General features: G+C 72.6%; 43 protein-coding genes, 2 rRNA genes and 1 pseudogene (1 of these 46 running past the window's edge). 35 read left to right on the top strand and 11 right to left on the bottom strand.

The window, feature by feature from the left end:
* Positions 1-210: 210 nt before the first annotated feature.
* Positions 211-3319: ribosomal RNA gene (locus tag ACQP26_RS23850) — 23S ribosomal RNA — on the top strand.
* A 75-nt stretch (positions 3320-3394) separates the two neighbouring features.
* A 5S ribosomal RNA gene (rrf, locus tag ACQP26_RS23845) occupies positions 3395-3511 on the top strand.
* Between the two features lie 84 nt (positions 3512-3595).
* Here rrf and ACQP26_RS23840 read toward each other — a convergent pair.
* Positions 3596-4273: a hypothetical protein gene (locus ACQP26_RS23840; RefSeq protein ID WP_269704547.1), complete on the bottom strand. Its 678-nt coding sequence runs from the start codon at positions 4271-4273 to the stop codon at positions 3596-3598.
* A 69-nt stretch (positions 4274-4342) separates the two neighbouring features.
* Here ACQP26_RS23840 and ACQP26_RS23835 point away from each other — a divergent pair, with 69 nt between their 5' ends.
* Genes ACQP26_RS23835 through ACQP26_RS23825 form a run of 3 tightly spaced genes read left to right on the top strand, consistent with a single transcriptional unit; the run spans position 4343 to position 8696 of the window.
* The gene (locus tag ACQP26_RS23835) at positions 4343-6961 is read left to right on the top strand and encodes a valine--tRNA ligase (RefSeq protein WP_433494050.1); all 2619 of its coding nucleotides are present in this window, start codon (positions 4343-4345) and stop codon (positions 6959-6961) included.
* The gene (locus ACQP26_RS23830; RefSeq protein WP_433494049.1) at positions 6958-8292 is read left to right on the top strand and encodes a bifunctional folylpolyglutamate synthase/dihydrofolate synthase; all 1335 of its coding nucleotides are present in this window, start codon (positions 6958-6960) and stop codon (positions 8290-8292) included. Before ACQP26_RS23835 ends, ACQP26_RS23830 begins: the two co-directional genes overlap by 4 nt.
* Positions 8289-8696, top strand: coding sequence for a DUF4233 domain-containing protein (locus ACQP26_RS23825; protein WP_433494048.1), 408 nt, complete (start codon positions 8289-8291; stop codon positions 8694-8696). The genes ACQP26_RS23830 and ACQP26_RS23825 overlap by 4 nt, the downstream gene beginning before the upstream one ends.
* Positions 8697-8770: 74 nt before the next feature.
* Here ACQP26_RS23825 and ACQP26_RS23820 read toward each other — a convergent pair whose 3' ends face one another.
* Complete coding sequence (locus ACQP26_RS23820; RefSeq protein ID WP_433494047.1) at positions 8771-10135, bottom strand: VOC family protein; 1365 nt, start codon at positions 10133-10135, stop codon at positions 8771-8773.
* Between the two features lie 145 nt (positions 10136-10280).
* Here ACQP26_RS23820 and ndk point away from each other — a divergent pair, with 145 nt between their 5' ends.
* Complete coding sequence (gene ndk / locus ACQP26_RS23815; protein ID WP_269704551.1) at positions 10281-10706, top strand: nucleoside-diphosphate kinase; 426 nt, start codon at positions 10281-10283, stop codon at positions 10704-10706.
* A gap of 61 nt (positions 10707-10767) precedes the next feature.
* Here ndk and ACQP26_RS23810 read toward each other — a convergent pair whose 3' ends face one another.
* Complete coding sequence (locus tag ACQP26_RS23810) at positions 10768-11208, bottom strand: carboxymuconolactone decarboxylase family protein (RefSeq protein ID WP_269704552.1); 441 nt, start codon at positions 11206-11208, stop codon at positions 10768-10770.
* A 192-nt stretch (positions 11209-11400) separates the two neighbouring features.
* On the opposite strand from ACQP26_RS23810, the gene ACQP26_RS23805 reads away from it, so the two are divergent.
* From ACQP26_RS23805 to ACQP26_RS23795, 3 genes are all read left to right on the top strand, one after another.
* Entirely contained in the window at positions 11401-12960 is a 1560-nt protein-coding gene (locus tag ACQP26_RS23805) for an alkaline phosphatase D family protein (protein ID WP_433494046.1), read from the top strand.
* A 386-nt stretch (positions 12961-13346) separates the two neighbouring features.
* Positions 13347-16493 carry an isoleucine--tRNA ligase gene (gene ileS, locus ACQP26_RS23800; protein ID WP_433494045.1) on the top strand — a complete coding sequence of 1049 codons (3147 nt, stop codon included), beginning with the start codon at positions 13347-13349 and terminating at the stop codon, positions 16491-16493.
* A 141-nt stretch (positions 16494-16634) separates the two neighbouring features.
* Positions 16635-17342 carry a lysophospholipid acyltransferase family protein gene (locus tag ACQP26_RS23795; protein WP_281576983.1) on the top strand — a complete coding sequence of 236 codons (708 nt, stop codon included), beginning with the start codon at positions 16635-16637 and terminating at the stop codon, positions 17340-17342.
* Between the two features lie 4 nt (positions 17343-17346).
* On the opposite strand, the gene ACQP26_RS23790 is transcribed toward ACQP26_RS23795, so the two are convergent.
* The gene (locus ACQP26_RS23790; RefSeq protein WP_433494044.1) at positions 17347-19311 is read right to left on the bottom strand and encodes a hypothetical protein; all 1965 of its coding nucleotides are present in this window, start codon (positions 19309-19311) and stop codon (positions 17347-17349) included.
* A 205-nt stretch (positions 19312-19516) separates the two neighbouring features.
* Between ACQP26_RS23790 and ACQP26_RS23785 the strand changes: the two genes are divergently transcribed.
* The 10 genes from ACQP26_RS23785 (at position 19517) to ACQP26_RS23740 (ending at position 32763) form a co-directional block, all read left to right on the top strand.
* Positions 19517-21502 carry a TIGR03960 family B12-binding radical SAM protein gene (locus tag ACQP26_RS23785; RefSeq protein WP_269704556.1) on the top strand — a complete coding sequence of 662 codons (1986 nt, stop codon included), beginning with the start codon at positions 19517-19519 and terminating at the stop codon, positions 21500-21502.
* A 171-nt stretch (positions 21503-21673) separates the two neighbouring features.
* Positions 21674-22111 (top strand): hypothetical protein, encoded by a 438-nt coding sequence (locus tag ACQP26_RS23780; protein ID WP_269704557.1) that lies wholly within the window; start codon positions 21674-21676, stop codon positions 22109-22111.
* A gap of 14 nt (positions 22112-22125) precedes the next feature.
* The gene (locus ACQP26_RS23775) at positions 22126-23616 is read left to right on the top strand and encodes a hypothetical protein (RefSeq protein ID WP_269704558.1); all 1491 of its coding nucleotides are present in this window, start codon (positions 22126-22128) and stop codon (positions 23614-23616) included.
* Positions 23617-23626: 10 nt separating this feature from the next.
* A complete protein-coding gene (gene mycP / locus ACQP26_RS23770; protein ID WP_433494043.1) occupies positions 23627-25105 on the top strand; it encodes a type VII secretion-associated serine protease mycosin in 1479 nt (492 codons plus the stop codon).
* 513 nt (positions 25106-25618) lie between these two features.
* Positions 25619-26314, top strand: a complete 696-nt coding sequence (locus ACQP26_RS23765; RefSeq protein WP_433496190.1) for a TIGR03936 family radical SAM-associated protein — start codon at positions 25619-25621, stop codon at positions 26312-26314.
* Between the two features lie 130 nt (positions 26315-26444).
* A complete protein-coding gene (locus ACQP26_RS23760; protein ID WP_433494042.1) occupies positions 26445-29837 on the top strand; it encodes an Rne/Rng family ribonuclease in 3393 nt (1130 codons plus the stop codon).
* Positions 29838-30132: 295 nt separating this feature from the next.
* Complete coding sequence (rplU, locus tag ACQP26_RS23755; RefSeq protein WP_018787289.1) at positions 30133-30447, top strand: 50S ribosomal protein L21; 315 nt, start codon at positions 30133-30135, stop codon at positions 30445-30447.
* A gap of 11 nt (positions 30448-30458) precedes the next feature.
* Positions 30459-30713 carry a 50S ribosomal protein L27 gene (rpmA, locus tag ACQP26_RS23750; protein WP_013288010.1) on the top strand — a complete coding sequence of 85 codons (255 nt, stop codon included), beginning with the start codon at positions 30459-30461 and terminating at the stop codon, positions 30711-30713.
* An 89-nt stretch (positions 30714-30802) separates the two neighbouring features.
* Complete coding sequence (obgE, locus tag ACQP26_RS23745; RefSeq protein WP_281576988.1) at positions 30803-32254, top strand: GTPase ObgE; 1452 nt, start codon at positions 30803-30805, stop codon at positions 32252-32254.
* A 59-nt stretch (positions 32255-32313) separates the two neighbouring features.
* Positions 32314-32763: a GNAT family N-acetyltransferase gene (locus ACQP26_RS23740; RefSeq protein ID WP_281576989.1), complete on the top strand. Its 450-nt coding sequence runs from the start codon at positions 32314-32316 to the stop codon at positions 32761-32763.
* A gap of 15 nt (positions 32764-32778) precedes the next feature.
* On the opposite strand, the gene ACQP26_RS23735 is transcribed toward ACQP26_RS23740, so the two are convergent.
* Positions 32779-33438 carry a DUF6766 family protein gene (locus ACQP26_RS23735; RefSeq protein WP_433494041.1) on the bottom strand — a complete coding sequence of 220 codons (660 nt, stop codon included), beginning with the start codon at positions 33436-33438 and terminating at the stop codon, positions 32779-32781.
* A gap of 85 nt (positions 33439-33523) precedes the next feature.
* Positions 33524-33994 carry a DUF4383 domain-containing protein gene (locus ACQP26_RS23730; protein ID WP_433494040.1) on the bottom strand — a complete coding sequence of 157 codons (471 nt, stop codon included), beginning with the start codon at positions 33992-33994 and terminating at the stop codon, positions 33524-33526.
* A 197-nt stretch (positions 33995-34191) separates the two neighbouring features.
* On the opposite strand from ACQP26_RS23730, the gene ACQP26_RS23725 reads away from it, so the two are divergent.
* The 3 genes from ACQP26_RS23725 to ACQP26_RS23715 are packed head-to-tail and all read left to right on the top strand — an operon-like array spanning position 34192 to position 36096.
* Positions 34192-34977, top strand: coding sequence for a hypothetical protein (locus ACQP26_RS23725; protein WP_433494039.1), 786 nt, complete (start codon positions 34192-34194; stop codon positions 34975-34977).
* A gap of 31 nt (positions 34978-35008) precedes the next feature.
* On the top strand, positions 35009-35461 hold the full coding sequence (locus tag ACQP26_RS23720; protein WP_120573620.1) for a phage holin family protein: 453 nt from the start codon (positions 35009-35011) through the stop codon (positions 35459-35461).
* A complete protein-coding gene (locus tag ACQP26_RS23715; protein ID WP_433494038.1) occupies positions 35458-36096 on the top strand; it encodes a DUF3618 domain-containing protein in 639 nt (212 codons plus the stop codon). Before ACQP26_RS23720 ends, ACQP26_RS23715 begins: the two co-directional genes overlap by 4 nt.
* A gap of 65 nt (positions 36097-36161) precedes the next feature.
* Here ACQP26_RS23715 and ACQP26_RS23710 read toward each other — a convergent pair whose 3' ends face one another.
* Entirely contained in the window at positions 36162-37250 is a 1089-nt protein-coding gene (locus ACQP26_RS23710; protein ID WP_433494037.1) for a glycosyltransferase, read from the bottom strand.
* A 122-nt stretch (positions 37251-37372) separates the two neighbouring features.
* Between ACQP26_RS23710 and ACQP26_RS23705 the strand changes: the two genes are divergently transcribed.
* Positions 37373-38011, top strand: coding sequence for an SRPBCC family protein (locus ACQP26_RS23705; RefSeq protein ID WP_433494036.1), 639 nt, complete (start codon positions 37373-37375; stop codon positions 38009-38011).
* The gene (locus ACQP26_RS23700) at positions 38008-39186 is read left to right on the top strand and encodes a zinc-dependent alcohol dehydrogenase (RefSeq protein ID WP_433494035.1); all 1179 of its coding nucleotides are present in this window, start codon (positions 38008-38010) and stop codon (positions 39184-39186) included. The genes ACQP26_RS23705 and ACQP26_RS23700 overlap by 4 nt, the downstream gene beginning before the upstream one ends.
* A 21-nt stretch (positions 39187-39207) precedes the next feature.
* Here the strand turns inward: ACQP26_RS23700 and ACQP26_RS23695 are convergent, their stop codons facing one another.
* Complete coding sequence (locus tag ACQP26_RS23695) at positions 39208-40488, bottom strand: cytochrome P450 (RefSeq protein WP_433494034.1); 1281 nt, start codon at positions 40486-40488, stop codon at positions 39208-39210.
* A 238-nt stretch (positions 40489-40726) separates the two neighbouring features.
* Between ACQP26_RS23695 and ACQP26_RS23690 the strand changes: the two genes are divergently transcribed.
* Positions 40727-41113 (top strand): hypothetical protein, encoded by a 387-nt coding sequence (locus ACQP26_RS23690; protein ID WP_433494033.1) that lies wholly within the window; start codon positions 40727-40729, stop codon positions 41111-41113.
* Positions 41114-41120: 7 nt separating this feature from the next.
* Here the strand turns inward: ACQP26_RS23690 and ACQP26_RS23685 are convergent, their stop codons facing one another.
* Positions 41121-41339, bottom strand: a complete 219-nt coding sequence (locus ACQP26_RS23685) for a DUF397 domain-containing protein (protein WP_013287999.1) — start codon at positions 41337-41339, stop codon at positions 41121-41123.
* Between the two features lie 66 nt (positions 41340-41405).
* Between ACQP26_RS23685 and pepN the strand changes: the two genes are divergently transcribed.
* From pepN to ACQP26_RS23635, 10 genes are all read left to right on the top strand, one after another.
* The gene (gene pepN / locus ACQP26_RS23680) at positions 41406-43922 is read left to right on the top strand and encodes an aminopeptidase N (RefSeq protein WP_433494032.1); all 2517 of its coding nucleotides are present in this window, start codon (positions 41406-41408) and stop codon (positions 43920-43922) included.
* A gap of 82 nt (positions 43923-44004) precedes the next feature.
* Entirely contained in the window at positions 44005-44601 is a 597-nt protein-coding gene (nadD, locus tag ACQP26_RS23675) for a nicotinate-nucleotide adenylyltransferase (RefSeq protein WP_013475510.1), read from the top strand.
* Between the two features lie 110 nt (positions 44602-44711).
* Positions 44712-45116, top strand: a complete 405-nt coding sequence (rsfS, locus tag ACQP26_RS23670) for a ribosome silencing factor (RefSeq protein WP_013287996.1) — start codon at positions 44712-44714, stop codon at positions 45114-45116.
* Positions 45113-45742 carry a histidine phosphatase family protein gene (locus tag ACQP26_RS23665; protein WP_281576998.1) on the top strand — a complete coding sequence of 210 codons (630 nt, stop codon included), beginning with the start codon at positions 45113-45115 and terminating at the stop codon, positions 45740-45742. The genes rsfS and ACQP26_RS23665 overlap by 4 nt, the downstream gene beginning before the upstream one ends.
* Positions 45743-45790: 48 nt before the next feature.
* Complete coding sequence (locus ACQP26_RS23660; protein WP_269704573.1) at positions 45791-46645, top strand: DegV family protein; 855 nt, start codon at positions 45791-45793, stop codon at positions 46643-46645.
* Between the two features lie 9 nt (positions 46646-46654).
* Positions 46655-47431: an SDR family NAD(P)-dependent oxidoreductase gene (locus ACQP26_RS23655; RefSeq protein ID WP_433494031.1), complete on the top strand. Its 777-nt coding sequence runs from the start codon at positions 46655-46657 to the stop codon at positions 47429-47431.
* Positions 47432-47880: 449 nt separating this feature from the next.
* Complete coding sequence (locus ACQP26_RS23650) at positions 47881-48702, top strand: helix-hairpin-helix domain-containing protein (protein WP_433496189.1); 822 nt, start codon at positions 47881-47883, stop codon at positions 48700-48702.
* Between the two features lie 68 nt (positions 48703-48770).
* Positions 48771-51122, top strand: coding sequence for a ComEC/Rec2 family competence protein (locus ACQP26_RS23645; RefSeq protein ID WP_433496188.1), 2352 nt, complete (start codon positions 48771-48773; stop codon positions 51120-51122).
* A gap of 117 nt (positions 51123-51239) precedes the next feature.
* Positions 51240-52220: a DNA polymerase III subunit delta gene (gene holA / locus ACQP26_RS23640; RefSeq protein ID WP_269704575.1), complete on the top strand. Its 981-nt coding sequence runs from the start codon at positions 51240-51242 to the stop codon at positions 52218-52220.
* The gene (locus ACQP26_RS23635) at positions 52217-52714 is read left to right on the top strand and encodes a hypothetical protein (protein WP_433494030.1); all 498 of its coding nucleotides are present in this window, start codon (positions 52217-52219) and stop codon (positions 52712-52714) included. Before holA ends, ACQP26_RS23635 begins: the two co-directional genes overlap by 4 nt.
* A 389-nt stretch (positions 52715-53103) precedes the next feature.
* On the opposite strand, the gene rpsT is transcribed toward ACQP26_RS23635, so the two are convergent.
* A complete protein-coding gene (gene rpsT, locus ACQP26_RS23630) occupies positions 53104-53370 on the bottom strand; it encodes a 30S ribosomal protein S20 (protein WP_013287988.1) in 267 nt (88 codons plus the stop codon).
* 289 nt (positions 53371-53659) lie between these two features.
* Positions 53660-54515: pseudogene (locus tag ACQP26_RS23625) on the bottom strand (phosphotransferase family protein) (it continues 220 nt past the right edge of the window).

Genomic DNA, 54515 nt, shown 5'->3' with positions numbered 1-54515 from the left:
GGTGGCGGATGTAAGCACCCTGTTGGGTCCTGAAAGAACAACCCGAGCGGTTGTCTTTCAGAGCCGGAGTCCGAGGTGATGCCTCGGGATGGCGCCAGGCATGGCCTGGTCTCGCATACCGCCGGCGGTGCAGCTGGGTTTGGTGTGGGGCTTGTGGGTTGTGGGTTGGTTGTTTGTTGAGAATTGCACAGTGGACGCGAGCATCTTTGTGGTCAAGTTGTCCAGGGCGAACGGTGGATGCCTTGGCACCAGGAGCCGATGAAGGACGTGGGAGGCCGCGATAGGCCTGGGGGAGCTGTCAACCAAGCTGTGATCCCAGGGTGTCCGAATGGGGAAACCCGGCATCAGTCATGTGATGTCACCCGCACCTGAACACATAGGGTGTGTGGGGGGAACGCGGGGAAGTGAAACATCTCAGTACCCGTAGGAAGAGAAAACAAATTAGTGATTCCGTGAGTAGTGGCGAGCGAAAGCGGATTGAGGCTAAACCGGCGGCGTGTGATACCTGTCAGGGGTTGCGTGGTCGGGGTTGTGGGACCCTGCTGAACAAGCTGACACTTGTTCGAGAAGTTACAAAGTCAGTGGCTAGTCGAACAGTCTGGAATGGCTGACCGTAGACGGTGATAGTCCGGTAGGTGAAAGTTGCTGGTCTTCTGTGGGTGTTCCCGAGTAGCGGCGGACTCCTGAAATCTGCCGTGAATCTGCCAGGACCACCTGGTAAGCCTAAATACTTCCTGGTGACCGATAGCGGACGAGTACCGTGAGGGAATGGTGAAAAGTACCCCGGGAGGGGAGTGAAATAGTACCTGAAACCGTTCGCCTACAATCCGTCGGAGCCTTGCGGGGTGACGGCGTGCCTTTTGAAGAATGAGCCTGCGAGTTAGTGGCATGTGGCGAGGTTAACCCGTGTGGGGGAGCCGTAGCGAAAGCGAGTCTGAATAGGGCGTTTTTAGTCGCATGCTCTAGACCCGAAGCGGAGTGATCTAGCCATGGGCAGGCTGAAGCGCGGGTAAGACCGCGTGGAGGGCCGAACCCACCAACGTTGAAAAGTTGGGGGATGACCTGTGGTTAGGGGTGAAAGGCCAATCAAACTCCGTGATAGCTGGTTCTCCCCGAAATGCATTTAGGTGCAGCGTCGCGTGTTTCTTGCCGGAGGTAGAGCACTGGATGGTCTAGGGGGCCCACAAGCTTACCGAAATCAGCCAAACTCCGAATGCCGGTAAGTGAGAGCGCGGCAGTGAGACTGCGGGGGATAAGCTTCGTAGTCGAGAGGGAAACAGCCCAGATCACCAGCTAAGGCCCCTAAGCGTGTGCTAAGTGGAAAAGGATGTGGGGTCGCATAGACAACCAGGAGGTTGGCTTAGAAGCAGCCACCCTTTAAAGAGTGCGTAATAGCTCACTGGTCAAGTGGTTCCGCGCCGACAATGTAGCGGGGCTCAAGCACACCGCCGAAGCTGTGGCATTCACATTTCAACTTCGTGCCTCCTTGATGGGGTATGCAGGTGTGTGGATGGGTAGGGGAGCGTCGTGCCGGGGGTGAAGCAGCGGGGTGACCCAGTTGTGGACGCGGCACGAGTGAGAATGCAGGCATGAGTAGCGAAAGAAGGGTGAGAAACCCTTCCGCCGGATGACCAAGGGTTCCAGGGCCAGGCTAATCCGCCCTGGGTGAGTCGGGACCTAAGGCGAGGCCGAGAGGCGTAGTCGATGGACAACGGGTTGATATTCCCGTACCCGCGAAAGAGCGACCCTGACGAACCTCGTTGTGCTAACCACCCGAACTGCCGGCGGTCTTCGGACCTATGGTGGGGAGCGTGGGAACCTGGCGGGTAGTAGTCAAGCGATGGGGTGACGCAGGAAGGTAGCTGAGCCCGGCCGGTGGTTGTGCCGGGGTAAGCGTGTAGGCCGGTGTGTAGGCAAATCCGCACACCATGGGGCTGAGACGTGATGCCGAGCCGATTCAGGTGAAGTCAGTGATCCTATGCTGCCGAGAAAAGCCTCTAGCGAGTTCTTAGCGGCCCGTACCCCAAACCGACACAGGTGGTCAGGTAGAGAATACCGAGGCGATCGGGCGAACTGTGGTTAAGGAACTCGGCAAATTGCCCCCGTAACTTAGGGAGAAGGGGGGCCGGAGACGTGAAGCCCCGCGCGGGTGGAGCGTTGTATGGCCGCAGAGAGCAGGGGGAAGCGACTGTTTACTAAAAACACAGGTCCATGCGAAGAAGTAATTCGATGTATATGGACTGACGCCTGCCCGGTGCTGGAACGTTAAGGGGACCTGTTAGCTCTTCGGGGCGAAGCGGAGAACTTAAGCGCCAGTAAACGGCGGTGGTAACTATAACCATCCTAAGGTAGCGAAATTCCTTGTCGGGTAAGTTCCGACCTGCACGAATGGCGTAACGACTTCCCCACTGTCTCAACCACAGGCCCGGCGAAATTGCATTACGAGTAAAGATGCTCGTTACGCGCGGCAGGACGGAAAGACCCCGGGACCTTTACTATAGCTTGACATTGGTATCTGAATTAGCTTGTGTAGGATAGGTGGGAGCCGGTGAAGTCCATACGCCAGTATGGGTGGAGGCAATCTTGAAATACCACTCTGGTTGATTTGGGTATCTAACTTCGGACCGTTATCCGGTTCAGGGACAGTGTCTGGTGGGTAGTTTAACTGGGGCGGTTGCCTCCTAAAGGGTAACGGAGGCGCCCAAAGGTTCCCTCAGCCTGGTTGGCAATCAGGTGTTGAGTGCAAGTGCACAAGGGAGCTTGACTGTGAGACTGACAGGTCGAGCAGGGACGAAAGTCGGGACTAGTGATCCGGCACTGGCATGTGGAAGCGGTGTCGCTCAACGGATAAAAGGTACCCCGGGGATAACAGGCTGATCTTCCCCAAGAGTCCATATCGACGGGATGGTTTGGCACCTCGATGTCGGCTCGTCGCATCCTGGGGCTGTAGCAGGTCCCAAGGGTTGGGCTGTTCGCCCATTAAAGCGGTACGCGAGCTGGGTTTAGAACGTCGTGAGACAGTTCGGTCCCTATCCGCCGTGCGCGTAGGATACTTGAGAAGGGCTGTCCCTAGTACGAGAGGACCGGGACGGACGAACCTCTGGTGTGCCAGTTGTCCCGCCAGGGGCACGGCTGGTTAGCTACGTTCGGAAGGGATAACCGCTGAAAGCATCTAAGCGGGAAGCTCGCTTCAAGATGAGGTATCCCACCCACATTGTGGGGTAAGGCCCCCAGCTAGACGACTGGGTTGATAGGCCGGAAATGTAAGCCCGGTAACGGGTTCAGTTGACCGGTACTAATAGGCCGAGGACTTGACTACCAAGCTGCTACGCGTCCACTGTGCAACTCTGAACAAACCACCACCCACCAGGGTTGGTTGACATGTTCATAGAGTTACGGCGGTCATGGCGGAGGGGAAACGCCCGGTAACATTCCGAACCCGGAAGCTAAGCCCTCCAGCGCCGATGGTACTGCACTCGGGAGGGTGTGGGAGAGTAGGACACCGCCGGACAACCTTTCAAATTCAGGGCCACCCCCAAACGGGGGTGGCCCTGAATTGCGTTTACGGGAAGCCGGCCCGAAGGCCGGCCCTCAATCAGCGGCTCTGAACCGACTCGCGGATCTCGCGGAACAGCGCCGCGGCGTTGTCGACCCGGCGGCCCGGGAACATGCCCATCACCACGCTGCCGTGGTCGGCCCACCCGCAGACCGCGAAGTCGCCGCCGTCGCCGCTTGTCGTACCGCACTTCATGACGCCGCCCAGGCGGCCCGCGTCCACCTCGCGCAGCCCCGCCACCCGGCCGGTCTCGTCGGCCATCAGCCCGAACAGGGTGTCCAGGTCGCGTTCGGGCTGCCAGAGCAGCGTGGTGCCGCCGAACAGCAGCACCGAGCGCTTGGCGTCCCCGCGGTCGGAGTAGACCGCGCCGTAGCCGCGGTCCAGCTCGATGTCGGCGGCCAGCCCGTCGCGCAGGTAGTCGGCGGTGCTGCGGGCCCGCTCACTGTCGTCCCGGACCAGCCCGGCCACCTCGGCCGGCTGGCCGAGCGTGGTGTCCTTCTGCTGGATCACCCGCCAGCCGCTCAGCCCGAGCGCACCGGCCCCGGCCAGGCCGACCGCCAGCAGGGCGGACAGAATGATCTTTCGGCGCCGGGAGACGGGACGGCGTTCGGGCTCCTGCGCGGGATCGCGGCGGCTCAGCTCGATCGGCTCATCGGTCAGCTCGACCGGATCGGAACCCCCGTCGACCGGGCGCTCGGTGAGGTGCGCGTCGGACATGACCGCCACCGTACGCGAATCACAGGTGGTGCACGTCGGGTCCCCGAAAGCGCTCCGTAGACTTTCAGGGTGACCGAGAGACTGGATGCCCGACGCCCCGACGCCCCGACCCTCGCCGGCCAGTACCAGCCCGGCGAGGTAGAGCAGCGACGGTACGAGCAGTGGGTAGCCGGCGGGCACTTCCGGGCGTCGGCAGACAGCGAGAAGCCGCCGTTCACCATCGTCATCCCGCCGCCGAACGTCACCGGCTCGCTGCACATGGGCCACGCGTTCGAGCACACGCTCATGGACGCGCTCACCCGGCGCAAGAAGATGCAGGGGTACGAGGCGCTCTGGCTGCCGGGCATGGACCACGCCGGTATCGCCACCCAGAACCTGGTCGAGCGGCAGCTCGCCGGTGAGGGGCTGTCCCGCCACGACCTCGGACGGGAGAAGTTCGTCGAGCGGGTCTGGCAGTGGAAGGCCGAGTCCGGCGGCGCGATCCTCGGCCAGATGCGCCGGCTCGGCGACGCCGTCGACTGGGACCGAGAGCGGTTCACCATGGACGAGGGCCTGTCCCGGGCCGTGCAGACCATGTTCAAGAAGCTCTTCGACGACGGGCTCATCTACCGGGCCAACCGGATCATCAACTGGTGCCCGCGCTGCCTCACCGCGCTGTCCGACATCGAGGTGGAGCACACCGACGACGAGGGCGAGCTCGTCTCGATCCGCTACGGCGACGAGGTCGTGGTGGCGACCACCCGGGCGGAGACCATGCTCGGTGACACCGCGGTGGCGGTGCACCCGGACGACGAGCGCTACCGGCACCTGATCGGCACCGAGGTGGAGCTGCCGCTCACCGACCGGCGGATCCCGATCGTCGCCGACGAGCACGTCGACCCGAGCTTCGGCACCGGCATGGTCAAGGTGACCCCGGCGCACGACCCGAACGACTTCGAGATCGGCCAGCGGCACGACCTGCCCTCGCTGACGATCATGGACGAGCGCGGCGTCATCACCGCGCCCGGCCCGTTCGAGGGCCTGGACCGGTACGAGGCCCGCCCGGCCATCGTCGCGGCGCTGCGCGAGCAGGGCCGGATCGTCGCCGAGAAGCGGCCGTACCTGCACGCCGTGGGGCACTGCTCGCGGTGCAAGACGACCGTCGAGCCGCGGCTGTCGCTGCAGTGGTTCGTCAACACCGCCCCGCTCGCGAAGGCCGCCGGTGACGCGGTGCGCGACGGCCGGGTGAAGATCGAGCCGGCCGAGCTGGCCAAGCGCTACTTCGCCTGGGTCGACAACATGCACGACTGGTGCATCTCCCGCCAGCTGTGGTGGGGGCACCGCATCCCCGTCTGGTACGGCCCGGACGGCGAGATCGTCTGCGTCGGCCCGGACGAGGAACCGCCGTCCGGCGAGGGCTGGCGGCAGGACGAGGACGTCCTGGACACCTGGTTCTCCAGCGGGCTGTGGCCGTTCTCCACGCTCGGCTGGCCCGAGCGCACCCCCGACCTGGCGAAGTTCTACCCGACCAGCGTGCTGGTCACCGGCTACGACATCCTGTTCTTCTGGGTCGCCCGGATGATGATGTTCGGCCTGTACGCGATGGACGGCGTGCAGCCGTTCGACGTGGTGGCGCTGCACGGCATGGTCCGCGACGAGCACGGCAAGAAGATGTCGAAGTCGTTCGGCAACGTGGTCGACCCGCTGGACTGGATCGACCGGTTCGGCGCCGACGCCACCCGGTTCACGCTGGCCCGGGGCGCCAACCCCGGGCAGGACGTGCCGGTCAGCGAGGAGTGGTGCCAGGGCTCCCGCAACTTCTGCAACAAGCTCTGGAACGCCACCCGGTTCGCGCTGCTCAACGGCGCGCACACCGACGGCCCGCTGCCGGACGCCGGCGACCTCTCCACCGTCGACAGGTGGATCCTGTCCCGGCTGGCGCACGTCACCGCCGAGGTCGACGAGCAGTTCGAGGCGTACGAGTTCGCGAAGGTCTGCGACCTGCTCTACCACTTCGCGTGGGACGACGTCTGCGACTGGTACGTGGAGCTGAGCAAGCCGGTGCTGGCCGAGGGCGGCCCCGCCGCCGACGCCACCCGCCGGGTGCTGGGCCACGTGCTGGACCAGCTCCTGCGGCTGCTGCACCCGGTCATCCCGTTCGTCACCGACGAGCTGTGGTCCGCGCTCAGCGGCGGCGAGACCGTACTGACGGCGTCCTGGCCGGTCGCCGACCGTACCCTGATCGACGACGCCGCGGAGGGTGAGGTCGGCACCCTGCAGCGGGTGGTGACCGAGGTCCGGCGGTTCCGGTCGGACCAGGGGCTGCGGCCCACCCAGCGGGTCGCCGCGCGCCTCGACGGCCTGGCCGGCGCGGGCATCGCGGCGCACGAGCCGCTGGTGCGCTCGCTGGCCCGGCTCGACGCACCCGGTGACGACTTCCAGGCCAGCGCCACGCTGGCCATGCCCGGTGAGGTGAGCGTCGCGCTCGACACCCGCGGCTCGATCGACGTGGCCGCCGAGCGGGCCCGGCTCACCAAGGACCGGGCGGCAGCCGAGAAGGAGGCCACCCAGGCGCGGGCGAAGCTGGACAACCCGGCGTTCGTCGGCAAGGCGCCCGAGCCGGTGGTGGCGAAGATCCGCGAACGGCTGGCGGTGGCCGAGGCGGACCTGGTCCGGATCGACGCCGCCCTGGAGGCGCTTTCCTCGTGAGTGACCGCACCGCGTTCGCCGAGGTGGAGGCCGCGCTCAACGCGCGCGGCTTCACCCGGATGCACTTCGAGCTGGAGAAGATCGAAACCCTGCTCGACCTGCTGGGCAGCCCGCAGCGGGCGTACCCGTCGATCCACCTGACCGGCACCAACGGCAAGACCTCGACGGCCCGGATGATCGACTCGCTGCTGCGGGCGTTCGGGCTGCACACCGGCCGCTACACCAGCCCGCACCTGGAGACCGTCCGGGAGCGGATCAGCCTGGACGGCGAGCCGGTGGGCGAGGAGCGGTTCGTGTCCACGTACCGTGAGATCGCGCCGCTGGCCGAGCTGGTCGACCAGCGGTTCGCCGAGCCGCTGACGTACTTCGACATGACCACGGCGCTGGCGTTCGCCACGTTCGCCGACGCCCCCGTCGATGTGGCGGTGGTGGAGGTCGGGCTCGGCGGCGCGGAGGACGCGACGAACGTCATCCAGGCCGGCGTCGCCGTGATCACCCCGATCGGCCTGGACCACACCGAGTGGCTCGGCGACACGATCGAGGACATCGCGCTGCACAAGGCGGGCATCATCCACCCCGGCGCCACCGTCATCGCGGCGGCGCAGGAGGAGGAGGCGGCCCGTCCGATCCTGGAACGCTGCGCCGAGGTCAACGCCACTGTCGCGCGCGAGGGCGCCGAGTTCGGCGTGCTGCGCCGGGCGGTCGCGGTCGGCGGCCAGGTGCTGACCATCCAGGGCCTGGGCGGAGTGTACGAGGAGATCTTCATCCCGCTGCACGGCGCGCACCAGGCGCAGAACGCGGCGGTGGCGCTGGCCGCCGTGGAGGCGTTCCTCGGCGCCGGCGCCCGGCGGCAGCTCGACATCGAGGCGGTCCGCGAGGGCTTCGCCGCGACCAGTTCGCCGGGCCGGCTGGAGCGGGTGCGTAGCGCGCCGACAGTGCTGCTCGACGGCGCGCACAACCCGCACGGGATGGCCGCCACCGTCGCCGCGGTGCAGGAGGAGTTCGCGTTCAGCAAGCTCGTCGGCGTGCTGGCGGTGCTCGGCGACAAGGACGCGGCGAGCCTGCTCGAACTGCTCGAACCGGTGCTCGACTCGATCGTGGTCGCGGAGAACAGCTCGGCCCGGGCGATGCCCGTGGACGAGCTGGCCGAGCTGGCGCGGGAGATCTTCGGGCCGGAGCGGGTGCAGGTGGCCCGGGAGATGCCCGACGCCATCGAGGCGGCGGTGGCGGAGGCCGAGTCGGACGTACCGGGTGAGCTGTCCGGGGTGGGCGTGCTGGTCACCGGATCGGTGGTGACAGTGGCCGACGCCCGCCGGCTGCTCAAGCGATGACCGGCCCGCAGCCCCGCCCGACCGGCCCGGAGCCGGCGGGCGGTTCGGAGCCGGCGGGCGGTGAGCGCCGGTCCGGGCTGCGGAACCCGGACAAGGCGGTACGCGGACTCGGCGCCGGCACGATGGCGCTGGAGGCACTGGTGCTGCTGCTGGCGATCCAGCCGATCCGGGTGGTCGGCGGTGACCTGAGCGGCGCGGCGATCGGCGCGATCGTCGCGCTGGCGGTCGCCTGTGTGGTGCTCGCCGGCATGATGCGCCGCCCGTGGGCGTGGCACGCCGGCACCGCGATCCAGGGACTGCTCCTGCTCTCCGGGCTGCTGCACTGGTCGCTGTTCGCGCTCGGGGTGATGTTCGCGCTGGTGTGGGCGTACGCGCTGCACGTGCGGCGGGTCATCCTCGGCTGAGCGTCGTCGCTGCGGGCTGCGCGTGTTAAGAAGGGCCCCTTCCTCTACCTGAGGCGTTAAGAAGGGGCCCTTCCTTACACCTGGGCGAGGGTGCGCCACTGCGTCAGCGCGACGCCGTGGCCGTCGGGGTCGCGGAAAGCAGCCGCCCACACCTCCAGCTTGGTGCCCCGGTTGACCACGCGCGGGGCGTACGTGAACCGGACGCCGGAGTCGCGCAGCCGCTCGTACGCGCCCTGGATGTCGTCGACCTCCAGGTTGACGTGCACCAGCCGGCGGCTGATCGGGGCGGCACCGGTCACCCGGCGCAGCACGAGCCGGGTCGGGCCGGAGGAGAGCACGGCGTTGCCCTCGCCCCGGTCCAGCTCGTCGAAGCCGAGTTCCCGGTAGAAGTCGAGGGACCGGTCCAGGTCGGTGACGAGCAGCGTGATGCCGACGCCGCTGATCGGGCTGGCCAGCTCGTCCGGTTCGGCCGCGCCGGACGGGCCGAAGATCGCCTCGTCCAGCTCCTCGGCCGTCGGCGGTACGTCGGAGCGCCGAGGCGCGTCCGACGGGTCGTCCAGCGCCAGGTCGATCGGGTCGGTCCCGGTGTCGGCCAGCCCCGATCCGGCCCGTGCGGTGTCGGCCGGCCCGGTGTCCGCCGGCCCGGGGTCGACGAGCACGGTCTGGACCGGCACCGTGTCCACCGGCTCCTCGGCCGGCGAGCGGGGCGCCGGGGCACGGCGGGGGAGCGGGCCGGGGCCGGCCGCCCGGTCGGTCCGTTCGACGAGCTGTCCCTCGAGCACCACCGGGCCGCCGGGGCTCTGGTGCAGCACCACCGGCTCGCGTTCCTCGGCGCGGGGCGGCACGTCGTCCAGGTACGGGTCCGGCGCGGGCGGGTAGTCGTCGCGGAAGTCGTCCTCCGGCGCGCGCCCGGCCCACGGCGGCGCCTCCTGCGCGATCAGCGGCTCGTCCAGCGGGTCCGGCTCGGCGGCGTACTCGGGCGGCAGGTCGGCGACCGCAGCGGCGCTCTCGGCGTGCGTGGGCACCTCGTCCCAGAGCACGCGTACGTGCCGCTGGTCGTCCAGCGCCACCCGGACCGGCAGCGCCTGGCCCAGCGAGGGCCACTTGGCGACCGGCACCCGAGGCTCGATGATCTTCTTGGAGCGGGGCGGCAGCCCCGGCGCGTCGATGACCAGTTGCAGCTCGCACCGGCCGAACGCGTACTGGGTGGGTGGTTCGGAGGCGCTGTGCACGTGCCCCAGGCCGATCACCCAGGTGCGGCCGCCGCCGCGTACCGTGGCCAGGGCGATCGCCAGCACCAGCAGCGCCACGCCGAGGGCGACGATGGCCCAGCTGGTCATACCGAGCCCGAACACGGTCACGAAGGTGGCGACGGTGCCGAGCACCGCCCCGATCAGTTTGCGTACCGGCGCGATCGTGCGGTTCCCGCCATTCGCCACAGTGGACCTCCCAGGGGTTCCAGGGCCAGGCTAGGCCGCCGCGGCGGGCCAGGGAAGACGCAGCTGCCGCACCGGCGCCGGGACCGGGTCGCTACGCTGACCGTACCCAGCTGAACCCCGTTTGAGTGCGCAGGAGGAACCCAGCGTGTCCAGCAGCAGCCCGGACGAGCGGACGCTCGTACTGATCAAGCCCGACGCGGTGCGCCGCGGTCTGGTGGGCGAGATCCTGTCCCGTTTCGAGCGCAAGGGCCTGCGGATCGACGCGATGGTGAGCCGGACCATGGACGGCGACTTCGCCGACCAGCACTACGCCGAGCACGTCGAGAAGCCGTTCTACCCGCCGCTGAAGACGTTCATGACCAGTGGCCCGCTGGTGGCGCTGGTGCTCTCCGGCGACCAGGTGATCGAGGTGGTGCGCGCGATGATCGGCAGCACCGACGGCCGCAAGGCCGCCGCCGGCACCATCCGCGGTGACCTGTCGCTGTCGAACCGGGAGAACCTGGTGCACGCCTCCGACTCGGCGGACAGCGCCAAGCGCGAGATCGCGCTCTGGTTCCCCGAGCTGGCCTGACCGATACGCCGACGGCCCCGGCCCGCGCCTTCGCGGGACCGGGGCCGTCGTGTGTCGGCTGTCAGACCGACGCCGGCGGCTGCGTCTGAGAGGTCACCGCGACCCGGTTCCACACGTTGATGGTGGCGATCGCCACCACCAGGTCGGCCAGTTCCTTCTCCGACCACACCTTCGCCGCGGCGTCCCAGACGTCGTCCGGCACGCCGTGCTCGCCGAGCCGGGTCACCGCGTCGGTGAGGGCCAGCGCGGCCCGCTCCCGCTCGTCGAAGAACGGCGCCTCCCGCCACGCCGCGACCGCGAACAGCCGGCGGCTGTCCTCCCCGGCCCCCAGCGCCTCCCGGCTGTGCATGTCCACGCAGAACGCGCAGCCGTTGAGCATCGACGCCCGCAGCTTCACCAGCTCCAGCACGGTGTGGTCCACGTTCGTCCGGACGTACTTCTCCAGGCCCAGCACGGCCTGGTACGCCTCGGGTGCCACCGCTGCCATGTCCATCCGGCTCATCGCCGCCTCCTTGAGGTTCGGGTACGCGGACAGGACGGGACACGGCGGGTGCGGTGTGACGGCACGGCGGTGTGACGGTGGTCATGACCGGGCCGACAGCAGTCGTTGACGTTCCGGTCACCTCGACCGGAGTGCCCGGCCATCTGCGGCCGGTAGACCGGGCTGGCGACACTGCCGAGACCGGGAGAACCCATGACGCACATCGATCGACGTACCCTGCTCCGCGCCGGCCTGGTCGCCGGTGCCGGAGTCGCCGGCGGCGCGCTGCTCGGCGCGCCCGGCGCGCCCGCCGCACCCGGCCTGCGGCGGAGCGGCCGGCCGCTGCTCACCCACGGCGTGCAGAGCGGCGACGTGACCGCCGACTCGGCGCTGGTCTGGACCCGCGCGGACCGGCCCGGCCGGATGCTCGTCGAGGTGAGCCGCCGGCCGGACCTGCGCGGCGCCCGCCTGGTGCGCGGCCCGGTGGTCGACCCCACCGGCGACCTCACCGGCAAGGTCCGTCTGGGCGGCCTGCCCGCGGGGGAGCGGCTGCACTACCGGGTACGGGTGGAGAGCCTGGACCGGCACGGCCTGTGCAGCGAGCCGCTGACCGGTTCGTTCGCCACCGCCCCCGGGCGGCACCAGCGGCGTGACGTGCGGTTCGTGTGGACCGGCGACATCGTCGGGCAGGGCTGGGGGATCAGCACCGACTTCGACGGCCTGGCGATCTTCCGGGCCATGCGGGAGCGCCGTCCGGACTTCTTCCTGTGCAGCGGCGACACCGTGTACGCCGACGGCCCGCTGGCCGAGAGCGTGGTGCTGCCGGACGGCCGCACCTGGCGCAACCTGGTGACGCCGGAGAAGAGCAAGGTGGCCGAGACGCTCGCCGAGTACCGGGGGCAGTTCGCGTACAACCTGCTCGACGAGCACCTGCGGGCGTTCGCCGCCGAGGTGCCGCAGATCAACCAGTGGGACGACCACGAGGTGGTGAACAACTGGTACCCGGGGGAGATCCTGACCGACGACAGGTACGGCGAGAAGCGCGTGGACGTGCTCGCCGCCCGGGCCCGGCAGGCGTTCCACGAGTGGCTGCCGGTGCCGTCGGGCGGGCCGATGTACCGCAAGTTGTCGTACGGGCCGCTGCTGGACGTGTTCGTGCTGGACATGCGCACCTACAAGGACCCGAACGACGGCAACACGTACGCCGACCGCAGTCGCGGCCTGCTCGGCACGGCGCAGCGGGAGTGGCTGATCCGGGAGCTGCGCGCGTCCCGCGCCACCTGGAAGGTGATCGCCAACGACCTGCCGATCGGCGTGGTGGTGCCGGACGGGGCAGGCGCGCAGGAGGGCGTCGCGCAGGGCGACCACGGCGCGGCGGCCGGCCGGGAACTGGAGTTCGCCGAGGTGCTGCGCGCCTCGTACCGGGCCGGGGTGACCGGGCTGGTGTTCCTCGCCGCCGACGTGCACTACACCGCCGCCCACCACTACGACCCGGCGCGCGCCGCGGTGCGCGACTTCAGCCCGTTCTGGGAGTTCGTCTCCGGCCCGGCGCACGCCGGTGCGTTCGGCCCGAACGCGCTGGACGGTACGTTCGGCCCGAAGGCGGTCTTCGTGCACGCACCGCCGCGCGCCAACACCTCACCGGCCGAGGGCTTCCAGCACTTCGGCGAGGTGACCATCGACGGCCCGTCGGCGGCGCTGACGGTCCACCTGCGCGATCGCGTCGGCGCCTCCCTCTGGACCACCACCCTTCCGGCCCCGACGCGCCGCTGACCCCCGGCCGACCTCGTCGATCATGAGGTTGGCGGCGATGTGGATCTCCGATTTGGCCGTCAACCTCATGATCGACGGGGCAGAGGCGGGGCGGGGCGGGGCGGGCGATACTCGGCGGCGCGGCGGGCGGGGGGTCGAGTACGCTTGAACGCACAGGCGACGACCCGGCCATCACCGGTGAGCCTCCGGAAGAACGGCCGGGTCACCGGCTCAGTAGAACCGGACGGGACGGCCCGTCACAGCCGGCCAACGAGCGGGCGGTCGCACCTCGACCGCCAAGCGGGGTGGTACCGCGGGCCACGCCCGGGCGCCGGTCACGGCGTACCGGATTCGGCTCGTCCTCGCAGACCACAGACGAGTGAGCTGCTGAGGGAGAGCGACAGGCGATGGCCTATCCGTTGCACGACCCGACCGGCGCCGGTGTCCCGGCGAGCCCGGACCTGCCCGCGGTCGAGCGCCGGGTGCTGGAGCACTGGACGGCCGACAAGACCTTCGAGGCGTCGGTCGAGGCCCGCGACGCGGGCCGGAACGGCGAGAACGAGTACGTCTTCTACGACGGCCCGCCGTTCGCCAACGGCCTGCCGCACTACGGCCACCTGTTCACCGGCTACGTCAAGGACGTGGTGCCGCGCTACCAGACCATGCGCGGCAAGCACGTCGAGCGCCGGTTCGGCTGGGACTGCCACGGCCTGCCCGCCGAGGTGGTGGCCGAGAAGCAGCTCGGCATCACCACGAAGGCGGAGATCCTCGACCTCGGCGTGGCCCGGTTCAACGACGCCTGCCGCGCGTCGGTGCTGGAGTTCACCCACGACTGGGAGCGGTACGTCACCCGCCAGGCCCGCTGGGTCGACTTCGCCAACGACTACAAGACGCTCGACCTGGACTACATGGAAAGCGTCATGTGGGCCTTCAAGACCCTGCACGACAAGGGCCTGGTCTACGAGGGCTTCCGGGTGCTCGCGTACTGCTGGCGGTGCGAGACGCCGCTGTCGAACACCGAGACCCGGATGGACGACGTCTACCGGGACCGGCACGACCCGACGCTCACCGTCTGGTTCGAGCTGACCGCCGACGAGAACGCGCCGGAGCCGCTGCGCGGGCCGGTCAAGCTCGGCGTCTGGACGACCACGCCGTGGACGCTGCCGTCGAACCTGGCGCTCGCCGTCGGTCCCGACATCGAGTACGCCGTGCTGGAGCGCGAGAGTGAGCGCTACGTCGTCGGCGCCGCGCGCCTCGGCGCGTACGCCAAGGAGCTGGAGGGGTACGAGCAGGTCGGCACCGTGTACGGCCGCGACCTGGTCGGACGCCGCTACACGCCGCTCTACGACTTCCTGGTCGAGCCGGCCGGCCCGAACGCCTACCAGGTGCTCGGCGCGGACTTCGTCACCACCGAGGACGGCACCGGGATCGTCCACCTGGCGCCCGCCTTCGGTGAGGACGACCAGAACACCTGCAACGCGGCCGGCATCCCCACCGTCGTGACCGTGGACGACCACACCCGGTTCACCGCGCTGGTGCCGCCGTACCAGGGCGAGCAGGTCTTCGACGTGAACAAGCCGGTGATCCGGGAGCTGAAGGAGCGGGGGGTGGTGCTGCGCCAGGACACCTACACCCACTCCTACCCGCACTGCTGGCGCTGCGACACCCCGCTGGTCTACAAGGCGGTGTCGTCGTGGTTCGTGGCGGTGACCAAGTTCAAGGACCGGATGGTCGAGCTGAACCAGCAGATCAACTGGACGCCCGGCCACATCAAGGACGGCTCGTTCGGTAAGTGGCTGGCGAACGCCCGGGACTGGTCGATCAGCCGCAACCGGTTCTGGGGCTCGCCGATCCCGGTGTGGAAGTCCGACGACCCGAACTACCCGCGCGTGGACGTCTACGGTTCGCTGGAGCAGATCGAGCGGGACTTCGGCGTACGCCTGACCGACCTGCACCGGCCGGCGGTGGACGACCTGGTCCGCCCCAACCCGGACGACCCGACGGGCAAGTCGATGATGCGCCGGGTGCCGGAGGTGCTGGACTGCTGGTTCGAGTCCGGCTCGATGCCGTTCGCCCAGGTGCACTACCCGTTCTCCAACCGGGAGTGGTTCGAGCACCACTACCCGGGTGACTTCATCGTCGAGTACATCGGGCAGACCCGCGGCTGGTTCTACACCATGCACGTGCTGGCCACGGCGCTGTTCGACAGGCCGGCGTTCCGCAACTGCCTGAGCCACGGCATCCTGCTCGGCTCGGACGGACGCAAGATGTCCAAGAGCCTGCGCAACTACCCGGACGTCTACCACGTGTTCGACTCCTACGGGTCGGACGCGATGCGGTGGATGCTGATGTCCTCGCCGGTGCTGCGCGGCGGCGACATGGCGGTCACCGAGTCGGGCATCCGGGACGCGGTGCGCCAGGTGCTGCTGCCGCTGTGGAACGTCTGGTACTTCTTCTCGCTGTACGCCAACGCCGACGGCTACACCGCGCGTCGGCGTACCGACTCGGCGAACGTGCTCGACCGGTACGTGCTGGCGAAGACCAACGAGCTGGTGGCGACCGTCGGCGCGCAGATGGACGCGTACGACATCTCCGGTGCGTGCGCCACCGTGCGGTCCTACCTGGACGCGCTGACCAACTGGTACGTGCGCCGGTCCCGGGACCGGTTCTGGGCCGGGGACGCGGACGCGTTCGACACGCTCTCGACGGTTCTGGAGACGCTGTGCCGGGTGGTGGCGCCGCTGGCGCCGCTGACCGCGGAGGAGATCTGGCGCGGGCTGACCGGCGAGCGGTCGGTGCACCTGACCGACTGGCCGGACGCGGCCGAGTTCCCGGCCGACCACGAGCTGGTCTCCGCGATGGACAATGTGCGGGCGGTCGCCTCGGCGGCGCTGTCGCTGCGCAAGGCCAAGGGTCTGCGGGTGCGACTGCCGCTGGCGAAGCTGACCGTGGCGTCGCCCGTCGCGGACCAGCTGCGGCCCTTCGCCGACCTGGTCGCCGACGAGGTGAACGTCAAGGAGGTCGTACTCACCGACGAGGTGTCCGCGTACTGCCAGCAGGTGCTCACCGTGGTGCCGCGGGCGCTCGGCCCGCGCGTCGGCAAGGCCGTCCAGCAGGTGATCAAGGCGGTCAAGGCGGGGGAGTGGGAGCTGCGCGACGGCGCCCCGGTCGCCGCCGGGGTCACGCTGGCCGAGGGCGAGTACGAGCTGCGCCTGGTCGCCGCCGACGCCGAGCACTCCGCGCCGCTGCCCGGCGGTGAGGGCGTGGTCGTGCTGGACACCGAGGTCACGCCGGAACTGGCGGCCGAAGGGCTGGCCCGGGACGTGGTCCGGGTCGTGCAGCAGGCCCGCCGGGACGCCGACCTGGACGTCTCCGACCGGATCACGGTGGCCGTCTCCGCGTCCGAGGAGGTACGCGCGGCGGTCGCCGCGTACACCGGGTTCGTGGCCCGGGAGGTGCTCGCCGACAGCATCGACTTCGCCGAGGGCCTCGACGGCTTCGCCGGCGAGGCCGGCGAGGGCGAGCGCGTGACGGTGACGGTCCGCAAGGTGTGAGCGGACCGGGCCCTCCTGCACCCCCTCGGGTGGAGGAGGGCCCGGCCCCAGCGAGTGGACTGCGGGCCACCCGCTCGGTGGCGGACGGCCGCGTCCGCTACCGTGACAGCGCCTGTTTCACGTACGACCGCCGGAGGACCCGTGCCCCTGCTCTACACCATCGGCAAGCTCACCGTGGCGCCCGCGCTCCGGTTGGCCTTCCGTCCGCACGTGGAGGGTTTGGAGCACATCCCGGCGACCGGTGGCGCGATCTTCGCCAGCAACCATCTCTCCGTCGCCGACGAGCTGCTCCTCGGCACCGTGGTGCCCCGTCACCTGGCGTTCTGGGCCAAGTCGGAGTACTTCAAGGGCACCGGGGTCAAGGGCGGCTTCTCCAAGTTCGTGCTCACCGGGCTGGGCGCCATCCCGGTCGAGCGGGCCGGCGGCCGGGCGGCGCTGACCGCGTTCGACGCGGCGATCCCGGTGCTCAAGGCCGGTGACCTGGTAGCCGTCTACCCGGAGGGCACCCGCTCCCCGGACGGGCGGCTCTACCGCGGGCGTACCGGCACCGTCCGGCTGGCGATCGCCGCGGGTGTGCCGATCATCCCGGTCGGCGTGACCGGCACCGACAAGGCCCAGCCGATCGGCACGCGGATCCCGCGACCGGGCCGCGCCAAGATCACCATAAAGTTCGGCAAGCCGCTGGACTTCACCGGCCGTCCCGACGACCGCACGTCGCTGCGCGCGATGACCGACGAGATGATGGCCGAGATCCAGAAGCTCAGCGGCCAGGAGTACGTCCCGCGCTACGCCCCGAAGCGCGCCGACCAGGCCACCGGCGACCAGGCCGGCGGCGAGCAGACCGCCTGAGCGGTCACGACTTCGGCACCACCACGCGCTTGCGCAGGTCGTTCAGCAGCCGCCCGCTGTCGTCCACCGACAGCCGGGTGAACACGCCCGTGGTGAGGCTGCCGTGGTCGGCCGATACGCAGACCACCACCGAGTCACCGTCCGCCCGGCCGACCGCGCAGCGTTCGTGGCGTCCCCGTACGCCGGTGTCCACCACCACCGACTCCTGCAGGGCGTAGTCCCCGGCGAGGCGCTCGAGTTCCGACTTGGCGTCCGACTCCGGGTTGAACCGCAGCCCGGTGCTGCCGAACAACGTCACCCGCTTGCCGTCGCTCGTGCTGTAGATGCCGGCGAACGTGTCCTCGGCCAGCAGGTTCGACTCGCGTACCCGGGACTTCAGCTCCTCGGCGGCGGCCCGGCTGGTGTCGTCCTGGCGCAGCCGCATCGAGTCGATCTGGTCCGGGAGGGTGGCGCTGGCCGGGTACTGGCTGGAGATCGGCTGGAACCACCAGAGCGGGAGACCGCAGCAGCAGGCGACGGAGAGCAGCAGCACCCAGGGCCAGCGACGCCGGCGGCGGGTCCGCTTGGGCGGCTGCTGCCAGCCCGGCGGCGGCGCGACCGGCGGCCCGGCCTTGCCCCGGCGCTGCTTCGGCGGCCGTCCGGGCTTCGCCGGCGGCGCGACGAGCGCCGCCGGTGGCAGGGGACGCGCGGCCGATGGGCCGGGATGGTGCGGCGGCGAGACCGGCCGGGCCGGTCCGGGGTACGGCGGACTGTGCGGCGGCGGTGAGACCGGCCGGGCGGGTCCGGGGTACGGCGGACTGGGCGGCGGTGAGACCGGGCGGGCGGCGGGCGGCGCGGCATGGGCCGGTGGTGCCGACTGCGGAGCGGGTTGGGCCGGGTGGGCCGCCGGTGGCGCCGGGTGGGCCGGATGGGGGTTCCCCGGCGTGGCCCAGGGCGCGGTGTAGGGCAGCGTCGGCGTCAGCGGCGGCAGTTCGGGCGCGTGCAGCTCCCAGCCGGTGGTGTCGACCCCCGCCCACGGGTCGACAGGTGTGGCCTCTTCCGGCGACGCGTGCGGCGGCACCGGCGTGGGCTCGGCGGACTCGCCCCAGGCCGGCCGGCGCGGCGGCGGTGGCGGTACGGCGGCGGAACCGCTCCAGCGGGGCGCGGACGCCTCGACCCGGGTCGGATCCGGGGTGTTCTCCACGCGGGTCGGGTCCGGCGTGTTCGCGGCCCGCGCGGAGACCGGGGCGTTCTCGACCTTGGTGGGGTCCGGAGTATTCGCGGGCCGGGGCGGCTGCGGCGCGACGTCGATCCGGGTCGGATCCGGCGGGCGCCCGGTCCGGGGCGTGGGGACGGGCGTGGTGCGGCCGGGAACCGCCGCGGATCCCCGGGCCCGGGTGACAGATACGGGCGGGGTGGCGTCGACGCCGTCCGGCGCTCCGGCGTCGACGGTCGGAGCCTCGTCGCCGGTGGGCGCGTCGGCCGGCATTCCGGCGTCGTCGGTGGGGGCGTCGGCGGCCGTCGCGCTCGCGTGGGCGTCGGCCGTGCCGGTGGGGACGGTGGCGTCGTCGGCCGGTGGGTGCGGGCTCGCGTCGTCGAGCGGGGCGGTGCCGGCCGGGTCCGCCGGTGCCGGTCCGGCTCGTCGGTCTCGCGGTGCCGGTTCAGCCTGGTCGTCCCGCAGAGCCTGCTCGGCCGGTTCGTCCAGCCGAGCGGGTTCGGCCTGTTCCGACTGCTCGTCCGGCGCGACGTCGGACGGCCGGCGGTGGGGCGTACCGTCGTGCGGCCCGCTCTCGGCGGCGCCGGACGGCTGGTCGGCCGGCACCCCGTCGGAGGTCCGGTCGTCGGTGGCGGCCTCCGGCGTGCCGGACGGGGACGCCGGAGCCGAGGCGCCGGTGGCGTCCTCGGTGTCGGCGGCGGTCGGCGGCTCGGTGACTGAGGGCCTCTCGGCCCCGTCGGCCGGCCGGTCCGCCCCCGGCTGCGGCTGCGGCATCGCGGCTATCTCCTCTCGCGCCCGTTGCGAGGTTAGTACCGCCCCGCCACCCAGGACGAATTCGCCCGCTCCCCGGCCCCACTCCGGTGATCAAGGAGTTCGTGTCCGTCGGGAGCGCCGGAGAGCGCACAAACTCCTTGATCAACCCGGCGGACACGGGCGCGGGCGCGGGGGAGGGCGGGGGCACCGCGTACGCTTGGGCATCATGAGTGCCCCGTCCACGACCCCGCGTCCTGCCGCCGCCAACTCGGTCTGGCCCCGGCTGGAGCCGTTGCTGCCGCAGGTGACCAAGCCCATCCAGTACGTGGGTGGGGAACTCGGCGCGGTGGTCAAGGACTGGGACGCCGCGACCGTCCGGTGGGCGCTGATGTATCCGGACGCGTACGAGGTGGGCCTGCCCAACCAGGGCGTGCAGATCCTGTACGAGGTGCTCAACGAGCTGCCCGACGTGCTGGCCGAGCGGACGTACGCGGTCTGGCCGGACCTGGAGAAGCTGATGCGCGCCCACGGCGTGCCGCAGTTCACCGTCGACGCCCACCGTCCGGTGCGTGACTTCGACGTGTTCGGCGTCTCGTTCTCCACCGAGCTGGGCTACACCAACCTGCTCACCGCGATCGACCTGGCCGGCATCCCGATGCTCGCCGCCGACCGCACCGACGCCGACCCGGTGATCGTGGCCGGCGGGCACGCCGCGTTCAACCCGGAGCCGATCGCCGACTTCGTCGACGCCGCGGTGCTCGGCGACGGCGAGGAGGCGGTGCTGGAGATCACCGCCATCGTGCGGGAGTGGAAGGCCGAGGGCTCCCCGGGCGGCCGGGACGAACTGCTGCTGCGACTGGCCCGCACCGAGAGCGTCTACGTGCCGCGCTTCTACGACGTCGACTACCTGCCCGACGGCCGGATCCAGCGGGTCGTGCCGAACCGCCCGGACGTGCCGTTCCGGGTGCACAAGCGCACGACCATGGACCTGGACGCCTGGCCGTACCCGAAGAAGCCCCTGGTCCCGCTCGCCGAGACGGTGCACGAGCGGTACGCGGTGGAGATTTTCCGGGGCTGCACCCGGGGCTGCCGGTTCTGCCAGGCCGGCATGATCACCCGCCCGGTGCGGGAGCGTTCGATCACCACCGTCGGCCAGATGGTCAAGGAAGGACTGGAGTTCTCCGGCTTCCACGAGGTGGGCCTGCTGTCGCTGTCGTCGGCCGACCACTCGGAGATCGGCGACATGTGCTCCGGCCTGGCCGAGCAGTACGCAGGCACGAACGTCTCGCTGTCGCTGCCCTCGACCCGGGTGGACGCGTTCAACATCGACCTGGCCCAGGAACTGTCCCGCAACGGGCGCCGGACCGGTCTGACCTTCGCCCCCGAGGGCGGGTCGGAGCGGATCCGCAAGGTGATCAACAAGATGGTGTCGAAGGAAGACCTCATCCGCACCGTGGTCACCGCGTACTCCAACGGCTGGCGCCAGGTGAAGCTCTACTTCATGTGCGGCCTGCCCACCGAGACCGACGAGGACGTCCTGGAGATCGCCGACATGGCGCACGAGGTGATCCGGGCCGGCCGCGCGGCCACCGGGTCCAAGGACATCCGCTGCACGGTCTCCATCGGCGGGTTCGTGCCGAAGCCGCACACCCCGTTCCAGTGGGCCTCGATGGAGCGGCCGGAGGTCATCGACGGCCGGCTCAAGCTGCTCAAGCAGGCGATCAACAGCGACCGGTCGCTCGGCCGGGCGATCGGCTTCCGCTACCACGACGGTGAGCCGTCGCTGATCGAGGGCCTGCTGTCCCGGGGCGACCGCCGGGTCGGCGCGGTGATCCGCAAGGTCTGGGAGAACGGCGGCCGGTTCGACGGCTGGAGCGAGCACTTCTCGTACCAGCGCTGGGTCGACGCCGCCGCCGAGGTCCTGCCGGCGTACGGCGTCGACCTCGACTGGTACACCACCCGCGAGCGCGAGGAGCTGGAGGTCCTGCCCTGGGACCACCTCGACTCCGGCCTGGACAAGGACTGGCTCTGGCAGGACTGGCAGGACTCGCTGTCGGAGTACGAGCAGGACGACTGCCGCTGGACGCCCTGCTTCGACTGCGGCGTCTGCCCGTCCATGGACACCGAGATCCAGATCGGCCCGACCGGCCGCAAGCTGCTGCCGCTCACCCCGGTCAACGGGCTGAAGCTGCCCGCCGCCGCCCAGGGCTGAGGCCGCCGGCACCACCACGGAGCGCGGGAACCCGACCGGGTTCCCGCGCTCCGTCGTCTTTTCCCGGTGACCGGCGCGGTACGCGGGGTGGGGGTGCCCCGACTGGTCCTTCCTCGATACGCTGCGTCCGTAATGGACCGGCCGGGGCCGGCAGCGGGGAGGACAGGCAGCATGGGCATCAATCCGCCGGACACCGGCGATCTGCACGTCAGCGTCGAGGACCTGGATGCGGCGGCCGAGTACATCGAGCGCCTCAAGCAGTACGTCGAGGACACCATCTCCTGGGAGATGGAACGCATCAAGGAGAACATGAAGGGCGACAGCAACAGCCCGCAGATCGTCTCGAACGGCACCCCGTTCGGCGCGTTCGCCGACGCCCGGTTGCAGTGGCAGGCGCTGGAGCGCTCCACGGCCAACATGGAGGCACACCTCAAGGGCCTCTCCGCCAAGCTGGCCGGCCTGAAGAAGGGCACCGAGGACATCGCCAAGGCGTTCCGTGACGCCGAGGAGCGCAACGCCGCGAACGGCAAGGACATCGAGCGGCTGCTGGAGTCCGCTGCTCCGCCGCCCGGTGGCGCCGAGCCGCCCACCTACCCGTACACGGCCTGAGAGAGGAGACGGTCATGGCTGGAGCCACCTGGGAACGCTGTGTCCGCGAGGTGACGCTGTCGGCGGATCCGTACACCGTCGGCCTGGTCGGCTCGGGGTGGAGCAACCTCTCCACCGCTCTCGGTCACCTGCGCGACTCCCTCGTCGGCCGGTCGTTCGTCGGCCCGATCGCGGCCGGTCAGGAGCGTCCGCACACCGGCGGCCTGCCCGGGATGCTCGCCGGCTGGAAGGGCAGCGGCGGCGACGCGTACCGCGAGCACCTGTCCGAGATCGGCAAGGACATCGAGGAACTCATCACGCACGCCAGCAACGTCGGCGGCGCGCTGTCGCGGATCGAGGGCGACATCCGCAAGACGGTGGCGAGCATCCCGATCCCGCTGATGGACAACTTCGGCTGGAACGAGTGGAGCCTGCCCGGCGGCACCGAGCTGGACGACGCACGCGACGGTGAGAGCCAGTCCGGCTTCCTCGCCGCCTTGCGCAGCGACTACCAGGGCAACCAGGCGTTGTACGCCGACGGCGCGTTCCGCGACAAGGCCGACGACCTGGAAGCCACCATGAAGATCGACGGCAACGCCAGCGACCAGAAGCGTGGCGGCTGGTGGGACACCAAGTCGCACCTCGACAACTGGTACAACGACAACCAGAAGGCGGCCAACGCGGCGATGGCGCCGTTGCCGGCCGCGGTGGAGGCCGAGCGCCCCAAGCTGGCCGTACCCCAGCACAAGGGCGACTTCGGCGACGGCTACCGGGGCGACCCGCGCGTTCCCCCGACCGGCGTACCCGGTGGTGGCCTGCCCGGCGGCGGCGCACCCGGCGGCGGCATGCCGGGCGGCGGCATGCCCGGCGGCGGTGGCGGCCCGATGCCGTCCATCGGCAGCACCGGCATCGGTGGCGGCACGCCCGGTGGCGGTTCGTACACGCCGCCGCCCGGCGCGCCCGGCGGCGGCATCCCCGGCGGCGGCTCCTACACCCCGCCGACCACCGGCGGCCCGCCCGAACTCGGTGGCGCCCCCGGCTCGGGCACCCCGGAGTACGGCAGTGGTCTGGCCGGCGCGGGCGGGCCCGGCACGATCACCGCAGGCGGGCCGAGCACCCTCGGTCTGGGCGGCGGTGGCGCGGGTGCACTGAGCGCCGGTGGTGGCGGCGTCGGCGGCGGTGGCGCCGGCCTGGGTTCGGCCGGTGGGATCGGCGGCGGCGGGATCGGCGCGGCCGGCGGCATGGCCATGGGCGGCCTGCCCGGCATGGTCGGCGGCGGTAACGGCAAGGTCCCGCCACTGACCAGCGCGGCCAGCGCGTTGAAGGCCGCGGCCGGGGCGGGACCGGGCGGCGCGGCCGGTGCGCGTGGCGGGATGGCCGGCGCCGGGATGATGGGCGGCGGGATGATGGGCGGCCACGGCGGCGCCGGCCACGGCGGCGACGCGGCAGGGCACTCGTCATGGTTGACTGAGGACGACGATCCGTGGGGCGCCGGTGACGGTGCGTCCCCGGGCATCCTGCGATGAGGACAGACGGATGAAGGTGCACGTCGGTGCGCTCCGGCCGGTGGCGGCCGGCCTGCTCGCCGGGCTGATGCTGCTGGGTGCCGCCGCCCAGCCGGCGGTCGCCGCTCCGCGCCGTGCCGAGCAGTGGTATCTGGACGAGCTGCGGATCGACAGGGCGCACCAGATCTCCACCGGCCGGGGCGTCGTCGTCGGCGTGGTGGACACCGGCGTCGACGCGGGGCACCCCGACATGCGGGGCCAGCTGCTGGCCGGGGGGAGCACCCGCGACTCCGGCGACGGGCGGCGCGACCCGGACGGTCACGGCACCCACATGGCCGGGATCATCGCGGCCAACGGGACCGGGGTGGTGGGCATCGCGCCCGACGCCCGGATCCTGCCCATCCGGAAGCCCGCCGGCGACGCGTTCACCTCGGACGACTCCGCGCGGGGCATCCGGATGGCTGTCGACGGCGGGGCGAAGGTGCTCAACCTGTCGTACGGCGGCGCCGGAGCCGTGGAGGAGATCGAGGAGGCCGCGATCCGGTACGCGCTGGAGCGCGACGTGGTCGTGGTGGCCGCCGCCGGGAACGTCCGGCAGGCCGGCCCGGACGTCACCTCACCCGCCAAGATCCCCGGCGTGATCGCGGTGACCGGCACGGTGCGGGGCGGAGGCTTCTGGTCCGGATCGGCCCAGGGCCCGGAGGCGGTGATCGCCGCGCCCGGCGACGAGGTCTACAACATCGGCCCGGACCGGGGCTACGGCTGGGGTGACGGCACCTCCGACGCGGCCGCCGTCGTCTCCGGCGTCGTGGCGCTGATCCGGTCGAAGCACCCGAAGCTCTCCGCGCCCGATGTGATCAACCGGATCATCCGTACCGCCCGGGACGCCGGTCCGCCCGGCCGGGACCCCCGGTTCGGCTTCGGCCGGATCGACCCGGTGGCGGCGCTCACCGCCGACGTGCCGTCGGTGTCGGCGAACCCGCTGCTCGGGGCCGCCCCAGCGAGCGGGTCCGCGCCGCCGGCCGCCGCCGAGGACGACAACTTCGACGTGACGAAGTACGGCGACCGGGGCGGTCCCACCGACCAGCAGGTGATGGTCATCGGCATCGGCATCGCCGTGGCGGTCGTGGTGCTGCTGACGCTCGTGGTGTTCCTGATCTGGAACCGCCGCCGTCACCGGCGCGAACTGGCCGAAGCCGGCTCGATCCCGGACGACGCGCTGGACCGGATGAACGGCGGTGGGCAGGGTCCGCCGGTGCCCGCCGGTCACGCGGCCGCCCCACCGCCCGGCTACGGCGGCTACCCGCCACCCGGCGCGCAACCTCAGCCGGGCGGATACCCGCAGCAGGGCGGATACGCCCAGCCGGGTGGATACGCCCAGCCGGGTGGACATCCGCAGCCGGGCGGGTATCCCCAACCCGGTGCGGGCGCCTACCCGCCCCAGGGTCAGGCCCCCCACGCCCCGCCCGGTCAGAGCCCGTACGCCCCACCCGGCGACAACCGCTCCTGACCCGTCCCGCGCCGGAGGCCCGGCGGCGTGCACCAGCACCCGCCGGCCCTCCGGCAGCCCGGCGCCGAGCGCCCGGCGCCCGCAGCTCGGGCGCCCGCAGGTCGCCCTCGCAGCCCCCAACCCGCGCGTCCCGCCTGCACCCCGCACCCCGCACCCGCTCCGCTCCGCTCCGCCCCGCCCCGCCCCGCTCCGTCGATCATGAAGTTGGCGGCATGATCAGAGATCAACTTCGCCGTCAACTTCATGATCGACGGGGTTGGGCGGGGTTGGACGGGGTGGGGTGGGAGGCGGCGGGGTGGGAGGCGGTGGGGTGGAGGGAAGGGCGGCGGTGTTTGTGGGGGTTTGGGGTGGGTGGGGTGGCCCCGGGTGTGGGGCGCGGCGGGCGCTGCGCCAGGATGGGACCGATACGCAGGCACAGCCGAGGAGCTCACGATCGCCAGAAAGCCTCAACCCGAGGGCGGCCAGGCCCCCGTCGTCCAGCGGGTCCGTATCCGGTACGCCAAGCGTGGTCCGCTGCGGTTCACCTCGCACCGGGACTTCGCCCGGGCCTTCGAGCGCGCGTTGCGCCGGGCCGGTGTGCCGATCGCCTTCTCCCAGGGCTTCACCCCGCACCCGAAGATCTCGTACGCCTCGGCCGCCCCGACGGGTGTGGCGAGTGAGGCCGAGTACCTGGAGATCGGGCTCCGGGAGCCGGTCGACCCGGCGCGGCTGCGCGAGGCGCTCGACGCCGCGCTCTCGCCCGGACTCGACGTCCTCGACGCGGTGGAGGCCACCGGTGGCAGCCTGGCCGACCGGATCGAGGCCTCGTACTGGCGGATCGAGCTGCCCGAAGTCGATCCGAAGGTGCTCGCGGCCGCCGTGGCGGCGTTCACCGCCGCCGAAGAGATCCAGGTCGAGCGGATGACCAAGCAGGGACGGCGTACGTTCGACGCCCGCGCGGCAGTGGTGTCGATCGATGTCGTGGCTCCGGCTGAGACGCCTTCCGGGGCGGCGGCCGTGCCGTGTGCGATACTCGAACTGGTCGTGCGGCAGGTCACCCCGTCCGTTCGGCCCGATGACGTCCTGTCCGGCCTCCGCGCGGTGGCCGCCTTGGAGCCGCCGGTCACCCCGAAGGTGATCCGGCTGGCGCAGGGCACGTTGACCGCGCAGGGCGAGATCGTCGATCCGTTGGAAGCGGATCGCGACGGGGCAACCATCGGAGAGCGCTGACCGTCGGTCAACGCTCTGGCAGGCAGACTTCGGCGGTCGCGCGCTTGCGCGCCCGGCGGAAACACCTTTGCGGCAACCCTGCGTGGCAGCGCTCACCCGCGCCCGGGGCGGCCAGAACTGGAGAACGTCCATGCTCGAGAACGAGCCCGAGGGCAGCGAACGGACCGGCGCAGAGCCGGCCGGGACGACCGCCGACAGTGCCGGCACCGCCTCCGGCAGCGCCGCGAACACGACGCCGGCCGGCACCGCGAACACGACGCCGACCGGCACCGCGAACACGACGCCGACCGGCGCCGAGGGCGCCACCGCGGAGGGCACCGCCATTGCGGAGGGCACCGCCACCGTGGAGGGCGTCGCCGAGACCAAGCCGCCGGCCCGGAAGCGGGCCAGCCGTCGCAAGGTCGCCCCGCTGAACCAGCCGGAGCAGACCGACGCGCCCGTCGAGGCGTCCACGGCCGCGACGGGCAGCGGCGAGTCGCCCCAGGCCGAGGTGTTCGCACCGGTGGCCGGCGAACTGGACACCGCGCCGAAGACCACCCGGCGGCGCCGTAAGGCCACCCCGGCGAAGGCGGTCGAGGAGCCGGTGGCCGCGGCCGGGGTGGAGGCGGCCTCGGAGGAGGTCGTGCCGCCGGTCAAGGTGACCCGGACGCGTCGCCGCAAGGCCACGCCGCCGGCTGCCGAGCCGGTCGCGCCGGACGAGACCGCCGGGCAGACGTCCGCGGACGTGATCGACGGGCCGGTCTCCGCGGCCGGTGGCGACCTGATCGCCGAGGGACGCGCCGACATCGACGGCGGCGAGGCAACCGCCCCGGACGGGACCGCCGTCGGGGAGACCGCCGGTACCGGCGGGCGGACCCGCACCGGACGGCGCGCCGCCGCCGGCAAGACCACCGCCGCCGGCGACAGGACCACCGGCGGGAACGAGGCCGCGGGCACCGGCAAGGCGAGCACGGGCGGCGTGGCCGCCATCGGTGAGCCCACCGGCGAGGACATCGAGGACGAGGACGCCGAGAGCGAGACCGTCGAGGACGCGAGCGGCGCGTCGGCGCGTACCGCAGAGGTCGACCTGGCCCGCAGCGGCGGCCCGGCGGACGCGACGGGCGTCGTGTCGACGGGCGCCGCCGTGCCGCGCGCCGCCGAGGAGCCGGCCGAGACGCCGCCGGCCACCGGCCGCCGTCGTCGTGCCGCGCTCTCCGCGCCGACCGTCCTGTTCATGGCGCCGCAGCCCGACGAGGCACCCGCCGTCCAGGTCACGTACCCGGCGGCGGAGGAGCCGATCGAGGAAGCGGTCGAGACCGGCCGGCGCCGCCGTCGCGGCCGCCGTGAGGTCGAGCCGGTCGAGGCCGAGGTCGAGCCCGAGGTCGCCGAGGAGGAGCCGGCCACCGAGGCCGAGGAGACCGCCGAGACGGACGAGGACGACGAGACGGCCGCGGGCCGCCGTCGCCGTCGCCGGGGCCGCCGGGGTCGTGGCCGGGGCAAGGGCGGCGCGGACGAGGCCGACGACGAGGACATCGAGGAGCCCGTCGCGGCGGAGACCGCCGAGGGCGAGGCCGAGGAGACCGCCGAGGACGAGGAGGCCGAGGGCGAGGGGATGACCCGTCGCCGTCGCCGCCGTCGTCGCCGGGGGGCGGGGGAGTCGGACACCGCCGCCGAGGACGGCGTGCCGACCGTCGTCAAGATCCGTGAGCCGCGCAAGCCGGTCGACGAGGTGCAGGGCGTCTCCGGCTCGACCCGGCTGGAGGCCAAGCGGCAGCGCCGCCGGGACGGCCGCGAGCAGCGGCGTACCCGGCCGCCGATCCTGAGCGAGTCGGAGTTCCTGGCCCGCCGCGAGGCGGTGGACCGGGTGATGGTGGTCCGCCAGCGCGGCGACCGCACCCAGATCGCCGTGCTCGAGGACGGGGTGCTCGTCGAGCACTACGTCACGCGGAACTCGTCCGGCACCATGGCCGGCAACGTCTACCTGGGCAAGGTCCAGAACGTTCTGCCGAGCATGGAGGCGGCGTTCGTCGACATCGGGCGTGGGCGCAACGCGGTCCTGTACGCCGGTGAGGTCAACTGGGACGCCACCGGCCTGGAGGGTCGGGCCCGCTCGATCGAGCAGGCGCTGCGCTCCGGCGACTCGGTGCTGGTGCAGGTGACGAAGGACCCGATCGGGCACAAGGGCGCGCGGCTGACCAGCCACATCGCGCTCTCCGGCCGGCACCTGGTCTACGTGCCGAACGGCAACGCGTCCGGGATCAGCCGCAAGCTGCCCGACACCGAGCGCAAGCGGCTGCGGGACGTGCTGAAGAAGCTGGTGCCGGACGGCGCCGGGGTGATCGTCCGGACCGCGGCCGAGGGCGCCAGCGAGGACGAGCTGGCGCGTGACGTCAAGCGGCTCCAGGCGCAGTGGGAGGACATCCAGGCCAAGGCGACCGAGGGTGGCGCCCCGGTGCTGCTCTACGAGGAGCCGGACCTGGTCATCCGCGTGGTCCGGGACCTCTTCAACGAGGACTTCCGCGAACTGGTCATCGAGGGCGAGTCCGCGTACGGCGAGGTCGAGTCGTACCTGTCGCACGTGTCTCCGGACCTGGTGGCGCGGCTGCGCCGGCACGCCGGGGTGGCGGACGTGTTCGCCGAGTACCGGATCGACGAGCAGATCCTCAAGGGGCTGGACCGGAAGGTCTTCCTCCCCTCGGGCGGTTCGCTGGTGATCGACCGCACCGAGGCGATGACTGTCATCGACGTCAACACCGGCAAGTACACCGGCTCCGGCGGCAACCTGGAGGAGACGGTCACCCGCAACAACCTGGAGGCGGCCGAGGAGATCGTGCGCCAGCTGCGGCTGCGTGACCTCGGCGGCATCGTGGTGATCGACTTCATCGACATGGTGCTGGAGTCGAACCGGGAGCTGGTGCTGCGCCGGCTCACCGAGTGCCTCGGCCGGGACCGCACGAAGCACCAGGTCACCGAGATCACCTCGCTCGGCCTGGTGCAGATGACCCGCAAGCGCATCGGCGCGGGCCTGCTGGAGGCGTTCAGCGAGACCTGCGAGTGCTGCAAGGGCCGGGGCGTGATCATCCACACCGAGCCGGTGCCGGAGAAGCCACGCGGCGGCGCGGGGGAGAAGGTCAAGGCGGTCGCCTCGGCGGTGGCCGCGCCGGCCGAGGAGAAGAGCGGCCGGCGCCGGGGCCGCAAGGCCGCCGCGGAGAAGCCCGCCGTGGAGGCCGCGCCGGAGCAGCCGGCCGCGCAGCCGCAGGCTGCCGCCGAGCCGCCCGCGGCCGTCGCGCCGCCGGAGCGGACCGTCGCCGAGGTGGTCGAGAACGACGACGACTACTACGACACCCAGGGCTACGACCTGTCCCGGTTCGAGTCGGAGACGCCGGCCGCCCCGGCGGTCGCGGACAGCCAGGAGGGCGACTCGGCCCGGCTGGCCGCCGCCGACGACCCGGACGCGATCGGAGACGGGGACAACGACGACGACAGCGGTGCCCCGCGCCGGCGGGCGCGGCGCGGCGGGGCCCGGCGGCGTACCCGGCCGTGAGGCTCTGACCTGCTCGAACAGGACCCCTGAATCCGTGCGCTATGGGTGGATTCAGGGGTTCTGTCGTGTCCGTCGGCCCGCCGGGACGGCGCGGACCGCGGGGCCGGTTTGGGGGGCGGGCCGGGTATGCCGTACGCTTGCCTGCGGCGCACTTTGGTGTGCCGAGTTCCCGCGTGCCCGCGCTGCCGGTGTCACGGCTCCCGGCGAGACGCCGTGGGAACGACCGCGAACGGTGTGACAGCCGACAGCGGTGGAATAGACGCCAGTAGCCTCAACGACAGGGAGTCCGCCTCCGATGTACGCGATCGTCAAGACCGGCGGCAAGCAGTACAAGGTCGCCGAGGGCGACGTGATCGAGGTCGAGAAGCTCGCCGGTGCCCCCGGCGACGCGGTGAAGCTCACCGCGGTGCTCCTCGTCGACGGTGACGACCTGGTGACCGACGCGGCCAAGCTCGCGAAGGTCGCGGTGTCCGGCGAGATCGCCGCGCACACCAAGGGCCCGAAGATCCGGATCCACAAGTTCAAGAACAAGACCGGCTACCACAAGCGCCAGGGTCACCGCCAGCCGCTGACCCAGGTCAAGGTGACCGGCATCTCCAGCGGGAAGTAGGTCGTCCTCCAATGGCTCACAAAAAGGGTGCGTCCAGCTCGCGTAACGGCCGTGACTCCGCGGCCCAGCGACTCGGCGTGAAGCGCTTCGGTGGTCAGGTCGTCAGCGCGGGTGAGATCCTCATCCGTCAGCGTGGCACCAAGTTCCACCCCGGTGACCTGGTCGGCCGTGGCGGCGACGACACGCTGTTCGCGCTGGCCGCCGGTTCGGTGCAGTTCGGCACCAAGCGCGGTCGCAAGACCGTCAGCATCGTGCCGCAGCAGTAGTTCTCCTGCGAAGCGGGCCGCGGACCTCGAGTCCCGGCCCGCTTCGCTTTTCCCCGTGCGGGGCGGACCCCGCTGGAAGGATTGGCGTCGTGACGACGTTCGTTGACCGGGTCGTCCTGCACATGCAGGCCGGCGACGGCGGGCACGGCTGTGTCTCGATCCACCGGGAGAAGTTCAAGCCGTTCGGCGGGCCGGACGGCGGCAACGGCGGCCACGGCGGCAGCGTGTCGCTGGTGGTCGACCCGCAGGTCACCACGCTGCTCGACTTCCACTTCCGGCCGCACCTGAAGGCCGAGAACGGCAAGGGCGGCGCCGGCTCGAACCGGGACGGCGCCAACGGCCGCGACCTGGTCATCAAGGTGCCGAACGGCACCGTCGTGCAGAGCCTCGACGGCGAGGTGCTGGCCGACCTGGTCGGCGTCGGCACCACGTTCGAGGCGGCCCGGGGCGGCCGGGGCGGGCGCGGCAACGCCTCGCTGGCGAACGCCCGCCGCAAGGCGCCCGGCTTCGCCGAGCTGGGGGAGCCCGGCGACCGGCTGGACGTCGTGCTGGAGCTCAAGAGCGTCGCCGACGTGGGCCTGGTCGGCTTCCCGTCCGCCGGCAAGTCGTCGCTGATCTCGGTGATCTCCGCGGCCAAGCCGAAGATCGCCGACTACCCGTTCACCACCCTGGTGCCGAACCTGGGCGTGGTCCGGGTGGACAACCACACCTTCACCGTCGCCGACGTGCCCGGCCTGATCCCGGGTGCGGCCAGCGGCAAGGGCCTCGGCCTGGAGTTCCTCCGCCACGTCGAGCGCTGCGCCGTGCTGGTGCACGTGATCGACACCGCCACGCTGGAGCCCGGCCGCGACCCGCTCGCCGACATCGACGCCATCGAGTCGGAGCTGTCCCAGTACGGCGGCCTGGCCGACCGGCCCCGGCTGGTCGCGCTGAACAAGGTCGACGTGCCGGACGGCAAGGACCTCGCCGACATCGTCCGCCCCGACCTGGAGGCGCGCGGCCTGCGCGTGTTCGACGTCTCCACCGCCACCCGCGAGGGTCTGCGCGAGCTGATGTACGCGATGGCGGAGCTGGTCGACCAGGGCCGCCGCGCCGCCCCGCCCGCCGAGCCGACCCGGATCGTGATCCGCCCGAAGGCGGTCGACGACGCCGGCTTCACCATCGAGGCCGAGCCGGACGGCTCGTACACGGTGCGCGGCAGCCGGCCGGAGCGCTGGGTCAAGCAGACCAACTTCGACAACGACGAGGCAGTGGGTTACCTGGCCGACCGGCTGGCCCGCCTCGGCGTCGAGGAGAAGCTCGCGAAGGCCGGCGCCCAGGCCGGCGACCTGGTGCGCATCGGTGACCGGGAGTTCGACTGGCAGCCGACGCTCTACGCCGGCGTCGACTTCGTCCCCGGCAACCGGGGCACCGACGTGCGGCTGGAGGAGAAGACGAACCGGCCGTCGGCGTCGGACCGGCTCGCGGCCCGCAAGGCCCGCCGGGTCCGGCCGGAGGACGAGGTCGAGGCCGCGCCGGCGGCGGAAGCGGACGCCGAGTAGCCGTTTCCGGGTCGGCGGCGGGAAACCTGCGCGAAATCCGGCCGATCTAGCGTACGGGCATGTTGATCGAGTCCCGTCCCGCCGCCGATCCGGAGATCGCCGCGCTCGTCGTCGCCCAGCAGCGTGAGTTGCGCGACGCGGACGGCGGGCTGGACGGGCAGGTCACCGTCGTGCACACCGACATCCACTACCTGGCCGCCGTGGTGGGCGGCCGGGCGGTCGGCTGCGGCGGACTCCAGGCGCTCGACGCCGACACCGGCGAGCTGAAGCGGATGTACGTGCGGCCGGCGTTCCGGGGGCGGGGCATCGCCCGGCAGCTGCTCGTGGCGCTGGAGGAACTGGCGTTCCAGGCGGGGCACCGCACGGTGTGCCTGGAGACGGGCACCTACCTGCCGGCCGCGATCGGGCTCTACCGGTCCAGCGGCTACGAGCCGATCCCGGTGTACGGCGAGTACGTGGACAACCCGTACAGCGTCTGCTTCGCCAAGCGGCTGCCGGTGGCGGCCTGATCGGCGGCCTGACGCTCAGGCGCTCGTCTGCGCGTGCGGCGCGGTGACCGGCTTGGACTCCGGGCTGGCCTGCTGGCGCAGCACGATGCTGAGCAGGATCAGCACGCCGACGGCGAGGAACTCGCTCTGCCAGTTCTGCATCGACTGGAACCAGAAGTCGCTGGTGCCGAGGAACTGCCACGCGCTGATCGGGGCGGCGCCGCTCTCCAGCGCCTGCTCCTGGTTGTAGGCGGCCACGCCGCCGAACAGGTGCCCCAGGAACGCGCCCCCGAAGATCATCAAAAGCGCGATGGAGAGGCTGTTGCGGTAGACCACGAGCGGCAGCCCGCCGACGCGTACCGGCCACGGCGAATCGGGGCGGGCCTGGTCGCGGTTGTCCTCCGGCCGGTCCGTCTGGTCCTCCGGCTTCGACTCGGCCGAGCCCTTCTGCACCAGGTACGCGGTGAGCAGCACGTACCCGCCCATCTGGAGGAACTCCGACTCCCAGTTCTCGAACACCGCCTCGGCGAAGTGCCCGGTGCCGAGGTAGGCCCACCAGCTCAGCGGCTCGGCGCCGTACCGGCTCAGCTCCTCGTTGTGCACCTGCCAGCCGAACACGCTCTGCAACAGCAGGAAAACCAGGAACGCGCCGAGCATGGCGACCGAGAGCATGTTGTCGCGCAACCACCGTGGCATCGCCGGACCTCCTCGACCCGCTCGCGGTTGCCCTCCTGCCCGGCATCGGGCCGGGGCAAACGCCGCACCGGCGTGTCGCGCCTGGTCAGGGGCGGTCGAACGGGGCCTCCACCCGGGTGCCGGTGCCGAGGTTGTTGTTGAGCAGCAGGCCGGCGGCGAGCATGCCGAAACCGAGGACCAGGTGCAGCCAGTTGTCGGCGTCGTTCACCGGCACGAAGTTGGCAGCGGTGTCGCGGTCGATGGCGAAGCCGTACAGCCACAGCACCAGGTAGAGCGCGCCGCCACCGGCCAGGAAGACCCGTGCCCCGGCCAGCCGCCGGGCCATCACCAGACCGACCAGCCCGAACAGCAGGTGCACCAGGTTGTGCAGCACCGACACCTGGAACACCCCGAGCAGCTTCGCCTCGGAGTGGTGCCCGGCGAACGTCAGCTCGCCGTAGTGCGTGGTGATGCCGGGAATGAAGCCGAGCACGCCGATGAGCGCGAAGACGGCGGCCGCCGCGAGGGCGACCTTCTGCACCGCAGGCCGGGCGTGTTCGCGCACGTCACGTGCCATCCCTGTCACCCCCGTGGAACTCGCCGCCGCCCGGGCGGGCAGGCACCCCATTGTCTGACCGGGGTGGGGCGCTTCCGCAGAGAATTCACGAATCAGGCATGGAGGCGCCGACCCGGGGTAGGGCGATTGTCACGCGGAAACAAATCCGCGTACCCCCCGAAGACAACCGCTGGGAAGACACGAGCGGAAGGGACATCATGACTCAGGATCTTTCCCCCAGTTCGGCCACGTACCAGTCGACGAACGGTGGTGGCGGTGTACGGGACCAGGCCCGCCAGGTCGGCTCCGACGCCGCGAACGCGGGCGGCGCCGTGGCGCAGACCGCCAAGGAGCAGGGCCGGGAGGTGGTGGGCGAGGCCAAGCGGCAGGCCCGCGACCTCTACAGCGAGACCCGCAGCCAGGTCACCGCGCAGGCCGGTCAGCAGCAGCAGCGCGCCGCCAGCGGACTGCGCTCCCTCGCCGACGAGATGCGCACCATGGCGCAGCAGGGCGGTGGCTCCGGGCCGGTCACCGAGCTGGCCCACCAGGCGGCCGAGCGGGTGCACGGCGTGGCCGGCTGGCTGGAGCAGCGCGAGCCGGGCGACCTGCTCCACGAGGTGAAGAACTACGCCCGCCGCAACCCCGGCACGTTCCTCGTCGGCGCGGCGCTGCTGGGCGTGGTCGCTGGACGGCTCACCCGCAACATCACCGCGCTCGGCGACGACAGCGCGGCGCGGCCGGCGTACGACCCGGACCGTACCGCCGTCATCCCGACCGCGCGTGAGGTGCCGGACCAGGTGCCGCCGGGCGGCTACCTCGACCCGACGCCGGGCAGCTACGCCGAGCCGGACCCGGGCTACTCCGCGCCGGGCGCGACCTACCCGACCGGCGGCGCCCCGAACACCTGGGCCGACCCGGCGGGTGGCACCGGTCAGCCGCTGCCGCCGCCGGAGCGCACCGACCCGCTGCCGGGTGTCCCGTCGACCGGCGCTCCCCGCCCGTGACCGGCCGCACCGGCAGAAGGGAGGCGACGGCATGACCGTACCCACGCAGGACCCCGGCTATCAGGCGGCGGGCGCCCCGCCCCACGCCGACGAGGTGCGGAGCAGCTCGATCGGCGACCTGATGCGTCAGGTCACCACGGACCTGTCCACGCTGATGCGCCAGGAGGTCGAGCTGGCCAAGGCGGAGATCCGCCAGGAGGGCAAGAAGGCGGGCAAGGCCGCCGGACTGTTCGGCGGCGCCGGTTTCGGCGGCTACATGGTGGCGCTCTTCGTCTCGATCGCGATCTGGCAGTTCCTCGACAACGTCATGGACTCCGGGCTGGCCGCGCTGATCGTGGCCGTCATCTGGGCCGCTGTCGCGGCGGTCCTGTACTCGATGGGCAAGAAGAACGCCGAGCGGATCCGCGGCCTGAAGCAGACCAACGACAGCGTGCAGCGCATTCCCGACGCGCTCAAGCCGCACCCGGAGGGAGTGACCCGATGAGCACCGATCCCGAGCAGATCCGCCGCGAGATCGAAGCCACCCGCAACAACCTCAGCTCGGACGTGGACGCCCTGGCGTACAAGGTCAGCCCGAGCCGCATCGTCGACGACCGCAAGCAGCGCGTCCGCAGCGCGCTGACGAACGTGAAGGACAAGGTGATGGGAACCGCATCGGACCTCGGCCACAGCACCGGCAACGCCGCCCACTCGGTGGGCGACCACGCCTCCTCGATGGCGTCCACGGTGGGCGACAGGGCACAGTCCGCCGCCGCCACGGTGAGCGACGCCGCGCACCGGGCGCCGGAGGTGGTGCGGCGCAAGTCCGAGGGCAACCCGATCGCCGCCGGGGTGATCGCCTTCGGTGTCGGCATGCTGGTCTCCTCGCTGATCCCGGCCACCCGCCGCGAGCAGCAGGTCGCCGCGCAGGTCAAGGAGAAGGCCGCCGAGCACGGCGGGGTGGTGAAGGAGAAGCTGGGCGAGGTCGCCGGTGAGCTGAAGGAGGAGCTGCGCGAGCCGGCGCAGCACGCCGCCGAGTCGGTGAAGGCCACCGCGCAGGACGCCGCGCACACGGTCAAGGACGACGGCCGGGCCGCCGCCCAGGACGTCCGGCACAGCGCCGAGCAGGTGCGGTCCTGAAGGTCCGCGCCTGCGGTAAGGAAGGGCCCCTTTTTATCGCCCAGGCGATAAAAAGGGGCCCTTCCTTACACCTCGGCGCGCAGCGGTGGTGGGGGCACGGCTCCGGTCTCCACCCAGAGCACCAGGTCGTCGGGGCGGCGCCGGGTCATCCGCCGGCGGAGAACCCGTGTGGAGTTGGCCGCCGTCCGCAGCCGGGCGCCCGCGTAGGGCACCCCGCCGCGCAGCCGCCGGCCCACCGCCAGCCAGGCGCACAGGCCGCGCTCCAGCACCCAGGCGGGCGCGGCCAGGCTCGTGTGCGCCGGGAAGACGCGGGCACCGCCCGCCCGTCGCCGGCCCAGCTCCGCCACCGCGACGGTCGCCAGCCCGGCCCGCAGCAGCAGCCCGGTCCGGCGGGTGGCGAGCGCGACGGCCGTCGCCGGCAGCACCGCCAGCGCGGCCAGCAGCCACCCCGGCCGGGCCGTCTCGTCGTACGCCTGGCGGACGCGCTGCCCGAGGAAGTGCGCGGCGGTGGGCGGGAGTCGCCGCACGTACAGCCACGCCGGAGTGGCCGTGCTGCCGCCGTACGCGCGCACGGTCCGGACCAGTTCCAGGTTCTCGAAGAGCACGTCGGGGTCGTAGCCGCCCATCGCCAGGAACGTGCTCCGCCGCACCGCGACCGTGCCCGGCCAGTCGCCGCCGACCACGCGGGCCAGCAGCGTCCGGCCGGTGTCCCACCAGGCGTGCCAGGGCAGCGGGTCGAAGTGGTTCTGCGGCCGGACCAGGTCCACCCCGTCCAGCATCTGGTGCACCGCGCACAGGGCCGGCCGGTCGTACCGGACGTCGTCGTCGGCGATCACCACGTGCTCGTGCCGGGCCAGCGCGACGCCGGTGAGCACGCCGAGCACCTTGCCGTTGCGACCGCGCAGCGCCGGGTCCGGCGGTACGTGCCGCACCAGCCCGCGCCAGGCGTCGGCGTGCCGGGCGAACAGCTCCGGCGCCGATCCGTCCACCACCACCACGTCGACCCAGCGGCTCAGCTCGCGCAGGTACCCGGTCAGCTCGTCCAGGCCCTCGTCGTCGCGGGCGCGCAGCGGCAGGACGTACGCCATCGGGAGCCGGACCGGCGCGGACGCGGCGGCCTGGTCGCGCGGCTGCGCGGCGGTCGGTCGGGTCACGTCGCCTCCCTTCGGGTCGGGGTGACGCGACTTGCCCGGAATGCGGCTGCTGAAACCGTTTCGGGCGGGCTGTGTCGGGTAGCGCAGCCGGATACGGACGGTCCGAGTCGGAGGGAGACGTGATGCCCAGCAACGCGACGAGATGGACGCTGGCCGGCGCTGCCGCGGTGGCCGCGCTCGGAGTCACCCGGACGGTGGCCCGTCGGCGGCACCGGCACCAACCCGACCGGGAGGACGGCTGGTACGTGGTGCGCCGCGGGATCACCGTGAACCGGCCGGTGGACGAGGTGATCGGGTTCTGGACCGACCGGGAACGGCTCGACCGAGGGCTGGCCGAGTGGGCCACGCTGGAGCAGCTCGACGCGAACCGGTGGCGCTGTGTGGCAGCCGACCCGGCCGGCGGCGGCACCGAGTGGCGGGCCGAGATCACCGTCGACGGGCCGGGCCGGTTGAGCTGGCGGGTCACCGACGGGCCGGTCGCCCAGCGCGGCCGGGTCGAACTGGCCGCCGCCCCCCAGAACCGGGGCACCGAGATCCGGGCCGAGCTGCGGTGGCGTTCCGGGCCGATCCGGCGGGCGGCCGGCCTCGTCGGCGGCAGCGACCCGGACCTGGGACTGCGCACGGCGCTGCGCCGGATCAAGTCGCTGGTCGAGACCGGCCAGGTGCTCGACACCCGGCACGACCCGTCCGGGCGCAGCCCGCGCCAGGAACGGGCGACGGACAAGGTACGCGAGAAGCTGATGGCGGGAGGGCGACCGTGAGGGCGTTGTGCTGGGAGGGCGTCGGCAAGCTGGCCGTGCGGGACGTGCCGGAGCCGACCATCAGGTCCGGCGGCGACATCATCGTCAAGGTGCGCGCGAGCAGCGTCTGCGGCTCCGACCTGCACCTGATCAACGGTTACCTGCCGGCGATGCGCGAGGGTGACATCCTCGGCCACGAGTTCATGGGCGAGGTGGTCGAGATCGGCCCGGACGTGCGGCGCATCTCCGTCGGCGACCGGGTGGTGGTCGGCTCGGTGGTGGCCTGCGGCTCGTGCTGGTACTGCCGCACCGAGCAGTTCTCGCTCTGCGACAACTCCAACCCGCAGCCGGTCTTCACCGAGAAGCTGTGGGGCCACTCGCCGGCCGGCATCCTCGGCTACTCGCACGCGGCGGGCGGCTACGCGGGCAGCCACGCCGAGTACATCCGGGTGCCCTTCGGCGATGTCGGCGCGTTCACCGTGCCGGACGGGGTGCCGGACGACTCGGTGGTGTTCGCCTCGGACGCCATGCCGACCGGCTGGATGGCCGCCGACTTCTGCGATCTCAAGGGCGGCGAGGTGGTCGCTGTCTGGGGCGCCGGTGGCGTCGGCCAGATGGCGGCCCGGTCCGCGCAGATCCTCGGCGCCGAGCGGGTCGTGGTCATCGACCGGCTGCCGGAACGGCTCGCCACCGCGGCGCAGCGCCTCGGCGTGGAGACGATCAACTACGCGGAGACCGACGTGCTGGAGGCGCTGCGGGAGATGACCGCCGGGCGCGGCCCGGACGCCTGCATCGAGGCCGTCGGCATGGAGTCGCACGACGTCGGCCCGGCGTACGCGTACGACAAGGCCAAGCAGACGGTACGCGCGCAGACCGACCGCCCCACCTCGGTCCGGCAGGCGATCATGGCGGCCCGCAAGGGCGGCACGGTGAGCATCGTCGGCGTGTACGGCGGCCTGGTGGACAAGTTCCCGCTCGGCGCGGCCATGAACAAGGCCCTGGTGCTGCGGATGGGACAGATGCACGCCCAGCGCTACATCCCGATGCTGCTGGACCGGGTCGCGGCCGGCGAGATCGACCCCGGCTACCTGGCCACCCACCCGATGTCGCTGGAGCAGGGCGCCCGGGGCTACGAGATCTTCGAGAAGAAGGAGGACGGCTGCCTGCGTACCGTGCTGCACCCGCAGGCCGCCTGACCCGTCCGGGGGTGCGCCCGTTCAGCGCGGCGGGCGTACCCCGCCCGGGCGTGCCCCGTCGAGCGGGCGTACCCCGTCGAGCAGCAGCCCGCCGGGCGGCAACGCCGGCATGGCGCCGAGGTCGAGCGCCAGGTCCTGCGGCGGTACGCGGTAGCTCATCGCGCCGGTCAGGTTCGACACGGCCCGCTTCATCAGCTCGATCGTGATCCACTCACCGGCGCAGCGGTGGCCGGTGAAGTGGTCGCCGCCGCCCTGCGGGACCAGGCCGAACGGGTCGTCGCGCCACCCGGCGAAGCGCTCGGGGCGGAACTGCTCCGGCTCGGGCCACACGTCGGGGTGGTGGTTCGTGCCGTACAGGTCGAGCAGCACCCGCCGGCCCTGCGGGAACGCGTACCCCCGCCACTGGAACGAGCGGCGGACCCGCGCCGCGGCGACCGGGAAGAACGGGTAGTAGCGCCGTACCTCCTGCACGAACTGCTCGGTCGCGGCGTCGTCGCCGGGCAGGCGGTCCCGCCAGTGCGGGTGGTCGTGCAGCGCCAGCGCGGCGAAGACCACGTACCGGTCCACCGCCACGGTGGGACGAAGCACGTTCAGCAGCTCCACAGCGGCGATCCGGCGGGGAAGCGGCAGACCCCACTCGTCCCGGTGCCCGGCCACCACCGCCAGCGCGCTGCCCTCCGGAGCGGGCACCGCGCCGGCGCGTACCCGCTCGATCAGCTCGCCGGCCCAGCGTTGCGCGCGGTAGCGGCCGAGCCGTCCGCGCCAGTGCCGGGGGCCCAGCGCGGCCGGTGCCTCGATCATCGCGTGCATCTCGGCGGTGCGGCGCGGCACGTCGGCCTCGGCCGGCGGCACCCCGGCCCAGGCCCAGACCGTACGGGTCAGGATCTTTCCCACCTCGTCGTAGAGCACCACCGGGCCGCCCTCGGCCCAGTCGGGGATCCGGGCCCGCCACTGCTCGTCGAAGATCTCCCCGAGGCGGCGGATCGCGGCCGGCGTCATGATCGACATGAACATCGCCTTGCGGACCAGATGGGCCTGCCCGTCGAGGCCCTGTACGCCGCCGACGCCGGTGAGCGTGCGCTGCCCGCGCATCGGCATGGCGCCGCGCCGGACGAACCGCTCCTCGTCGTAGAACAGCTCGGCGGCCTCCCGGCCGCGCAGGCAGATGGTCGGTTCCAGCAGCAGCCGGGTCTGGAAGACGTCGGTGCCGAGGCGGTCGCAGCGGGAGCCGACGAAGCGGTAGCCCTCCCGGAGAAACGCAATCGTGCTGTCCGGGCTCCGGTCGCTCGGCATGGTGCTCATCTCGGCTGCTCCTGATGCGGTTCGGCGGCGTTGCCTACCTACCCGGCGCGGCGCGGCCGAACCCTCCATCTCAGCAGCTCGGGCCCTTCGGGGGAGGGGCCGGCCACGCGGGGCGGTGCTGGCCCCTCCCCGGGGGCGGAAAAGCTGGTTTCCTCGGGTTCGCGGACCGGCGGTGACCGGCCCGCCGCCCGCCGGCGCGGCGTCCGGCGGCGGTCACCGACGACGGGGGAGGGCACTGATGCGTGACGACAGGGCGGTGCGACGGCACCGCGAGGCAGTGGCCGGGCTGCGCGGCGACGGCCGCGACGGGCCGCTGATCGGCGGGCCCCGGCGCCCCGAGGGCCGCCCTCCGCGCTACTTCACCGTGCACCTGGGCTTCGCCGCCGCCGACCCCGCCGTCGCGCGGGAGCACGCCGTGGCGTACGCCGAAGCACTCGGCCTGCTCCGCCCGGAGCTGGCACTCGGCGCGGCGGCGCTGTCCCCGGCGGACGCCTGGCACCGCGCCGAGCGGCTGTTCTGCGACGCCTCCGGGCCCGACGGCGAGCGCTGCGCCGACGTGGCCGGTCACCCCGGCTTCCACCACGCGCCCGGTCCGGGTGGACTCGGCTGGGGCGACGGTGACTGAAGCGCGTTCAGTCCAGGTCGAACTCGCCGTCCTGGGCGCCCGCGACGAACGCGTCCCACTCGGCCTGGGTGAAGACCAGTACCGGCCCGTCCGGCTCGGCGGAGTTGCGCATACCGATCAGGTCATCGACGAAGGCCACTTCGACCGCTCCCTCGGAGGTGTCGCCCTCAGCCCGCTGCCAAACCGCCCGGGAGAGGTCGAAATCGCCCTTGGGGTGCTGACCCATCGCTGTTCCTCCATCGCCATGCGTAACGAGACGGCCCGAGCGGACCTCATCGGGCAGGATAAGCGGATGCCGAGCCTCACCCGTGCAGAGGCGACCGCGCGCCGCGCGTCGATCAGTGTCGAGTCCTACGATGTGGACCTCGACCTGACCGGCGACGCCGAGCGGTTCCGCGCCGCCGTCACCATCCGGTTCCGGGCCACCCCCGGCGCCGAGACCTTCGTCGACGTCAAGCCGCGCCGACTCCTCGCCGCCCGCCTCAACGGCCGCGACCTCGACCCGGCCCTGCTCGCCGGCGACCGGCTGCCGCTGACCGGCCTGGCCGAGGACAACACGCTCACCGTCGAGGCCGAGATGGCCTACTCCAACACCGGCGAAGGGCTGCACCGTTTCGTCGACCCGGCCGACGGCGAGACGTACCTGTACGCGATGTCCTTCCTGGACGACGGGCCGCGCATCTTCGCCGCGTTCGACCAGCCCGACCTGAAGGCGCCGGTGACGCTGACCGTCACGGCGCCGCCGGAGTGGACGGTCGCCGCCAACGGGGCGCTCGCCGATCGCCCCGCGCCCGGCCGCTGGGAGTTCGCCACCACCGAGCCGCTCGCGACCTACTTCGTCTCGCTGATCGCCGGGCCCTGGCACGTGCTGCGCGCCGAGCACGACGGCATCCCGCTCGGCCTCTACTGCCGGCGATCGCTCGCCGCCCACCTGGACGCCGACGCCGAGGAGATCTTCACCGTCACCCGGCAGTGCTTCGACCGCTTCCACGAGCTGTTCGCCGAGCGCTACCCGTTCGGCAAGTACGACCAGGCGTTCGTGCCCGAGTTCAACGCCGGCGCGATGGAGAACCCGGGCCTGGTCACGATCCGCGACGACTACGTCTTCCGCTCCGCCGTCACCGACACCCAGCGGGAGCTGCGCGCCACCACCATCGCCCACGAGATGGCGCACATGTGGTTCGGCGACCTGGTCACCATGAGCTGGTGGGACGACCTGTGGCTCAACGAGTCCTTCGCCGAATACCTGGGCACCCGGGTCACCGCCGAGGCGACCCGGTTCGACCGGGCGTGGACCACGTTCGCGAGCCGCCGCAAGGGCTGGGGCTACACCGCCGACCAGCGCCCCTCCACCCACCCGGTGGCGCCGGAGGAGGTGGCCGACGCCGCGCGGGCGCTGCTCAACTTCGACGGCATCTCGTACGCCAAGGGCGCCAGCGTGCTGCGTCAGCTCGTCGCCTGGCTCGGTGACGAGGCGTTCCTGGCCGGGCTGAACGCGCACTTCGCCGCGCACCGGTTCGGCAACGCGACGCTCGCCGACCTGCTGGCCGCCCTGGGTACGGCGAGCGCCCGCGACCTGGACGGCTGGGCGGAACGCTGGCTGCGCCGCGCGCAGGTGAACACGCTGCGGGTCGACACCGCTGTGGACGCCGACGGGCGGTGGACCGAGGTGGCGATCGTGCAGACCGCCCCGGCGAGCCACCCGGTGCTGCGGCCGCACCGCATCGGCGTGGCCCACCACATCGCTGACGGCCCGGCGTACCGGTTCGAGGTCGACCTCGACCCGGACGCCGACGGTGGCCGCACTCCGCTGCCGGAGCTGGTCGGGCGGCCCGCCACCGGGCTCGTGCTGCCGAACGCCGGTGACCTGACGTTCGCGAAGATCCGGCTCGATCCGGCCTCGGCGGACGCGGTGCCGCTGTTGCTTCCCGGCCTCGACGACTCGCTGGCCCGGGCGCTGCTCTGGGCCGAGACGCTGGACGCGGTCACCGACGGGGAACGGCCGGCCGGCGCGCTCGCCGGGCTGATCGGGGCGGCGCTGCCGGCCGAGACCGAGGTGACGATCGTCGAGGACGTGCTGCTGCTCAGCCGCCGGCTGATCGACCGCTACCTCGACCCGCTCGCCCGGGACGCGGCGCTGCTGCGGGTGGCGAACGCCTGCGCGGCGCTGCTCGACTCGGCGCCCGCGGGCGGTTCCCTGCAACTGGCGGCGGCGCGGGGTCTGGTCGGCGCCACCACCGACACCGCGATGCTGACCGGCTGGCTCGCCGGCAAGGGGGTGCCGCCAGGGCTGGCGATCGACACCGACCTGCGCTGGGCGGTGCTGCGCCGGCTCGTGGTGCTCGGTGCGGCCGGCGCATCGGGAATCGACGCCGAGGCCGCCGCCGACCGCAGCTCCACCGGCGCCGAGCAGGCCGCCGCGTGTCGGGCCGCGCTGCCCGACGCCGACGCGAAGCGGGCCGCCTGGGAGATCGTCACCCGCAGCACCGAGCTGTCCAACCGGCTGGTCGAGGCCACCGCCGAGGGCTTCTGGCAGCCCGAGCAGGCCGAACTGACCGCCGGGTACGTGCAGCGCTACTTCACCGACATGCCGATGGCGGCGCGTCTGCGTACCGCGTGGGTGGCCGACGCGGTCACGGTGGCCGCGTACCCCCGCTACGCCGTGGCGCAGACCACCCGGGAGATGGCCGCGGCGCTGCTGACCCGCGACGACCTCACGCCCGGCCTGCGGCGGTGGGTGACCGACCTGGACGACGACATGCGCCGGGCGCTCGTGGCCCGGACGGCGGTGGCCGCCGCGGCGGCCTGACCGGGCACGCCGGGCGGGGCTCACCCGCCCGGCGTGACCGACCCCGCCCGGGGCCGTCCGGCGGGCGGCCTACGATCGCGGGGTGGAGGAAGACATCCGGCGGGTCGGGATCATGGGTGGCACGTTCGACCCGATCCACCACGGGCACCTGGTGGCGGCGAGCGAGGTGGCCGACAGGTTCGGCCTGGACGAGGTCGTGTTCGTGCCGACCGGGCAACCGTGGCAGAAGGCGGAGGAAGCGGTCACCCCCGCCGAGGACCGCTACCTCATGACGGTGATCGCCACCGCCTCCAACCCGCGTTTCCAGGTGAGCCGGGTCGACATCGACCGGGGTGGTCCCACCTACACCGTCGACACGCTGCGCGACCTGCACGCCGAGTACGGCCCGAAGGCGCAGCTGTTCTTCATCACCGGTGCGGACGCCCTGGAGCGCATCCTCTCCTGGAAGGACCTGGACGAGGCGCTCGAACTGGCCCACTTCATCGGCGTGACCCGGCCCGGCTTCGAACTCACCGACAAGCACCTCCCGGCCGACTCGGTCAGCCTGGTGCAGGTGCCGGCGATGGCGATCTCCTCGACCGACTGCCGCGCGCGGGTCGCCCGGGGGGAGCCGGTGTGGTACCTGGTGCCCGACGGTGTGGTGCAGTACATCGCGAAACGGCGTCTTTACCAGCGGTGATTCGCCCCCTTGCGTCCCGGTTCATGCCTGAAATCGACGAGAACTGACAAGTCGCCGCACCGCCGGGTGTGAGACGCTTGGAGGGTCGCACGGTTGATCGAAGGAGAACGGTGACAGTTTCCGAACGCGCGCACGAGCTGGCGATGGCCGCCGCCCAGGCCGCGGCCGACAAGAAGGCACAGGACATCGTCATCATCGACGTGGGCGACCAGCTCGCGATCACCGACGCGTTCCTGCTGGCCGCCGCTCCGAACGAGCGTCAGGTGCTCGCCATCGTCGACGCCATCGAGGAGCGCCTGCTCGAGCTGCCGGAGAAGGCCAAGCCGGTGCGCCGCGAGGGTGAGCGCGGCGGTCGCTGGGTGCTGCTCGACTACGTCGACATCGTGGTGCACGTCCAGCACACCGAGGAGCGCGAGTTCTACGCGCTCGACCGGCTCTGGAAGGACTGCCCGCAGATCCCGTTCACCGATCGCGACCTGGCCGACTCGGCCGCCGGCACCGCCACCGCCGAATGACCCGCCTGATCATCTGGCGGCACGGCAACACCGACTGGAACGCCGCGAGCCGGGTCCAGGGGCAGACCGACGTGCCGCTCAACGACCTCGGCCGGGAACAGGCCCGCGCCGCCGCGCCGGTGCTCGCCGCGCTGCGCCCGGACGCCATCGTCGCCAGCGACCTGCGCCGGGCCGCCGACACCGCCGCCGCGCTCGCGGCGCTGACCGGGCTGCCGGTCCGCTCCGACGCCCGGCTGCGCGAACGGCACTTCGGCCAGTGGCAGGGCCTCACCCTGACCGAGGTGGCCGAGCGGTTCCCCGACGAGTACGCCCGCTGGCGGGCCGGTGACCCCGACCCGGGCGCCGGCATCGAGCCCCTGGGCGACCTGGGCGCCCGGCTCGGCGCCGGCTTCCAGGACGCCGCCGACCTGGCCACCGGCGGCACCGTCGTGGTGACCACCCACGGCGGCGGCGCCCGGCAGGGCGTCGGGCACCTGCTCGGCTGGGACCACACCGTGCTGCGCAGCCTCGGCTCCCTGGCGAACTGCCACTGGACCGAACTGCGCCACGACGAGGTTCGGGGCTGGCACCTGCGGGCGCACAACGTCGGGCTGATCACCCAGCCGGCGCTCACCGACGCGGTCTGACACCTCCGCCCCCGGCACCTCACAGCGCCATCGGCTAGCGTGCCGGTCATGCCCGTCGCGGTCGTCACCGACTCCACCGCCTACCTGCCCCCCGACCTGGTCCGCGCACGCGGGCTCACCGTCGTCCCGCTGACCGTCGTGCTCAACGGCGCGGAAGGACTGGAGGGCATCGAGACCTCCCCGGCCGACGCCACCCGGGCGCTGAGCGGCCGGCGGGTCTCGGTGAGCACGTCCCGGCCCGCGCCGGAACAGTTCGCGCAGGTCTACCGCGCGCTGCTCGCCGACGGCGCCGACGGCGTGGTGTCGGTGCACCTGTCCGCCGAGCTGTCCGGCACCGTCGAGGCCGCCCGGCTCGCCGCCGCCGAGGTCGGCGACGACCGGGTCACCGTCGTCGACAGCCGATCCACCGGCATGGGTCTCGGCTTCCCGGCGCTCGCGGCCGCCGCGGCCGCCGCGCGGGGCGCCGACCTGACCGGGGTACGCGACGCGGCGCTGGACGCGGTCGCCCGGACCACCATCTACTTCTACGTCGACACGCTGGAGTTCCTGCGCCGGGGCGGCCGGATCAACGCGGCCGAGGCGCTGCTCGGCACCGCCCTCTCGGTCAAGCCGATCATGCACATGCCGGATGGCGCGATCGTGGTTAAGGACAAGGTCCGTACCGCCAGCCGGGGCGTGGCACGCCTGGTCGACCTCGCCGTCGAGGCAGCAGGTGACGCCGAGGTGGACCTCGCCGTGCACCACCTCGCCGCGCCGCAACGGGCCGAGCAGTTGCTGGCGGCGCTGACCGAGCGGCTGGGCGACCGCCTGCACGACACGTACGTCACCGAGGCTGGAGCCGTGGTCGCCGCGCACGCCGGGCCGGGGCTGGCGTGCGTGGTGGTCCACCGCCGCACGCCCTAGGGTGGCCGGATGAGCCCACTGTCGTACGTCGTCACCGGCGGCGGGCGCGGCGTCGGGCGGGCGATCGTGGAACGGCTGGCCACCGATGGCGGCACTGTGGTCGTGGTCGAGCGGGACACCGGCGCGCTGGACTGGCTGGCCCGGCATCCGTTGGCCGACCGGCTGCACGCCGTGACTGGGGACGCCGGCGACGAGGCGGTCACCGGCCGGGCCGCCGACCGCGCCGAGGCGTCCGCGCCGCTGGCCGGCTGGGTCAACAACGCCGCCGTCTTCCGCGACGCCGACCTGCACCGCGCGCCCGCGGCCGAGGTCGTCGACCTGATCACGCTCAACCTGCGCCCCGCCGTGGCCGGGGCCGGCACCGCCGTACGCCGCTTCCTGGCCGCCGGGTCCGGCGGCGCGATCGTCAACGTGTCGTCCCACCAGGCCCGCCGGGCGGTGCCGGGCGCCCTGCCGTACGCGACCGCCAAGGCCGCGCTGGAAGGGCTGACCCGGGCGCTCGCCGTCGACTACGGTCCCCGCGGGATCCGCGCCAACGCGGTGGCGCTCGGCTCCGTCCACACCGAACGGCACGCCGCCTACCTCGCCGGGCTCGACCCGGCCGGGGTGGCGCACGTCGACGCGGAGATGGCCCGGCTGCATCCGGTCGGCCGGATCGGGCGTACCGACGAGGTGGCCGAGGTGGTCGCGTTCCTGCTCTCCGAGCGCGCCTCGTTCGTCAACGGCGCGACCGTGCCGGTCGACGGGGGCCGGGCCGCGCTCGGCCTGGACCCGGAGGCGCGCTGAGCTTCGCCTCCAGGCCCTAGCACAGTCAGGGCTTGATCGGGTCGCCGTCCACAGTGCCCGCGTCGTCCACAGGTGAGGCTTCACCGGCCGACGGTTGACGAGCCGTCGCCGTAGCGTCCGGAGCCGTGCCAGACGACGAGGAGACGACGGTACGGCGGCGGCTCGCCCGGCTGTCCGGGTTCGAGGACGCCGCCGCCGTCCCGCCGTTCCCCGCCGACCGCTCGGGCGAGGCCGGCCATCGCGCCGGCGAGGCCCAGCTCGGCCCGGATCTCGGCGCGCAGGGCGGCCGGGCGGCGCGGCCCTCCCGGCGGTCCGGGCTTTCCCGGTCCGGAGCGGACTCCGGCCCTTGGCCTGACAAAGCCGGGCCGATCTTCAACGGCGGTTCCGTTGCGGCCTTTGGGCACGCCGCTGGCGGGGCTGGGCCGGATGTCCGAGGCCGGCTCGGGCCGGTGCCGGACGAGATCGAGCCGGGTTTCGGCCTGCGCCCTGGCCTCCCGGAGCGGTACGGCGGGCGGGAGCATCCGTTCGGAGTTGATCCGGCCTCCGCCGAACCGGACGCCGACGGGCACGGGCTCGACGACCCGCCGGCAGCCGAGCGCAGCCTGGCGTCCCGGCTACCCGGTCCCGGGGCGTTCGATCCCGGCCGCCGGGGCGTACGCGCGCTCGCGGCGGTGGCGGCAGTGGTGGTCACAGTGGCCGCCGTCTGGGCGTGGCGCTCCCGTCCCAGCGCCGAGCCCGTCCAGCCGGTCGCGGCGTCCGCCGAGGCGCCGGTGAGCGCGGCGACCGAAGCGGTTCCCGGGGTGCCCGCGCCGGCCGGCACACCCGGTCAGGTGGTCGTCGCGCTGGCCGGCAAGGTCCGCCGCCCCGGCCTCGTCCGCCTGCCGGCCGGTGCGCGAGTGGCCGACGCGATCGAGGCGGCGGGCGGTGCGCTGCCCGGCGTCGACACCGCCCTGCTGAATCCCGCCCGCAAGGTCACCGACGGCGAGCTGATCCTGGTCGGCGTCACCGCCCCACCCGGCCAGGCCGCGCCCGGCCCGGCGGCCGGTGGCGCTGCGCCGGGCGGTTCGGCGGCACCGGCCGGTCCGGTCAACCTGAACACCGCCACGCTGGCCCAGCTCGACGCGCTGCCGGGCGTAGGGCCGGTGCTCGCCCAGCGGATCCTCGACCACCGGGACCGCAACGGCGGGTTCCGCTCGGTGTCCGACCTGCGCCAGGTCGACGGCATCGGCGACGCCCGGTACGAGCAGCTCAAGGAACTGGTGACGGTGTGACCGTCCGACGCGGGCCGCGCGGTCACGGCCTTCGCGCGGCTCTCGACGGGGAGGCGGCCGGCCGCGACGTGCCCGACCTGCGGCTGGCCGGGCTGGCGGTGGCGGCCTGGCTCGCCGCGCTGGCCGGGCTGCACCTCAGCGTCGGTGTGAGCGTGTGGCTGGCCATCGTCGCCGCCGCGCTCGCCCTGCTCGCGGGCCTGCACCTGTGCGGCGTGCTCGGCCGGCCGGGTGCGACGGTCCGCCGCTACGGCTGGATCGCGGTCGCCGTGCTGCTCGGCGTGCTCTGCGGGGCGGCGGCTACCGGCGCCCGGGTCGCGGTCCGCGACGCCGCCCCGGTCCGCGCGCTCGTCGCCGATCGCGCCCTGGTCATCGCCGAGCTGCTGTTGCGCGACGATCCCCGCCCGGTACGCGGTGCGCCCGGCCGGCAACCGATGCTGCTCGTCCGCGTGGACCTGATCCGGCTCACCGGCCCCGACGGCGCTCGCGTCACCGGCCCGGTACGCGCGCTGGTGCTCGCCACCGACCCGGCCTGGCGTCCACTGCTGCCCGGGCAGCGGGTGACGAGCCGGGGGCGACTGTCCGCACCGCGCGGGGGCGACCTGACCGCCGCCGTGCTCTCCACCGCCGACCCGCCCACGTTGCGCGGCGCCGCGTCGTGGCCGCAACGGGCCGCGGGCGTGCTGCGCGCCGGGCTGCAACGGGCCTGCGAGCCGCTGCCGGACGCGTCGGGCGGGCTGTTGCCCGGCCTCGTGGTGGGCGACACCAGCCGGCTGCTGCCGGAGGTGGAGGAGGACTTTCGAGCCACCGGGATGACCCACCTCAACGCGGTGTCCGGCTCCAACGTGGCGATCGTCGTCGGGGCGGTGCTGCTGCTGGCCCGGTGGGCGCGTGCCGGTCCCCGTACTGCCGCCGTGCTGTGCGTCCTCGCGCTCGTCGGGTTCGTCATCCTGGTGCGGCCCTCGCCGAGCGTGGTGCGTGCCGCCGCGATGGGCGCGATCGGGCTCGCGGCGCTCGCCGCCGGGCGGTCCCGGTCGGCGCTGCCCGCGCTCGCCGCAGCGGTCACCGGGCTGGTCCTGTACGACCCGGACCTGGCGGGCGACCCGGGTTTCGCGCTGTCGGTGTGCGCCACCGGAGGACTGCTGCTGCTCGCGCCCGGCTGGCGGGACGCGCTGCGGCGCCGCGGCGTACCGGCCGGGCTGGCCGAGGCGCTCGCGGTGCCGGCATCCGCGCAGCTGGCCTGCGGTCCGGTGGTCGCCGGGCTGTCGGCGACGGTGAGCCTGGTGGCGGTACCGGCGAATCTGCTGGCGGTGCCGGCCGTCGCACCGGCCACTGTGCTCGGCGTACTGGCGGCGGTGCTGTCGCCGGTGTGGCCGGGTGGCGCGGAGTTCCTGGCCTGGCTGGCGAGTTGGCCGGCGCGCTGGCTGGTGGCGGTGGCCGGGCACGGGGCGGACCTGCCCGCCGGGAACCTGCCGTGGGCGGGCGGGGTGGCAGGGGCCCTGCTGCTGGCGGCGGTGAGCGTGGGGCTGCTGCTCGCCTTCCGGCGACGCCGGGCACGGCGACTGGTCGTGGTCGTCGTGGTGGCGGTGGTGCTCGGTGCGGTGCCGGTCCGGCTGTTCGCCTCCGGCTGGCCGCCGCGCGGCTGGGTGGTGGTGGCGTGCGCGGTGGGGCAGGGCGACGCGGTGGTGCTGCCGATCGCCGCCGGCCGGGCTGTCGTGGTCGACGCCGGCCCGGAGCCGTCCGGCGTGGACGCCTGCCTGCGCCGCCTCCGCGTACGGGAGGTGCCGCTGCTGGTGGTCAGCCACTTTCACGTCGACCACGTGGGCGGCGTGGCCGGAGTGTTCCGAGGGCGGCGGGTGGGTGCGGTGGTGGGTCCGCCCTGGTCCGAGCCGCCCTACGGCGCCGCCCAGGTCCGCGAGGCGGCCCGCCGGGCCGGTGCGCCGCTCGCCGCGGTGCAGGCGGGCTGGCGGTGGCGGACGGGCGCGGTGGACCTGGTGGCGGTCGGGCCGCCGTACCCGCTGCGGGGCAGTCGGTCCGACCCGAACAACAACTCACTGGTGCTGGCCGCCACCGTGGGCGGGGTACGGATCCTGCTCACCGGCGACGCCGAGACGGAGGAGCAGCGGGCGATGCTGGAGACGACGCCGGCCGCCGGGATCCGGGCCGACGTGTTGAAGGTCGCCCACCACGGCTCGGCGTACCAGGATCCGGAGTTCCTGGGCGCGGTACGTCCGGCCGTGGCGCTGGTGAGTGTGGGCGTCGACAACGACTACGGGCATCCGAACGCCGGGTTGCTGGACCGGCTGACCCGGGGCGGGGCGCGGGTGCTGCGTACCGACACCGACGGGGACGTCGCCGCGGTCCGGGCGGGCGCCGGTCTCGCCGTGGTGAAGCGCGGCGCCGACAACGGGCCGCAGCGATAGGGGGATCTTGTCGCGGTAGATGGTAGATCAAGGCAAATGTCTGGATTTGCGCTGTGTGCGGGCTGCGCCGTCACAGTCCCCGATGAGCAGGCCCGGCCGGTCGGAGGGCGTGCGAGTATGGGCGACGTGACCCCCGCCGACCTGCCTCCTATTGTGCTCGTCCTCGGCGACGAGGAGCTGCTCGCCACGCGAGCGGTCACCGAAGCCGTCGCCCGGGCCCGCGAGGTGGACCCCGACGTGGACGTGCGGGAATACCAGGCCGGCACGCTCACCGTCGGCGAGATCGCCGAGATGCTCAGCCCGTCGCTGTTCGGCGGTCGCCGGGTGCTCGTGCTCCGCTCCGGTCAGGACGCCCGGAAGGACCTCGTCGCAGCGCTGCTGGCGTACGCGAAGAATCCCGACCCGGACGTGCAGCTGGTGGTGCTGCACCTGGGCGGGGCGAAGGGCAAGGCGTTCGCCGACGGTCTGCGGGCGGCGGGCGCCACTGTGGTGCCGGCCGTGAAGCTCAAGGGCGACCGGGAGCGGGCCGCCTTCGTGCGGGACGAGATCCGTCGCATCGGCGGCAAGTGCACGCCTGACGCGGCGGACGCCCTGGTCGCCGCCGTCGGGAACGACATGCGTGAGCTGGCCGCCGCCTGCTCGCAGCTGGTCGCCGACACCGACGGCCGGATCGGCGCGGACACGGTCGCCCGGTACTACCGGGGACGGGCCGAGGTCACCGGATTCACCGTCGCGGACGCGACGATGGTCGGTGACGTACCCGGGGCGCTGGAGGCGCTGCGGTGGGCGCTGCACGTCGGCGTCGACCCGGTGCCGATCGCGGACGCGCTGGCAGACGGCGTACGGACCGTCGCCCGGGTCGCCGCCGCCGGCCGGGGCAGCGCGTTCCAGCTGGCCAAGACGCTCGGCATGCCGGCCTGGAAGATCGAGAAGGCTCAGGTACGTGCCCGGGGCTGGACGCCGGAGGGCCTCGTCGAGGCGATGCGGGTGGCAGCCGAGTGCAACGCGGCGGTCAAGGGCGGTGCCGACGACCGGGCGTACGCGCTGGAGCGAGCCGTGTTCGCGGTGGCGGCGGCCCGGCAGGGCGGCGCCCGGTGACCCGAGCGTGGTCGACGGTGGCCACGGACGAGGAGCGGTATCGCCCGCTCTACGCCCGGGTGCTGGGACTGCGCTTCGTCAACCCGGGTGGGGTGCTCTGCTTCCTCTTCTTCGAGGGCGCGGTGGCGCTGGCCGTGCTGCTCGCACTCGCCGAACTGGTGAGCTGGTGGGCGGTAGTGGTGCTGCCGATCGCGGTGGCCGCCATGGTCAAGCTCAACGACGTGGTGGCCGAGATGGTCGTCCGCACCGCGGCGCAGGTGCCCGAGCAGGAGCGGGATCGCTTCCGCCGCCAGATGGAGCCGGTGATCGGCCGGGCGCGGGTGCCGGCGACTGCCCGCGCGCTACCGGGCGGTGCGGCGAGCCTCGGGTCGCTGCCGGGCGGTGCGGCGCCGCCGAGCGCCCGTGCGTTGCCGGGTGGCGCGACCACCGATTCCCGGGGCGTCCGCTACCACCATCCGCGACGCGCCACGTTCGACCGCCCCAACGAGCAGTAGCGACCCACCGCGCTAGGCCCTCCCGCCGCCTCGCGCTGCGCCAGCCGGACGCCCCGTGCTCTCCCGCCGCCCCGCACTGCGCTGCCGCCTTGCCTGCGCTCGCCGAACGCCGCGCGCTCTCCCGCCGCCCCGCACTGCGCCCTCCGGACACGCGCGCTCCCACAGCCAGAGCCTCCGCCGACCGGCCGTGGCGCGATCACCCCGCAGATCTTGGTACGAAACGGCCCTCATAGGGGCCGAAATCGTCCAAGATCTCCGGGCTCCCGACGCGCGCAGCGCGTAGCGCGACGCACGCGCACGTGATGCGACCCGCTGCGGGGGAGTGCGGACAGGCGGAAGCCCCGTGGGCGCGGTGGCCCCGGGGCTTCCGGTAGGTTCTGTAGCGCTGGTCAGGCAGAGAACGAGGCGACGCGCTTGGCGATCGCCGACTTCCGGTTGGCCGCCTGGTTCGAGTGGATGACACCCTTGCTGGCAGCCTTGTCCAGCTTGCGGGTGGCCTCACGCATGAGCACGGTGGCCTTCTCGGTGTCGCCCGCCTCGGCAGCCTCGTGGAACTTCCGGATGGCGGTCTTCAGCGACGACTTGACCGACTTGTTACGCAGCCGGCGCTTCTCGTTCTGCCGGTTGCGCTTGATCTGGGACTTGATGTTCGCCACGCGACAGCCTCGTCTTGATAGCTCGGGTTGGTCTGCTTTCGCGCACGACGAGCATGCGTCATCGCCGCGCGAAAAGCCAGCCTACCAGGTCGGCCCCGGACGAGCCAAAACGCCTCCAGCCCGGGCGGGACAGACGCCCCTCCACCAGCCCGCCGCCACCCACCAGCCTGCCACCCACCAGCCCGCTGCCCGCCGCCAGCCGGGAGCCTTGCCGTCGACCGTCGCCGGCTGGAAGACAGTGGCCGGCCCGTGCCGGCCGTGCCGAGCCGGCCGTGCCGAGCGGATCCGATCACGAGGGGCGCGGGTGCCGTGCCCAGGACCAGCCCTGCCGCTCGGCCAGCCACCCGAGCGCCTGCTCTCCGCTCCACCGCTGGTGGGCGCGCAGATGGGGGGAGGCGTTCGACGGTCCGGCCGCGGCGCCGGTCAGGAAGTACCCGGCCAGCGCGGCGAGCGCCACGTCCAGCGCGTCGGCGGGCGCCCCGGCTGCCGCCGGGTGACCCGCGAATGCGGCGTCCGCGTCCAGGCCGCTGGCGTACGCGGTGAGCAGCAGCCCGGCCAGGTCGAACCAGGCCGGCCCGTGGCAGAGCCAGGGCCAGTCGCACAGCCAGGCGCGGCCGTCGGGGTCGATCAGGAGGTTGTCCACCCGCAGGTCGCCGTGGGCCAGCCCGGGGGCCGCGTCGGCGTACCCGGGCAGGCGCGACTCCAGCGCGACCAACTCGGCCAGCGGGGCACCGGCGGCCTGCTCGGGCGGCGGCTCGCGCCCGGCGGCCACCTCGCCCCACCAGAGGATGTCGTCGCGGGCCAGGTCCGCGAGGCGGGGAGCCGGAGCGCGGCCAGCTCCGCGGGCGGGCCGGCGAGCGCGGTGGCCACCTCGGCGTACGTGGCGAGCGCGGCGTCCAGCTCGGCCGGCGCCCAGGGCAGCGCGGGGGTGTGCCCGTCGATCGCGTCGAGGGCGAGCGCGTACCAGCCGGACTCGGTGAGCGCCCAGCGTGGCCGGGGCACCGGCAGCCCGGCCGGGAGCCGGGCGAGGATCGCCGCCTCGTGGGCGTACCAGTCGACCAGGTGCCGTTGTCCGTGCAGCGCCGCCGCCTTCACGAAGACGCGTTCCCCGGTGGGGCCGGTCAGCACGGCGGCGAAGCCGCTGG

Origin of the sequence: Micromonospora sp. CA-248089 (genome assembly GCF_050948515.1) — a bacterium.
Classification (GTDB): Bacteria; Actinomycetota; Actinomycetes; order Mycobacteriales; family Micromonosporaceae; genus Micromonospora.
The sequence above is the reverse complement of the archived record's forward strand: the minus strand, read 5'-3'. Positions and strand labels throughout refer to the sequence as shown.

Excerpts from the sequence above, each read along its gene's own strand:
- ACQP26_RS23840 (WP_269704547.1), bottom strand. The coding sequence starts at position 4,273 with ATGTCCGACGCGCACCTCACCGAGCGCCCGGTCGACGGGGGTTCCGAT.
- ACQP26_RS23825 (WP_433494048.1), top strand. The coding sequence starts at position 8,289 with ATGACCGGCCCGCAGCCCCGCCCGACCGGCCCGGAGCCGGCGGGCGGT.
- ACQP26_RS23810 (WP_269704552.1), bottom strand. The coding sequence starts at position 11,208 with ATGAGCCGGATGGACATGGCAGCGGTGGCACCCGAGGCGTACCAGGCC.
- ACQP26_RS23805 (WP_433494046.1), top strand. The coding sequence starts at position 11,401 with ATGACGCACATCGATCGACGTACCCTGCTCCGCGCCGGCCTGGTCGCC.
- ileS (WP_433494045.1), top strand. The coding sequence starts at position 13,347 with ATGGCCTATCCGTTGCACGACCCGACCGGCGCCGGTGTCCCGGCGAGC.
- ACQP26_RS23790 (WP_433494044.1), bottom strand. The coding sequence starts at position 19,311 with ATGCCGCAGCCGCAGCCGGGGGCGGACCGGCCGGCCGACGGGGCCGAG.
- ACQP26_RS23785 (WP_269704556.1), top strand. The coding sequence starts at position 19,517 with ATGAGTGCCCCGTCCACGACCCCGCGTCCTGCCGCCGCCAACTCGGTC.
- ACQP26_RS23780 (WP_269704557.1), top strand. The coding sequence starts at position 21,674 with ATGGGCATCAATCCGCCGGACACCGGCGATCTGCACGTCAGCGTCGAG.
- ACQP26_RS23775 (WP_269704558.1), top strand. The coding sequence starts at position 22,126 with ATGGCTGGAGCCACCTGGGAACGCTGTGTCCGCGAGGTGACGCTGTCG.
- mycP (WP_433494043.1), top strand. The coding sequence starts at position 23,627 with ATGAAGGTGCACGTCGGTGCGCTCCGGCCGGTGGCGGCCGGCCTGCTC.
- ACQP26_RS23760 (WP_433494042.1), top strand. The coding sequence starts at position 26,445 with ATGCTCGAGAACGAGCCCGAGGGCAGCGAACGGACCGGCGCAGAGCCG.
- rplU (WP_018787289.1), top strand. The coding sequence starts at position 30,133 with ATGTACGCGATCGTCAAGACCGGCGGCAAGCAGTACAAGGTCGCCGAG.
- rpmA (WP_013288010.1), top strand. The coding sequence starts at position 30,459 with ATGGCTCACAAAAAGGGTGCGTCCAGCTCGCGTAACGGCCGTGACTCC.
- ACQP26_RS23740 (WP_281576989.1), top strand. The coding sequence starts at position 32,314 with ATGTTGATCGAGTCCCGTCCCGCCGCCGATCCGGAGATCGCCGCGCTC.
- ACQP26_RS23735 (WP_433494041.1), bottom strand. The coding sequence starts at position 33,438 with ATGCCACGGTGGTTGCGCGACAACATGCTCTCGGTCGCCATGCTCGGC.
- ACQP26_RS23730 (WP_433494040.1), bottom strand. The coding sequence starts at position 33,994 with ATGGCACGTGACGTGCGCGAACACGCCCGGCCTGCGGTGCAGAAGGTC.
- ACQP26_RS23725 (WP_433494039.1), top strand. The coding sequence starts at position 34,192 with ATGACTCAGGATCTTTCCCCCAGTTCGGCCACGTACCAGTCGACGAAC.
- ACQP26_RS23720 (WP_120573620.1), top strand. The coding sequence starts at position 35,009 with ATGACCGTACCCACGCAGGACCCCGGCTATCAGGCGGCGGGCGCCCCG.
- ACQP26_RS23715 (WP_433494038.1), top strand. The coding sequence starts at position 35,458 with ATGAGCACCGATCCCGAGCAGATCCGCCGCGAGATCGAAGCCACCCGC.
- ACQP26_RS23705 (WP_433494036.1), top strand. The coding sequence starts at position 37,373 with ATGCCCAGCAACGCGACGAGATGGACGCTGGCCGGCGCTGCCGCGGTG.
- ACQP26_RS23695 (WP_433494034.1), bottom strand. The coding sequence starts at position 40,488 with ATGAGCACCATGCCGAGCGACCGGAGCCCGGACAGCACGATTGCGTTT.
- ACQP26_RS23690 (WP_433494033.1), top strand. The coding sequence starts at position 40,727 with ATGCGTGACGACAGGGCGGTGCGACGGCACCGCGAGGCAGTGGCCGGG.
- ACQP26_RS23685 (WP_013287999.1), bottom strand. The coding sequence starts at position 41,339 with ATGGGTCAGCACCCCAAGGGCGATTTCGACCTCTCCCGGGCGGTTTGG.
- pepN (WP_433494032.1), top strand. The coding sequence starts at position 41,406 with ATGCCGAGCCTCACCCGTGCAGAGGCGACCGCGCGCCGCGCGTCGATC.
- ACQP26_RS23665 (WP_281576998.1), top strand. The coding sequence starts at position 45,113 with ATGACCCGCCTGATCATCTGGCGGCACGGCAACACCGACTGGAACGCC.
- ACQP26_RS23660 (WP_269704573.1), top strand. The coding sequence starts at position 45,791 with ATGCCCGTCGCGGTCGTCACCGACTCCACCGCCTACCTGCCCCCCGAC.
- ACQP26_RS23655 (WP_433494031.1), top strand. The coding sequence starts at position 46,655 with ATGAGCCCACTGTCGTACGTCGTCACCGGCGGCGGGCGCGGCGTCGGG.
- holA (WP_269704575.1), top strand. The coding sequence starts at position 51,240 with ATGGGCGACGTGACCCCCGCCGACCTGCCTCCTATTGTGCTCGTCCTC.